44 protein-coding genes (1 of these 44 running past the window's edge) are annotated in these 57671 nt (G+C 28.4%); 15 read left to right on the top strand and 29 right to left on the bottom strand.

Features of this window, described 5'->3' with window-relative positions:
• From Q0H31_RS01535 to Q0H31_RS01525, 3 genes are all read right to left on the bottom strand, one after another.
• Positions 1 to 268 carry the 5' portion of a hypothetical protein gene (locus Q0H31_RS01535; protein WP_295295306.1) on the bottom strand. The gene continues 260 nt to the left of window position 1, outside the view, so only the first 268 of its 528 coding nucleotides appear in the window; it begins with the start codon at positions 266 to 268; the stop codon falls past the left edge of the window.
• A gap of 13 nt (positions 269 to 281) precedes the next feature.
• Positions 282 to 1031, bottom strand: a complete 750-nt coding sequence (locus Q0H31_RS01530) for a hypothetical protein (RefSeq protein WP_295295305.1) — start codon at positions 1029 to 1031, stop codon at positions 282 to 284.
• Positions 1032 to 1130: 99 nt separating this feature from the next.
• Positions 1131 to 6878, bottom strand: a complete 5748-nt coding sequence (locus Q0H31_RS01525) for an Ig-like domain-containing alpha-2-macroglobulin family protein (protein WP_295295304.1) — start codon at positions 6876 to 6878, stop codon at positions 1131 to 1133.
• A 616-nt stretch (positions 6879 to 7494) separates the two neighbouring features.
• Between Q0H31_RS01525 and pyrB the strand changes: the two genes are divergently transcribed.
• From pyrB to Q0H31_RS01480, 9 genes are all read left to right on the top strand, one after another.
• Positions 7495 to 8574, top strand: coding sequence for an aspartate carbamoyltransferase (gene pyrB, locus Q0H31_RS01520; RefSeq protein ID WP_295295303.1), 1080 nt, complete (start codon positions 7495 to 7497; stop codon positions 8572 to 8574).
• Complete coding sequence (locus Q0H31_RS01515; protein WP_295295302.1) at positions 8571 to 9773, top strand: dihydroorotase family protein; 1203 nt, start codon at positions 8571 to 8573, stop codon at positions 9771 to 9773. Before pyrB ends, Q0H31_RS01515 begins: the two co-directional genes overlap by 4 nt.
• Positions 9774 to 9986: 213 nt before the next feature.
• On the top strand, positions 9987 to 10568 hold the full coding sequence (gene nadD / locus Q0H31_RS01510) for a nicotinate (nicotinamide) nucleotide adenylyltransferase (protein WP_295295301.1): 582 nt from the start codon (positions 9987 to 9989) through the stop codon (positions 10566 to 10568).
• Positions 10569 to 10575: 7 nt separating this feature from the next.
• Positions 10576 to 11463, top strand: coding sequence for an ABC transporter substrate-binding protein (locus Q0H31_RS01505; RefSeq protein WP_295295299.1), 888 nt, complete (start codon positions 10576 to 10578; stop codon positions 11461 to 11463).
• 120 nt (positions 11464 to 11583) lie between these two features.
• Positions 11584 to 12108, top strand: coding sequence for a hypothetical protein (locus Q0H31_RS01500; RefSeq protein WP_295295297.1), 525 nt, complete (start codon positions 11584 to 11586; stop codon positions 12106 to 12108).
• A 24-nt stretch (positions 12109 to 12132) separates the two neighbouring features.
• The gene (locus Q0H31_RS01495; protein ID WP_295295295.1) at positions 12133 to 13794 is read left to right on the top strand and encodes a carbon starvation protein A; all 1662 of its coding nucleotides are present in this window, start codon (positions 12133 to 12135) and stop codon (positions 13792 to 13794) included.
• 244 nt (positions 13795 to 14038) lie between these two features.
• Positions 14039 to 15571: an alpha-L-fucosidase gene (locus Q0H31_RS01490; RefSeq protein ID WP_295295293.1), complete on the top strand. Its 1533-nt coding sequence runs from the start codon at positions 14039 to 14041 to the stop codon at positions 15569 to 15571.
• A 248-nt stretch (positions 15572 to 15819) separates the two neighbouring features.
• On the top strand, positions 15820 to 16239 hold the full coding sequence (locus Q0H31_RS01485; protein ID WP_014933097.1) for a hypothetical protein: 420 nt from the start codon (positions 15820 to 15822) through the stop codon (positions 16237 to 16239).
• A gap of 55 nt (positions 16240 to 16294) precedes the next feature.
• Entirely contained in the window at positions 16295 to 19084 is a 2790-nt protein-coding gene (locus Q0H31_RS01480) for a tol-pal system YbgF family protein (RefSeq protein WP_295295289.1), read from the top strand.
• A gap of 410 nt (positions 19085 to 19494) precedes the next feature.
• Here Q0H31_RS01480 and Q0H31_RS01475 read toward each other — a convergent pair whose 3' ends face one another.
• From Q0H31_RS01475 to Q0H31_RS01460, 4 genes are all read right to left on the bottom strand, one after another.
• The gene (locus Q0H31_RS01475) at positions 19495 to 20523 is read right to left on the bottom strand and encodes a glycosyltransferase family 9 protein (RefSeq protein WP_295295287.1); all 1029 of its coding nucleotides are present in this window, start codon (positions 20521 to 20523) and stop codon (positions 19495 to 19497) included.
• 18 nt (positions 20524 to 20541) lie between these two features.
• Positions 20542 to 21165 (bottom strand): SIS domain-containing protein, encoded by a 624-nt coding sequence (locus Q0H31_RS01470; RefSeq protein WP_295295285.1) that lies wholly within the window; start codon positions 21163 to 21165, stop codon positions 20542 to 20544.
• Positions 21166 to 21192: 27 nt separating this feature from the next.
• A complete protein-coding gene (locus Q0H31_RS01465) occupies positions 21193 to 22122 on the bottom strand; it encodes an alpha/beta fold hydrolase (RefSeq protein ID WP_295295283.1) in 930 nt (309 codons plus the stop codon).
• Positions 22123 to 22202: 80 nt separating this feature from the next.
• Positions 22203 to 22826, bottom strand: coding sequence for a flavodoxin (locus Q0H31_RS01460; protein WP_295295281.1), 624 nt, complete (start codon positions 22824 to 22826; stop codon positions 22203 to 22205).
• 194 nt (positions 22827 to 23020) lie between these two features.
• Between Q0H31_RS01460 and Q0H31_RS01455 the strand changes: the two genes are divergently transcribed.
• Positions 23021 to 24538 carry a DUF4836 domain-containing protein gene (locus Q0H31_RS01455; RefSeq protein WP_295295280.1) on the top strand — a complete coding sequence of 506 codons (1518 nt, stop codon included), beginning with the start codon at positions 23021 to 23023 and terminating at the stop codon, positions 24536 to 24538.
• 8 nt (positions 24539 to 24546) lie between these two features.
• The gene (locus Q0H31_RS01450) at positions 24547 to 25269 is read left to right on the top strand and encodes a TlyA family RNA methyltransferase (protein WP_295295279.1); all 723 of its coding nucleotides are present in this window, start codon (positions 24547 to 24549) and stop codon (positions 25267 to 25269) included.
• Position 25270: 1 nt separating this feature from the next.
• On the opposite strand, the gene Q0H31_RS01445 is transcribed toward Q0H31_RS01450, so the two are convergent.
• The 11 genes from Q0H31_RS01445 to Q0H31_RS01395 all read right to left on the bottom strand — a co-directional run bounded on the left by Q0H31_RS01445 (position 25271) and on the right by Q0H31_RS01395 (position 41271).
• Positions 25271 to 26464, bottom strand: a complete 1194-nt coding sequence (locus Q0H31_RS01445; RefSeq protein ID WP_295295278.1) for a cyclic nucleotide-binding domain-containing protein — start codon at positions 26462 to 26464, stop codon at positions 25271 to 25273.
• Between the two features lie 208 nt (positions 26465 to 26672).
• Positions 26673 to 27953, bottom strand: coding sequence for a lipopolysaccharide biosynthesis protein (locus Q0H31_RS01440; RefSeq protein ID WP_295295277.1), 1281 nt, complete (start codon positions 27951 to 27953; stop codon positions 26673 to 26675).
• 32 nt (positions 27954 to 27985) lie between these two features.
• Positions 27986 to 29614: a GldG family protein gene (locus tag Q0H31_RS01435; protein ID WP_295295275.1), complete on the bottom strand. Its 1629-nt coding sequence runs from the start codon at positions 29612 to 29614 to the stop codon at positions 27986 to 27988.
• Between the two features lie 98 nt (positions 29615 to 29712).
• Positions 29713 to 30817, bottom strand: a protein-coding gene (prfB, locus tag Q0H31_RS01430; protein ID WP_295295274.1) for a peptide chain release factor 2 whose coding sequence is annotated in 2 segments (ribosomal slippage) — positions 29713 to 30744 and positions 30746 to 30817 — 1104 coding nt in all. Because the reading frame shifts where the segments join, the coding sequence is not laid out codon by codon here.
• A 25-nt stretch (positions 30818 to 30842) separates the two neighbouring features.
• Positions 30843 to 32021 (bottom strand): galactokinase, encoded by a 1179-nt coding sequence (gene galK, locus Q0H31_RS01425; protein WP_295295273.1) that lies wholly within the window; start codon positions 32019 to 32021, stop codon positions 30843 to 30845.
• A 175-nt stretch (positions 32022 to 32196) separates the two neighbouring features.
• Positions 32197 to 34845 carry a calcium-translocating P-type ATPase, PMCA-type gene (locus Q0H31_RS01420; RefSeq protein ID WP_295295271.1) on the bottom strand — a complete coding sequence of 883 codons (2649 nt, stop codon included), beginning with the start codon at positions 34843 to 34845 and terminating at the stop codon, positions 32197 to 32199.
• Positions 34846 to 35119: 274 nt separating this feature from the next.
• Positions 35120 to 35554, bottom strand: coding sequence for an RbsD/FucU domain-containing protein (locus tag Q0H31_RS01415; RefSeq protein WP_295295269.1), 435 nt, complete (start codon positions 35552 to 35554; stop codon positions 35120 to 35122).
• A gap of 91 nt (positions 35555 to 35645) precedes the next feature.
• Positions 35646 to 37427 carry an L-fucose isomerase gene (locus Q0H31_RS01410; RefSeq protein WP_295295267.1) on the bottom strand — a complete coding sequence of 594 codons (1782 nt, stop codon included), beginning with the start codon at positions 37425 to 37427 and terminating at the stop codon, positions 35646 to 35648.
• Positions 37428 to 37453: 26 nt separating this feature from the next.
• Positions 37454 to 38476: an ABC transporter substrate-binding protein gene (locus tag Q0H31_RS01405; protein WP_295295266.1), complete on the bottom strand. Its 1023-nt coding sequence runs from the start codon at positions 38474 to 38476 to the stop codon at positions 37454 to 37456.
• Positions 38477 to 38516: 40 nt separating this feature from the next.
• On the bottom strand, positions 38517 to 39734 hold the full coding sequence (locus Q0H31_RS01400; protein WP_295295264.1) for an ABC transporter permease: 1218 nt from the start codon (positions 39732 to 39734) through the stop codon (positions 38517 to 38519).
• Between the two features lie 40 nt (positions 39735 to 39774).
• Complete coding sequence (locus tag Q0H31_RS01395; protein WP_295295263.1) at positions 39775 to 41271, bottom strand: sugar ABC transporter ATP-binding protein; 1497 nt, start codon at positions 41269 to 41271, stop codon at positions 39775 to 39777.
• 245 nt (positions 41272 to 41516) lie between these two features.
• Here Q0H31_RS01395 and Q0H31_RS01390 point away from each other — a divergent pair, with 245 nt between their 5' ends.
• Genes Q0H31_RS01390 through fucO form a run of 3 tightly spaced genes read left to right on the top strand, consistent with a single transcriptional unit; the run spans position 41517 to position 44856 of the window.
• Entirely contained in the window at positions 41517 to 42926 is a 1410-nt protein-coding gene (locus Q0H31_RS01390) for a rhamnulokinase family protein (protein WP_295295262.1), read from the top strand.
• Positions 42927 to 42962: 36 nt separating this feature from the next.
• Positions 42963 to 43664: an L-fuculose-phosphate aldolase gene (locus tag Q0H31_RS01385; protein WP_295295261.1), complete on the top strand. Its 702-nt coding sequence runs from the start codon at positions 42963 to 42965 to the stop codon at positions 43662 to 43664.
• A 43-nt stretch (positions 43665 to 43707) separates the two neighbouring features.
• Complete coding sequence (gene fucO / locus Q0H31_RS01380) at positions 43708 to 44856, top strand: lactaldehyde reductase (protein ID WP_295295259.1); 1149 nt, start codon at positions 43708 to 43710, stop codon at positions 44854 to 44856.
• 67 nt (positions 44857 to 44923) lie between these two features.
• Here the strand turns inward: fucO and Q0H31_RS01375 are convergent, their stop codons facing one another.
• Positions 44924 to 45901: a LacI family DNA-binding transcriptional regulator gene (locus tag Q0H31_RS01375; RefSeq protein WP_295295257.1), complete on the bottom strand. Its 978-nt coding sequence runs from the start codon at positions 45899 to 45901 to the stop codon at positions 44924 to 44926.
• A gap of 237 nt (positions 45902 to 46138) precedes the next feature.
• Between Q0H31_RS01375 and Q0H31_RS01370 the strand changes: the two genes are divergently transcribed.
• Positions 46139 to 46681 carry a GNAT family N-acetyltransferase gene (locus Q0H31_RS01370; RefSeq protein WP_295295255.1) on the top strand — a complete coding sequence of 181 codons (543 nt, stop codon included), beginning with the start codon at positions 46139 to 46141 and terminating at the stop codon, positions 46679 to 46681.
• 68 nt (positions 46682 to 46749) lie between these two features.
• On the opposite strand, the gene Q0H31_RS01365 is transcribed toward Q0H31_RS01370, so the two are convergent.
• The 10 genes from Q0H31_RS01365 to Q0H31_RS01320 form a co-directional block, all read right to left on the bottom strand.
• A complete protein-coding gene (locus Q0H31_RS01365; RefSeq protein WP_295295253.1) occupies positions 46750 to 47484 on the bottom strand; it encodes a Bax inhibitor-1/YccA family protein in 735 nt (244 codons plus the stop codon).
• A gap of 86 nt (positions 47485 to 47570) precedes the next feature.
• Complete coding sequence (locus Q0H31_RS01360) at positions 47571 to 49127, bottom strand: hypothetical protein (RefSeq protein WP_295295251.1); 1557 nt, start codon at positions 49125 to 49127, stop codon at positions 47571 to 47573.
• 113 nt (positions 49128 to 49240) lie between these two features.
• Complete coding sequence (locus tag Q0H31_RS01355; RefSeq protein WP_295295249.1) at positions 49241 to 49639, bottom strand: type II toxin-antitoxin system HicB family antitoxin; 399 nt, start codon at positions 49637 to 49639, stop codon at positions 49241 to 49243.
• A gap of 24 nt (positions 49640 to 49663) precedes the next feature.
• A complete protein-coding gene (locus Q0H31_RS01350) occupies positions 49664 to 49861 on the bottom strand; it encodes a type II toxin-antitoxin system HicA family toxin (protein WP_295295247.1) in 198 nt (65 codons plus the stop codon).
• A 168-nt stretch (positions 49862 to 50029) separates the two neighbouring features.
• On the bottom strand, positions 50030 to 50263 hold the full coding sequence (locus Q0H31_RS01345; RefSeq protein WP_295295245.1) for a type II toxin-antitoxin system HicA family toxin: 234 nt from the start codon (positions 50261 to 50263) through the stop codon (positions 50030 to 50032).
• A complete protein-coding gene (locus Q0H31_RS01340; protein ID WP_295295243.1) occupies positions 50260 to 50481 on the bottom strand; it encodes a type II toxin-antitoxin system HicB family antitoxin in 222 nt (73 codons plus the stop codon). The genes Q0H31_RS01345 and Q0H31_RS01340 overlap by 4 nt, the downstream gene beginning before the upstream one ends.
• Positions 50482 to 50951: 470 nt before the next feature.
• Entirely contained in the window at positions 50952 to 51554 is a 603-nt protein-coding gene (locus tag Q0H31_RS01335; protein WP_295295242.1) for a DUF1318 domain-containing protein, read from the bottom strand.
• Positions 51555 to 51563: 9 nt separating this feature from the next.
• On the bottom strand, positions 51564 to 54800 hold the full coding sequence (locus Q0H31_RS01330) for an outer membrane assembly protein AsmA (protein ID WP_295295240.1): 3237 nt from the start codon (positions 54798 to 54800) through the stop codon (positions 51564 to 51566).
• 2 nt (positions 54801 to 54802) lie between these two features.
• Positions 54803 to 56341 carry a peptidase gene (locus Q0H31_RS01325; RefSeq protein WP_295295238.1) on the bottom strand — a complete coding sequence of 513 codons (1539 nt, stop codon included), beginning with the start codon at positions 56339 to 56341 and terminating at the stop codon, positions 54803 to 54805.
• 579 nt (positions 56342 to 56920) lie between these two features.
• Positions 56921 to 57595 carry a hypothetical protein gene (locus Q0H31_RS01320; protein ID WP_295295236.1) on the bottom strand — a complete coding sequence of 225 codons (675 nt, stop codon included), beginning with the start codon at positions 57593 to 57595 and terminating at the stop codon, positions 56921 to 56923.
• Positions 57596 to 57671: the final 76 nt, after the last annotated feature.

The following is a 57671-nucleotide window of genomic DNA, read 5'->3' as shown; positions in this document are numbered from 1 at the left end:
ATTCTATATCTTTATAAATCTTATCTAATAAAGTATTTTCTTCTTTAAAATTAAAATGTTCATTTTTAGATTTTATCAATTCATAAACGTCCTTAGAAAAATCAATATGATTCTGTACATCTTTTTTTACTAATTCACGTCTTTTTTTAATAAGAACTTCTTTTGTATTTTCTAATATATCAATAAAATTATCTATATCTTCTATAGATGATATGTTCTCATAATTTTTATTATTTTCTAATATTTGCTGCAATAATTTATTATTCATATTTAATACCTAATTATTTTATATTTTTTAATGCTTCATATAATTCTTTCATTTTAGAAGCTGTATCTTCAGCACTTTCATTATTTATATCTATATCATACCACAAACCATTATCTCTGTTTTTAAAATTTTTTAACCATTTTATATTATTTTTTATATAAATTATAACCTTTTTTGTGTTTTCAGAATCTATATCACCAGTATAAAATCCGCAATATATATTTTCATACTTTAACACTAAAATACAACATAAATCAGGAATATTTTTACTATAATACCATATACTATGATACTCTTCATCTCTATTATATCTTATTCTATCTATTTTTTTATTCAAAATTTCATGTAATTCAAAATCCTTTATACCATATTCACTATTCAATATATTAAGTACATCTTTTACATAATTTATATATATTTTTATTTTATTATTTAATACAGTTATTGTACTTTCAATCAAATCAATATATTCCTGTGCTTCTTCAGGAGTACTAATATTATTATATGCATCGTTGTTTTGTAATAATTCTTTTAATTTATCTTGCATAAAAGTATCCTCTTCGCTGCTTGAACTTAAATATTCCTCATCAATTAGTTTAAATATATTAATTCTTGGCGGTTTACTTGATTTATATTCTTTTAAAGAATCAATAAGACTTCCATAATTTTCTAATAAAAGATTTAAAATGGTTTCTTTATGATTAATTAATTCTCTATTTTTATCAAATAAAAAATTTATTATATCTAAATGCATTTTTTTCATATAAGTATTATAAATACAAATAAATTTCATGTCAAATAAAAAAGGCGATACCTCAGAAAAGATACCGCCCTTAATATTTTAATGTATTGAAACTATTTATTATTTAGCCTCTATAACAACTTTATGCTGTCCGTCATAACCAAACACCTCAGGGTTATACATCTCTTCAGCCTTAGTAGCAGGAAGTAAATACTCACCAGGTGTAACAGCACGAACTACATACTTGTATATATGCTCACCCTTGTCTAAAACATCAGCAAATAATAATATTTTATCATTGTAGTTTTCAGTGTGATTAAATCCGCCCCACCACCAAGTATTATTATAATTTCCTGTGATGTTTTTAACTTCGCTGCTTTCTGTAGCAAATGAAGAGTTTAATATTCTCATACCAGAAACAATAGGAGTATCCACCACAACAAAATGTCTTTCATAAGGAACTGTAACTTTTACCACCACAACATATTCTTCGCCTTGTTTAAATTTCTCTTTAGTGAGGTCTAACACTCTGCCGTCTTTAGTTTGATACTCTCTTACAACATTTATTCCCATATCTCTATTAACAGCTAACTCACGAGGAGCATAAGTAAGTCTTACACCATAATAAAGTCTTCCAGCACCATTTCTTCTAATATTTGCTATAGAAGCCCTTGTATTTAAATTGCTTAGTCTCTCATTCATAAACTCACTTAAAGCATAATTTTGTGTTAAGCTAGGCTGAGTTCTTGAATTAAAGTTTTCAGCAAGTAAAGTTTTACCCTGATATATAAACTCTGCTTTGAAATTAGGTTTAACATTTTCATATTTTTTGTAATACATATTCATAGCAGCAAATACTGATACATTGTCTTGAGTGTTTAAATATCTGCCGTTTTTTCTTGACTGAACAAGCCAGCGAACCACTTTTTCATTGATAGCATTATCATAGCCTGTTTCAATTAAAGCATATAAAGCAACTGAAGTATCTCTCACTGATGAAGAGTGTATCCAGTAAAGATTTTTATATCTCTCTTCAAGTTCATAATGAGCAGTATTAGGGTCTTCTTTAATGGTATTAAGTATATACTGTCTAACATCAGTAAATGCCTTGTTATTGTATTTATTATAATACATAGCTCTCATTAACTGAACCTGTCCGTAGAAAGGTATATTATTAACTTTAGTGTATATTCTGTCTATTATAGTTTTTACATCGTTGATATTATATTCACCCTCTGCAAGAACTGCCGCAATATAAGATATAGATGAAAGATTAATATACTCATCAAACCAGAAGTTAGGTTTTTCAGCCTCTCCGCTTTTAGCATAATTGTTAATATATTCTAATGCCAATTTTAGAGAGTTTTCATCAATAGTGTAGCCTTCTTTTTTAGCTTTAATCATAGTCTCAGCAGCATAAGCAGTAAGCCAAGGAGATATCCAAGTTTTGCTAGGATAATAAGAGAATCCTCCATTAGGGCTTTGATAAGTAGGCATAGCTTTTAAGAAGCTGTTTACTGTATTGTCTAATTCCTCTTCAGCTATATCTGTAAGCTTCATATCAACTAACAATCTCTTAGATGTTATTATAGGATAAACTCTTGATAACTGCTGTTCCAAACAAAGATAAGGATAATTGATAAGATAATTTATTCCCCCTGTAAGTTCGCTAAATGCACTAGGAGACATATAAACTTCTAAACTTCCAGCACCTTTATAAGCCTCTGTAGCATTTGGCACTCTAATCATTAAGTCAGTATTGTTATTTGTAGTGCTTGAGAACATTGCTACAGATTCTGTAGTCATAGGTATATTAACTTTAAATGTTTTCTCTACAGCATCAGTATATTCTCCGCCTTTAGCAAGTATTGTAACTTTAGCCTCTCCGCTATTTGTAGCTATAATATCAAATCTTACATCAGCATTACCGCCTTTAGGCACAATTATTTTTTGAACAGCATTTTGTATCAAAGCATTAGAAGATACAGCCTGAACTTCTATCTCTAAATCTTTGTCAGAATAATTGTATACTATGCTTCCAGCCTTAAATTTATCTTCAACATAAGCAAACTCTGGAAGTGTAGGCATAAGCATAATATTTTTCTTAACTACAACAACATCATCAGAAGCACCAAAATAACCATCTTTATTTATAGCAGAAGCCATTATTCTAAATGATGTAATATTGTCAGGCAAATTAAATGTAACAGTAGCCTTACCATTAGCATCAGTTTTTACTCTTCCTTGATAGAAAGCAGTTGTTAAGAAGTTCTTTCTTATGCTGAATACGTCCATGCCCATAGCCTCAGCTTTAGCCATAAGCATATTGTCTGCTCTCATACCGTCTCCGCCAGGTGTGTCTCCTTTCTCACCATAGTTACGCTGCCCTATTAAATGTATTCTTGTGTCGGCACTTGCAACACTCAAAGGTCTCTGTCCATAGAAAGTATTAAACCAGTTTGGAGTTTTATAGCCTATTAAATTCAATACTCCAACATCAACCACGCTTAGCATAATCTCTGTTTCCATAGGCTCACTTTCTTTAGTTTCAACATATAAATCTACTGTCATCTCATCACGAGGCTCTAAACTGTCAGCAGATTTTGTTATTGTTACATTAAGCTCTTTTTCACGAGGAGATACTGAAAGCCCAGCATAACCAATCTTAAATGACGGCTTTCCTTCATCTGTAGCATAATTAGTATAAGCTTCATTTTCAACTCTTCCTTTAACAAGTGAAACACCCACATAAACATTAGGCAAATATTCGGGTTTTATAGGTACTTCTATTAAAGCAGTAGAGCCTTCAATATTTGTAACAAAAGAATCTATTACATATTCTCTCTCAACTGTTACCAAAGCAGTAGCAGATTCATAAGGAGATTTTACCATTATTCTTGCAGTTTCATAAGGTTTATACTCTTCTTTTTCTGTGATAAGTTCAAGCAAATCATCATCAAACATAGCCCAAGGAGCATAATCTTTACCTATAACATACATATATTCATCAGCAGCAACTTCTCTCTTTTTAGAGTCTTTTGCTCTTGCTAATATTATATAAAGACCAGAGTTTGTAGGAGTAAAGCTGTATGCAACAGGGTCTTTTTTTGTTGTAACTGTAGTAGTTTCAATAACATCATCAATCTGTGTAGATTCCCATTCAAATCTTCCGCCTGTTATAGCCTTTCTTACAGACTCCCAATGCCTTCTTATAACTTGAACTTCTATCTTTTTGCCTGCAAGTCTGTTTCCTTCAGCATCAACTGCAATAAACTCTAACTCTGTAGGCTTATCAGTTTCCAAGAAATAACCTTGTCTTTTTATACCAATATAATAATCACTTCCATGAACCAATACACTCTTAGTTGTGCTTACTTTTTGAGAATCTTCGCCAGATACTGTTGCCTCTATTGTAACATAAGCAGAATGTATTGAACGGCTTGCATCCACTGTCGAACTATAAGCATATTCTCCGTTTTCATCTAATGAACCAGTACCAGTAGCTATTGTAGAATAATAGTTATTGTAATACTCATCTTCAAACCAGCTTAATTTTGTAAATCTAAATCCTACATTGTTAGGAGGAGTGAAGAAAGTTTCATTCATAGATATATTATAATCAACTCTATTAGATATCATAGGCTCGCCAAATAAATACCAGCCGGACATCTTAATAGGCATGGTGTCGCCTAAATAATAATTTTTATCTTCAACCCAAAGTCTGCTTTCATATTCTAAAGGCTTAAACTCTTCAACTCTAAAGCTTTGTGATAAACTGTAAAGTTCTTCTTCATTATTATTAGAATTAAATGCCACCCTCACACTATAATAGCCAGTAGGAGCATCTGCAGGAAGAGTAAAATCTATTAAATAAGAACCAAACTCATTTAAGCTAACATCTCCCTTATAAATCTCTTCGCCTCTTGAGTTATTAACAGTAAATGAACCGTCTTTCAAATTAGTAGGTATATTCCAATTTCCAATAATATTTTCTCTTACAACACCTTTTATATGCACCTCTTCGCCTGCCTTATAAAGCCCTCTCTCTGTAAACATAGAACCATTATACTCTTTGTCAGCAGGAGAATAATCATAACTTATATCCATTCTCCAAGGTGAAACACCTGTACCCCAATCGCTATTAATAAAAGATACATCATCTCCCTTTGTAACTATTGCCCATTGTCTTGGGGTATCCCATCTGCTTGCTCTTTTTATTCCAAAACTTCTAAAACCTTTAGTAGTAGCTATTCCGTTTTCATCTGTTGTTGCTTTTTCTAATACCCTATTAAAATCATCTCTTATCTCAACTTCTGCACCTGCAACAGGCATTCCTGTTTTTAAGTCTGTTACAAATATTGTATTTGAATCGCCTGAGAACTTTCCTGTTACTCCCATAGATGTTATTTGTATTTGTGAAGCTGTTGAATAATCGTACTCGCTTTGGTATCCTGTTTTACTTTTAAACTCTATTGATAAAAGTCCGTACTCTTTATTATTCATATAGTTTGTTAAATAGAGTGCAGTTGTGATGTATCTGTTTCTTTCAACATTTGGAGTATATTCTGTATTATTATTGTAGCCCAATAAGTTTTTATATTTATTAGTATAATTTCTAAACTCTGCTGTTTCATCATATCTATATACTTGTTTATTTACAAACAAGAAAGGTATAATATTTTCTTTATCAACATATCTGCTTTGTATATAAATAGTATTCGGGTTCATTACCTGTACTGGAAGTTTTACGCCTTCATAAGATTCAACAACTCCCATTCCAGAAGGTATTGAAACACTTGGGTTATAGTCTGTAACATTTAATGTAATATTTTTCTCTTCGCCTAAAGTTTGTCCGTAAATATCTTTTAAGCTTCCTTTAATTTTTATGTTGTATGTAATATTAGGATTAAATCTAAGTGCATAAAGTGAGAAGTTTTTAGAAGCCCAAGAGTTCTGGTCTATTTCTTCTTGTGTAGGAAGCTGAATTTGCGGGCTTATTTCCATATTTTTTATTAAGTCTGACCATTCTACTCTTGTACTGAATTTTATTTCTGGAGCTTTTGGAGAATATGAAGCTGTTACTGTTTGCTCTTCTTCTCCATTAAAATAAAAATCATCATGTGTAGAAAACTTAAAAGAGTCATTATCTGCTGTGCCTAAATCTCCATTGATTGCCGCAAGTCCCTCTTCTATATACACAGTTATTTCATCATCTTTATTTAAAGCTTTTTTGGGCTTTATAACTAATACCTGATTTAATTCATATTCATTAGTTTCCCATTCTCTTAAATCTTCTATTTTTGCATATCTTACATCAAAATCTATCTCTCTATAATTATTGCTTGCTATTAATTCTATTTTCTCTTTTGCACTTTGCAAGTATATTGGCATATTATAATAAACAACTATATTAACATCTGTAGGAAGGTCTGATTGACTGTCATAAGGAGAAGTTTTTTGCATTATTGGTCTTAAAGTATTGAAAGTCCAAGTATAATCGTTTTCTAATGTTTCTCCTGTAAGTTCGCTTTTAATTCCTTTTTTAAGTGTAACTTCTATTTTTGTATTGTCTGGTAAACTCTCACTAGGATAAAAAGCCAAAGTATTAACAGAAAGCCATCTGTATTGACCTTTAACATCTATATTAAAACTAAAATATTGATTAGTTACTTCTTTTACAGCTTGCAATGCAACCATCTGCTGATTGAAAGTTACTGTTATAGCTTCATAGTTAGCTCTACTTGTATTCTCTCCGATAGGAGTAGTTCTGTCAATACTAACAGCACCAAATAAAGATAAACTGCTCATAAAAATAAATGACATAATAATAATATAAAATGTTTTTAGTCTTAGAATGGACTTTTCCATAAATACCCCCAGATAATATTCAATTCTAATGTTATACCATAAATAATTTTAAAGTAAATAATAAATTAAAATTTATTCTATTTTATTTAATAATATTATTATGAAAAAAGCACAAAAACATTTCATTTATAAAAAATATTTTGTAGTATGTATCATATATTTTTAATAAAATGATTAGTATTATTTATAAAAACAAATACTTTTTAATATAGTTTATTTGTGCTAATTTAAATTTAACTAAAAAGTGGGCAATATCTATGGCTCCATGGCACTTTTTTTATAGTAGTATCCTTTTATTTGTTTTGTATTCAAAAAATATTATAACAAGGATACTGCTTTTTTTATACTAAAAAATGTCCAATATCTCACACTCCTTAACAAAAATACTAAAATTCTCTATTGATTTTTTTTTATTTTAATATATAATTAATACAATTTGTACAGTATAGGAAATATTATGAATGGTATAATAAAAAATATATTTTACTTATTGCCGCATTTTCTATGTTTGTTTAAATTAACCAATGCAGAATTTTTAAAAGGGAATAAAATCGCTATTTTGTGATTTTATTCCTTTTTTTATGCTGTAAAAATTACAATATTAAGGGATGTTAAAATGAAAAATTTTATAGGTATTAAAGAAATGTCAAAAGAAGAAATTTTGGAAGTATTGGATGTTGCTAAAAAATTAGATGATACTCCAAATATGGAAAGAAGAAAGATGATGAATGGAATGATAATGACAAGTATTTTCTTTGAACCTTCAACGAGAACCAGACTTTCTTTTAATTCAGCAGCATATAAAATGGGTTTAGACGTTATAGGGTTTGACAATCCTGATGTTTCTTCTATAAAAAAAGGAGAATCTTTAAGAGATACTATAATAATGGTTTCTGCATATTCTGATGTAATAGTTATGAGACATCCTATAGACGGTGCAGCTAAATTTGCTGAAGAAGTTACTGACTGTCCTATCATTAATGCCGGTGATGGTTCTAATGAGCATCCAAGCCAAACATTACTTGATTTATACACAATAAAAGATGAATTAGGAAGTATTGAAAATAAAAAAATAGCTTTTGTTGGAGATACTAAATATGGAAGAACCGTTCACTCTCTTTCAAAGGCATTAAAAATGTTTAATGGAGAGTTTTACTATATTTCTCCGGATATTATTCAGATTCCTGATTACATATTAAAAGAATTAGACAATGCTAAAATTAAATATCATAAAGGCAATAACTACGAAGAAATACTAAAAGAAATTGATTGTTTATATATGACAAGAATACAAAGAGAACGTTTTGAAAATATAGAAGACTACGAAAAAGTAAAACATGCATTCAATATATCAAAATCAACAATAGTAGGAAAATGTAAAGAAGATATGATTATAATGCATCCTCTTCCAAGGGTCGATGAAATTAGCATTGATTTAGATGATACAAAATATGCTAAATATTTTATACAGGCTAAAAATGGCATACCAACAAGAATGGCCATGTTAGCTTTGGCTACTGGCGTAATAGAAAGCAGTGCTAAGAAAAAAGAAAAAGACTATGAGTTAATAGAAAATAAAGAAATTGTTTGTCAGAATAAAAAATGTGTTACTCATTTTGAAGAGACAAAAAACAAAGTTGCTAGAAGAAGTTATGGAGATTTTTGTTATTATTGTAATAAAGAGATAACAAAATGATAATAAAAAATGCAAAAATAGAAAACAGTATAGTATCTATCATTATAGAAAATGAAAAGATAAAAAAAATAGACTTTGATAATAATTTTGAAATCTATAAAGACAGTAATATAATAGATGCTAATTACAATTATGTTTTATCTGGAATAATAGACCCTCATGCACATATGCGAGACCCAGGGCTCACACATAAAGAGGATTTTTCTTCCGGAAGTAAAGCAGCAGCAAGAGGCGGTGTTACAACATTTTTGGATATGCCTAATACCATTCCAAATACTATAACAAAAGAAAGTTTAGAAGAAAAAAAGAATATGATGATTGGCAAGTCTTATGTTGATTATGGTTTTCATTTTGGAGGAAGTAAGGCTGATAACACTGAAGAGATAAAACAAATTATAGATAAAGCTGCTTCTACAAAAATTTTCTTAAATGCATCTACTGGAAACATGCTTGTTGAAGATGATAAAATTTTATATAAATTATTTGAAGCTTCAAAAATTGTTACAGTGCATGCAGAAGAAAAAAAAGTTGATAAAGCAATAGAAATAGCAAAACAAACCAATACCCCATTATACTTATGTCATTTATCATTAGAAAGTGAAATTAATTCTCTTAAAAAAGCAAAAGATTCTGGTATGATAATTTATGGTGAAGCTACCCCACACCACTTATTTTTGAATACTGAAGATGTTAATAAAGATGAAAAAAATAAAATGCTTCTTAGAATGAAACCAGAGCTTAGAGAGAAATCAGACAATAAAGCATTATGGAATGCCATATTAGACGGAACAATAGACACCATAGGAACTGACCATGCACCGCATTTATTAAGCGAAAAATTAGAGAAACTCACTTTCGGCATACCTTCTATAGAGCATTCATTAGAACTAATGTTTAAAAAAGTAAAAGAAAGCACTATAGATATAAAACTGCTAACAAAAATAATGAGCGAAAATACTGCTAAAATATTTGGAATAAAAAATAAAGGCTTGATAAAAGAAGGATTTGATGCCGACTTTGTAGTGATAGATTTAAATGATGAATCCATTATAGAAGAGAAAGATATAATTACAAAAGCCTCTTGGTCGCCTTATGTAGGTTTTAAAAGAGGAGGAAAAGTTATAACTACTATAGTGAGAGGAAATATAGTTTATAATAACGGCAATTTTTATAAAGGTTTTGGTAAAGAAATCTTTTGAGTAAAAATATAGCTATTGTTTTACATTTTATATATATTCTAAAAAATAAAACATAAATATTTGCACTTTTCGCGAAACATATCCGTATGGTAAAACGGGAAAAAAATTGAGTAAAATAAACTTACAAAATATAACTGTTTAGGTATATAAATAAAAAATGTGCTTGCAAATTATTATTTAATAATTAAACTATAATACTATTTGGTAGTTTCTATGAAGATTGCAATACTCGGCGGAAGTTTTGACCCTCCTCATTTGGGGCATTTAATATTGGCTGATACTATACTGCATGAACTTAAATGCAACAAAATATTATTCATTCCAAGCAAAATACCTCCGCATAAAAACATAAGCGGCAAAGTTTCTGATGATGACAGAATCAATATGCTGAAATTATCTATAGAAGATAATGAAAACTTTATATTAGATGATTATGAAATAAAAAATGATTGTGTGTCTTATACAATAAAAACTTTAGAATATATTTATAATAATTACAACTTTGAAGATAAACCAATTCTTATAATAGGTGCTGATTTAGTGAAAGATTTTGATAAATGGAAAGAACCAGAAAAGATTTCTAATTTATCTAATATTGTAGTTCTTAATAGAGATGATAATAAAAATTTAATTAGCGATAATATAGAAAAATATAATATAAAAACTATAATAGCTCCAAGAATAGATATTTCATCTAGTTTAATTAGAGAGAGAATAAAAAATAATGGTGCTTTTAGATATTTTTTGAAAGACAAAGTTTATAATTACATAAAAGAAAACAATTTATATTTATAGGTATATTATGAGAAAAATATTTGTTATTTTATTTTTTTTAATCTCTTTTAGTTTGTATTCTTTTGAAATGAGTTTATTAAATGGACCTACGGCAATAGGTGCTCTAAAAATGATTAATGATTATAAAAAAATAAATATAACTATTATAAACTCGCCTAACAACATATTAGCTTCTATAATAAAAGGACAATCTGATATTGCTGCTGTTCCTGCGAATATGGCTTCTATAATATACAATAGAGGCTTAGACTATAAGGCAGTAGCTGTAGTATCAGAAACCAAAATGTTTATAGTCTCTAGTGATAAAAATATAAAAAGCATAGATGATTTAAAAAATAAAACAATTTACTGCGGATTAAAATTATCCACTCCAGATTTAATGCTTCAATATTTAATAAAAAATAAAAATATAAAAGGAGCAAATATAAATTATTCTCTTGGCAATTTAGATTTATCAAAAGCATTAGCTTCTAAAAATGTTGATATTGCCATACTTCCAGAGCCTTTTTTATCTTCTGCACTGTTAGAAAATAAAGATATAAATATAGTAGTTGATATTTCAAAATATATTCCGCCCTACCCTGTTGCTGTGCTTATTGCCAAAAAAAGTTTTATAGAAAATAATAATGCCTTATTAAAAGAAATATTAACTGAATACAAAAAATCCACTGAATATATTTTAAATAATAAAGACGAAATAGAAGCTTTAATTAAACAAACTTCTATATTAATTAATGCTAAAGCTGTTGCTTATGGCATAGATAGAATCGGTATTACTTTTTATAATGATAATAACATGAAAATAAAATTAAATAATTATTATAATTTTATATACAATTTTGATAAAAATCTTATAGGAAATAAAATTCCAAGAGATGATTTTTATTATATTTGATAAAACTAATAATATTTTTTTAAAACACAATATTTTTCTAAAAAATCATCATTACTTTATATAATAACTTGACAAAGCCTTTATTATTTATATACTATTTTACAACGAGAGAGTTTATATATGGCTAGATTAAATATTGATAATGAAGAGGTAAAAAAATATATATTTTCTTTATCAGAAAAATTAATGAGGCATTTTGACTTAGAATATCAAATTAATAAAGAAAATGAATATTTTGACCTTTATGCCTTTCATAGAAATGATTTTTTCAAATCCTTTATTACTACATCTACAGTATATGAAGGATATTCTGTATTTGAACATATGCTTGTTCGCTTCATAAAAAACTGCACTTTAGATAATATAGAAGAATTTCAAGATATGTTAATTAGATTAACACCAATTCTTTCAAATCCTAATAAATTTCATAAAAGAAGTATAATCACAGGAATCATTATCACAGATATTTCTTTAGAAAAAGAATGGGAAAAAATAGTAAAAAAATTCTTTTATAGAGTAAGTTATAAATTATCATTTCATGGCTGGTCTGAGACTGAATATGCTATAGTATCTATAAAAGATAAAAATGTGTATTTACCTAAAATGAGAAAAAAGGAATTAAAAAACCTTCTTTTGGATTTTTAATATAAAATTAATTAAGGAGATTTTATGAATGCTTTTCTATTATTAATCATTGGAATGATAGCCTTTTTTGTAGCTTATGTAACCTATGGTTCATATTTAGCTAAAAAATGGGGTGTTGATCCTTCAAGACAAACTCCTGCACATACTTTAAAAGATGGAAGAGACTATGTACCTACTGATGCTAAAGTATTATTAGGTCACCACTTTTCTTCTATAGCAGGTGCTGGTCCTATTACAGGTCCTATTATTGCAACTATGTTTGGTTGGCTTCCTGTATATTTATGGATTATCTTCGGATGTATATTCTTTGGCGGAGTGCATGACTACGGTTCTCTAATTGCTTCTTTAAGACATGAAGGTAAATCTATTGGAGAAGTTATTAGACACAATGTCGGTCAAAAAGGTAAAATAATGTTTACTCTTTATGCATTCATTACTATTTGTTTAGTAGTGGCTGCATTCCTAGACATTACTGCAAGTACATTTGCTGTAAACGTTGATACTTATAGAGAATCTGCTGCTGCTGGTACTGCTAGTATGTTATTTATCGCTTTGGCTTTACTATTTGGTTTCTTAGTATATAGAAGAGGAGTTAATGTTGCTCTTTCTACAATAATAGGTGTTGTATTATTAGCTGCTATTATATTTATTTCTGATAGATTCCCATTCCTTGCTTTAGAAAAAACTCCTTGGCAAGTTATATTGACTGTATACATTATATTAGCTTCTTTAATGCCTGTTTGGATATTATTACAACCTAGAGACTATTTATCTTCTTTCCTACTCTATGCTATGATTATAGGTGGTGTATTAGGTTTGGTTATAATGCGTCCTGCTGTAACTGCTCCTGTATTTACTAGCTTTACTCCTAGTGAAGGTAACTATTTATTCCCTATTCTATTTATTACAGTAGCTTGCGGTGCTATATCTGGTTTCCATTCACTTGTAAGTTCTGGTACTAGCTCTAAACAGCTTAATAGTGAAAAAGATGCTAAATTAGTAGGTTATGGTGCTATGCTTATAGAAGGTATAGTTGCTATAGTTGCTTTAATGAGTGTTGCTGCTATAGAAAGTACTGGTACTCCTGCTGCTAGATTTGCTTTAGGTGTTGCTACTTTCATGACTTCTTTTGGTGTACCTCTTGGAATAGGTCAAACTTTTGTTACTTTGGCTTTTGCTTCTTTTGCACTTACTTCTTTAGACAGTGCTACTCGTATTGGAAGATATTTGATACAGGAATTAGGTGAATATACTGGTGCTGATGGTAAAGTACATAAAACTATACTTACTAATCCTTATATTGCTACTGCTATTACAGTTCTTATATCTTTAGGATTTACTCTTTATGGATATACTAGAATATGGCCTATATTCGGTAGTGCTAACCAATTATTAGCTGGTTTATCATTACTTGCTGTTGCTGCTTGGATTAAAAATCGTCAAGGCAGAACTTCTTGGGAAAACGTTATACCTTTAGTATTTATGTTTGCTGTTACACTTTCTGCTTTATGTTTAGTTGTATATACAAACTTCAAAAAAGCTACTTTCGACGGTTATGTATTAGCTTGTATTGCTGTTGTAATGATTATATTGGCTGTTATAGAATTATTTATCACTGGTCAATGGGCTAGAAAATTACCTAAAGATGGTGTTGTTAATCCTAATGACCCTATTAAAAACAAATAATAAAAAATCATTTAGTTGATATTAATACCCGCTTTCTGATGGAGGCGGGTTTTTATTATATTAAATTACTATCTTTTTATATGTCACTCAAAAAGAATATTTATAATAATAAACTAATTTAGCTCATTATTTACAAATAATAAATTACTATAAATACAATAATAAAAAATTAACAAACTTTTTGACAAAATCAATTTTTTTTAGTATATTTAAATTACATAGTCAATAAATTTGGAGTTTTATTATGAATTTTTTTAAGATTTTATGGTTATTATTAACATTATTTTCTTTTTCTTGTACTAATCCTGCTAAACCGGGTACTAATCCTGCTAAACCGGGCGGACATGATATTGATTATGGATATCCTCCTCCATCTGTAGTATTTCCAACAGATGCTTCAGTAGAAGAAAAAGTTAAATTGGCGGCAAAACTTTCACCAAGTAAAAAACAGCTTGATTGGCAGAAAATGGAGCTAACCGCTTTTATTCATTATGGTATGAACACGTTTACTGACAGAGGTTGGGGAGACGGAACTGAAAAGCCTTCTCGATTTACTCCAACAAAAGTAGATGTTAATCAATGGGTGACAACATTAAAAAATGCAGGATTTAAATTGATTATACTTACAGTAAAACATCATGACGGTTTTTGTTTATGGCATACTAAAACTACCAAACATTCTGTAGAATATTCTCCGTATAAAAAAGATATAGCAAAAGAATTTGCAGATGCTTGCCGTGCACAAGGTATGAAAGTTGGATTTTATCTTTCACCTTGGGATATGAACGCTGAATCTTATGGTAAGGGAGAGGAGTATAATGATTTCTTTACTGAGCAGCTCACAGAACTTCTTACTCAATACGGTACAGTAGATGAAATCTGGTTAGATGGGGCAAAAGATGAAAAATATAACAAAAAACAAGAATATGATTTTAAGAGATGGATGGATTTAATTAATAAGCTTCATCCAAATTGTATTACTGCTAATTTAGGATTGGATGCAAGATGGGCAGGAAATGAGGGCGGATATGCCAGAGAGGCAGAATGGAGTGCCCAAGCATATAAACCTGCAGCATATATGGATGCAGCCTACAATGAAAAATATGGACTTAAACCAACAAATGAAAATCTTGGAAGCAGAGAAGTATTAAGTAAAGTACCAGCACTTTTTTGGTTTCCTGCTGAGGTAGATGTTTCTATAAGGACACCTACTGCAGGAGCTAATGATGGTGTATGGGATCAATGGTTTTTTCATGAAGGTAAGCAAAGAGTAAGAACTTTAAATGAACTATTAGATATATATTACAAATCTGTAGGACGTAATGCTAATTTGCTTTTAAACTTCCCTGTAAATAAAGACGGAGTAATACCAACTGAAGATGTTAATCGTATAAAGGAGTTTAAAAAGTACTTGGATACTACTTTTACTTCTGGATTTTTTAAAGATAAAAATACTTCTTGGGTTAATGTAAATAATGGAAAATCAAAAGAATATAAATTGAGTTCAAGCAAACAAATAAATGTATTAGTTATTCAGGAAGATATATCCAAAGGTCAGAGAGTTGAAAGTTTCTCAATACAATATTTTGATAGTGCTAGTTCTGAATATAAAGATGTAACACTTGCTCCAATTTCTCAAAAAACTGAAACTATAGGATATAAACGTATTATAAAATTTAATACTGTTACTACTGATAAAATAAAAATTACAATAAATGAAACAAGACTTCCTGCTAATATAGCAAGTGTTAATGTCTATTATTCTGCAAATTATTAAATTTAATAAAAATAATAGCCTCAGTATTATTTACTAAGGCTATTATTTCAACATATATTATTGATTATCCATATAATTCTATTTGAATTAAAGATTTTTTCACTAATTTTAATTCTATGTTTAGCATATATAGAAGATAATTATAATTCTCATTAATAATTATATCATTAATTTTTTAATCTAATCAAAAAATAAGTATTGTCGATATATTTAACAAAGTTTTATAAAGGTGAAATATTATTTGTATTATGTCTAATAAAAAATTTATGATAAAAGAAGAAAAAGCTGTTTTTGCGGATATTCGTTCTGCTATATCTATTAGTTTATTCGATAGTGAATTGAATAATTTTGATGGAAGTATTGATATGGACGTGAGGAGGGCTGTTATATATAATAAAATCGTATTTGAAAATCTAAGCAAAAGGCTGCTTTCTTATTATGCAAGCAGAGAAGATAATAGAAATAAAAAAAAGGAGCTTTCTTTAATAAGAACACTCAAAAAAGAAAATAGTATATCTAAAGAAAAATTATATTATTTAGAAAATCCAGATGAAAATAGTTTTAACTTTTTAGATGATGTTCTTGATAAAAATAAAAATGTTAGAGGATACAGTGAATATATAATTTATTCACTATTTAATCATTATTTTGACTATATCAAAAACTAATAGTTTTAAATATTATTATCCTTAAAAAAGTAGTAAAAAAAAGGATTATATTATTATGAAAAAAACAGCTATAGCATTTTTAATATTGATTTTTACTTGTGTAAATATATTCTCTCAAAATGCTGCTCCAAATGATGAAAGAAATATAGATAGGGAATTCTATAATGCAGAAAAACTTTTCTTTCAAAAAAAATATAATTTTGCAAGAGAAGCCTTTTTGCTTTATCTTAAAAGAAGACCTCTATCAACAAATGATATGCTTTATTATTATATAGGAGCCTGCTATTTCCAAGATAAACAATACGAAAATGCTATTAATTATTATAAATTAGCTTTTGATATTAATGATTCTTATTCTTTTTGTAATAATATAGCTAATTCTTATTATCAATTAAAAAATTATGATGAAGCTTTAATTTGGTATAATAGGGCAATAGAAAGGCTTTACTCTCCATATAATGCCAAATTAAATTATGAAGTATTAACTAATTACACAGTATCACAAAATGTTGTAACTAATACAATATTTATTTTTGATAATAATAATACAGATAATATCACTAACTTATCATTATCAAATGGCGTTATCTCAAATACTGCTTTATTAGGCACAAATAATATTATAACTAATACTACATTATCTAATAATATAGCATCTAATAACATCTCTACAAATAATGCAGATAATTTTACTAACACAACAGAAAACATATCCAATGCTATAAATAATTTAAATCAATCAAATGAAAATATAAAAAATCTTATAAACAATACATTTACAAAACTTCCATTATTTACAAATGTTATTGTAACTAATACATTCACAAATGAATATGAATACACAAACACAACTATAATTTTTGAAGCAAATACTAATTTTATGTTGGAAGTAGTAGACCCAACAGTATCAGCAACTACCCTACCTCCAAATTTAGAATCTACTAATGAAAATGCTACAAACTCTAATTCGCCTATTCTTGCAACCAATTCAACTGCTACAGGTTCTACCTATGTGATAACAGAAGAAAATCCTTATATAGTAACAAATATAATGATAATGACAAATATAACAGACACTAATGGAAATACTGTTGAAATAAAAACCAATGTTGCTTCTGTTGATTTATATAATACTTGGGGACTATATTATAGTGCTTATCTCAACATGGGACATACTTATTTAACTTTGGGCGATATCACTAATGCAGCAATATCTTATGAAATATTTTTAACTAATGTAGGAAGTGATTATTATCAAAGAGAATCTTTAGAGAGAGTAATATCTCTTATAAGAAGCAATGATACATCTGTAAAGTTCATGCCTTTTACAAACAATTATAGAGTAACAACAAACAATGACGGAAGTATTACTACAGAAAATCTATTTCCAAATTTTGATTATGAAAGAGAGACAATATATCCTAATGGTGTAAAAATAGTTTATGAGAATGGAAAGATAGAAAAAACAAAAATATATTCTAATAATTATGAAGTATCTGATACTATATATCCTTATGGAAAAAGAGAAATAGAGATAATCTCTGAAAACGGAGATAAAAGAATAGAAACTTACATGATAGATAATTCAAAATCTATCAATACTAAAACATCGGCAGGCGATATATATGAATATACTCTATATCCGGACGGCTCTTTTATAAATAGAAAAACTTTGGAAAATAATAAAGCATTTGTAGTAGAGAGGTCGGACGGTTCTATTACAACAAATTATAAAGATGAAAACGGAATATTTTTCTATAGCAGAAGTTTAGACGGTACAGAAGTAAAAAGAACAGAAGATAATTTAGGAAATATAGTTACAGAGACGAGAAGAGTTGATGGAGCTTTAATAGTAAAAACAGAAAATCCAGACGGAAGTTACACAGTTGTTGCCAATTATGTAGACGGAAGTATAGGCACTACTACTGTTGATACTAATGGAATGAGCAATTTAAAAATAGTTTATCCAGACGGAAGAGTTGAAGAGAGAAGCTCGCAAGGAGCAGGTGCCGGCACTTTCTCTTATAATGTAAAAGCTGATGACGGAAGCATTATAACAAAAACATATAATGAAGACGGCTCTTTTACAGTTGTAACCAAAAAAGTTGATGGAACTATAATAACTGACACTGTAGGCACAGACACTATAAGCGAAATAAAAATGCCAAACGGAACTACAATCAAAAGAATAATAAGACAAGACGGTTCAAAAGAAACAACTACACTTAATAAAGATTCAAGCAGTATAACAGAAGTTATAGCGGCAGATTCAAGCAGTGTAACAACAACAATAAAACCAAATGGAAGCAGTATAGTTGTTGTGAAAGATGTTTACGGCAATACAGAAACTACAATTACAGAGGCAGATGGAAGCACATCCACTACAAAAACTACAACAGACGGTAAAACTACAATTAATGAAGTAAGGGCAAATGGCGTTACAATAGATATAGAAAATGACGGAAGAAATAAAACAACAATAGCAAAAGATGCAGAAGGCTATGTGTTGGAAATGAAGCAGTATAAAAATGAAGACCCTGCAATTACATTGCTTAACTCATTGGGAGAGGCTGTTGATATAGAGACTGCAAGAAATGTAATAAGAAATATGGATTTAAATATTAAAGCAGAAGATATAGACAATTTAAAAGTTGTTCAAGAGGAAACTGAAGTGGCAGAGGAAAATGTTGCAGCAGAAGAAAATGCAGTTGAAAATACTACTGAACAAAACACAGAAAATACAGTAGAAGAAACTACTACTCAAGAAACAGGTGCTGCTCAAAACACAGAAGCAAATACAGCTAATAATATACAAACAACAGAAAACAATACTCAGCAACAGTAAAAGTATTATATACTGAAACCATTATATTTTGTCGAAAATTTTATTTTTAAATTTTATTGTTTACGGGGACTAGCCCCCGTACCCCCACTTCTTTTATTGGTATAAAAGAAGCAAAAGAACTGCAATTTTATGCACTAAAATCATATATTTACAGAAATATGATACATTATTTTTTATACAAATATATTTTATATGTGATAAGTTCTTTATTTTGCCTAATAATAAGCAATAAACGGCAAATATAGATGACATTTAAAAAAGGTAAGATATACCGTGCAGAGAGGTGCTGCGGCTCACGATTGACAATTTAAAATTGTTTAGGTATACACCTAAACAACTATATTTTATCAAAAGTAAGTTTTTTAATTACAAAAGTAATCTTCTCAAGTAGTTTTGAAACAAGTATATTATTATAAATACCCTATCTTTTGCAGTATTCTAGTTGCTATTAGTTTTGCATCTATATCTTCTATACATATATGATTATTTGGGCAGTTTTTTCTTTTGTAGCATCTTGCACATTCTAAACCTTCTACTCTAATGGTTTCAGAGTTTTCTGCTATAGGCCCTACCCTAACCTCACTAGTTGGACCAAATATTGCTATAAGCGGTTTTTTAAAAGCACAGCCCGTATGCATTGGAAAAGAATCAGCGGTGATCATTCCCAATGACTCTTTTATTAAATAAGCTAATTCACTTAAATTAAAATAGCTCGATGTGTTTAATACATTTTCAAAACCATTAGATATTTCGATACATTTTTCATTATAGTCTTTTGTTGCTGATATAACTATTTGAATTTTACTTATTTTTCTTATCTCTTCAATTATCTCTTTAGATTTTTTTACAGATAAGTCTTTAGTATCCCACCTTGAAAAAGGAGAAAACACAATATAGTCTTTATCTAATTTTATATTTAGGCTTTCTATTTTCTTGTTAAAAACATCTTCTATATTGCTTGGCAAAAAATAGTCTAAATCAGTACCGTCGCTTGGGCAGTCAATATAATCTAAAAAAGAAAGCAAACCAACTATAGCATTAATATCTTTATAATAATTGCTTTTAACCCCAAACCATTTTCCTTTTGCAAACTTCTTTTTTGAATGGCACAAATAAAGAAATATAACGCTTCTTTCAAGACCTTGTAAATCTATTGCTATATCATAATGCTCTTTTCTTACATTTTTAATATGAGAAAAAAACTCTTTTACTGTAGAGAAAAATTTAGACGGCGAAGAAAATAATTCTTTTTCGTATTTATATATATCAAGCACATATAATTTATTGATATATGGATTATTTTCAAGTATACCTAAAGCTCTTTTATCTGTTACTACATCAATAATGCAGTCGCTTTTCCATTTCTTCAACGCCCTAATAACAGGTGTTGCATGAAGCACATCGCCAAGAGAAGTTTGTTTTATTAAAAGTATTTTCATAAACTTTATAAAATATTGTTATCTATCTTCTTTAAAGAAATATTCTTCTACTCTTATACAAATTTCATGATAAATAGCTTCATGATATTCCTGAGCAATATATGTTTCTTTTGAAGGTGCCTTTATAGCAATGTCTGCCATCTCTGCAAGCTTACCGCCATTATTATTTGTAAAAGATATTATTTTTATTCCCATAGCTTTAGCAACTTTAGAAGCATGTATAATATTTTTAGCATTGCCTGACGTACTTATAGCAATGAAAACATCTCCCTTGTCTCCAAAAGCCAATAACTGCTGAGCAAATATTAAATAAGGGTCTCTGTCATTTAAATATGCTGTAGAAAGCCCCATATGAGATGTTAAAGCAATAGCTCTAAGAGGGGCTTCTAAATTATCAGCAATATATTCCCCATCTTCGAAGTTTAAAAGCTCTTTTCTAATCTCTTCTTTTATTGGTCTTTTTTTTACAAAACTTTTTAATAGCTCTCCTGCAATATGTTCACTGTCGCAAGCACTTCCGCCATTACCAGCTATTAAAACTTTATTTCCATTTTTATAGCAATTGATTATAGCCTCTATTGCTAAATCTATATTGCTTTTTATAGGTTCTAACTCTCTAAACCTCTCAATTAAATTCGCCATGATACATAACTTCCTTTCATTTTTCATTTAAATATGAGCATTAAGCCACTCAAGTATTTCATTCATTACATCATGCCTTTGCACATCATTTAATATTTCATGTCTTCCATCTTTATATAAACTTATATTAATATCATTAAACCCCAAAGATTTATACATCTCATATACCCACTTTACACCCTTTCCCATATTTCCAACAGGGTCTTTATCTCCGGATATTAAAAGTATAGGAAAATCCTTGCTCATATTAGAATAATTATCTTTATCTGAAATCTTATCTATTAAATTAAATAATTGTATATAAGTCTCTATACTAGCAGGCTTACTAGCAAAATATTCATCTTCTAATACTTTATTAATCTCTTCTTTATCTGAAGTAAGCCAAGCTAAATCCGATTTATCTTTAGGAAAATATTTCTTCCCATATCCTCCAACAGATAATTTATCTAATAATTTAGCCCTCTTCCTTCCTCCAAAAATTGACTTTTGAACATTTGCTATTAATTTACCAATACTTTCTATTTTATTAGGCTTTCCCTTAGTACCCATTATAATAGCACCATTTAAATCTTTATGATATTTTATTAAGAAACCTCTTGTTAAAAAAGAACCCATACTATGCCCTAGCATAAAATATGGGATATTAGGATAATCAGCTTTCACTGTAACCATTAGATGCTTCATATCCTCTAATATTAAATCAGCACCATTTTTATCTGCAATATGTCCAATTCCATCTTTACTAACTGTACTTCTTCCAAACCCTCTATGGTCATCAGCACAAACCAAAAAACCATTCTCTGCTAATTTACTAGCCAATTCTTTATATCTGCCAGCATGCTCTCCAAGTCCATGAACTATTTGTACTATAGCTTTAGGCTTAGCGTCTGGAGTAAATATATAAGTGTACATTCTATGTCCATCATCAGATATTAACACCCTATTATCTATTTTCATAAAAATATCTCCAAATTATTATTATGTAAATTGTATACTATTTTTTTTCTTTATGCAAATATTAACATAATATTAAAAAATTATTTTGATATATCTACTTTTATCTTTCTTATCCAATTATTGATTTTTCCGTCCAAATCGGATACATCTTTTCTTTTTATAGATATATAATTTAATACTTTACTATCTGGGCATGTTTCTTTTATATAAGAAATGCTTTTATACACTCTTGAGCCTCCATTTAATATAAATGGTGCTATATTTTTACCTTTCAAATCATTTTTTGATAAAAAGCTTTTCATAGGCAATGCCATATCACCTATCCATATTGGATACCCTATAATAATATTATCATATTTAGATAAATCAACACTGCCGTTTAGTTCTGGAAGCTTATCATTATCTATATCATCTTTTACTTGAGCTACAATATCATCATATTCATTTGGATATGGTATTTTCGTGGTAATTTTGTATATATCCGCCCCTGTAATTTTTTTAATCTTATTAGCTACTATTTCTGTATTTCCATTCCAAGAATAGTATACTATAATTGTTTTACTGCCGTTAAACTCTGTATTTACAACAGAGGCATTATGTTCATTTAATAAAGCAGATTTATTTACTTTTCTATCGTTGATATTTGAATTACATGATACTGTAAATAATAACAATAATGCAAAAACTTTAATTATTCTTTTCATTTTATATAATACTCCCATATATATAACTAATAAACTATATACTTTGAAATATTTTTTTTAATTAAATTTAAAATATTTTTTATCAATAGCTTAAAATAATTGTTTTTATTATTTATATTATACTTGACTTTTAATTTTTACTCTAATATAATATATTTAGTTGCTTTATAAAATTTAAGGAGAGTTTTAGTAAAATGAAAAATATAATATCTATAGTTGTTTTAATGATAACTCTATTTTCAACTTCAGTAATACAAGCAGTAGAAACAAAATATATTCCAAGTGCTTCTCAAGCTGTGTTTTCTATAAAATTAAATGAATTATCCTCAAAAGCTGAAATAAGTTTACAAAAGACTCTTAATAAATTATTCATGCAAAAGTTTGCTGATAATTTTGCTGCATATAGAGATGATGAATATGTAGTAGAAGCTATGACTAATAGATTAGAACAGATATTAGATTTTTCTAAACCTTCAAAAATAGTTTCATTTAATAGTTACCAAGAAATAGCAGTGATGATTGATGTATTGGATACGGCTGAATTAAACAGAACAATGATAAAAATAGCGAGCCAAGAAGATAAATTAATATCTTTTAGCGATAATTATACTTATAGATATTTTTACCTCGATGATACAACTTTAATATCTTGGAATGATGAAGTATTTACAGTTGAAACAAAATTAGATGATGCTTATTGGTATAATGAAGAACTTAATAAAGAAAATAATATAATAAATATAGCTAATTTAATATTTGATACTTCTTCTCCTCTTACAAATGAAAAATTTACAGAATTAGAAAGCCAAACTAATGATTTTTATGCTTGGGTTGATTTAGAAGATTGCTTTATCGTAGATAATGATGAGTTTACAAAGTTTTTATTTGGAAGAAGTTATGAAGGCATATCTAAAGAAAGTTATAAAGATGCTATATTAACTGCTAAAGTTAATTTTAATGTTGGAAGTGCTGATATAGTAGTAGATACATATTCTCCGAATTATCCTTATGATAGTTCTTTACTAAAAAAAGAATTAGCTGATAATATATATACTTTTGTTAATGGTGAGAATAATTATGGATTTTTATCATTAGCTTTTAATAGTGCTGAACTTTCTAAACATTTAAAAAATATGTTTGGAGAAGAGTTTCCATTTAATGAAGACTTTGCTGAATTAGAAGAGTATGGAATTGATGTTTATAAACTTGTAGAGCTTTTGGGCGGCGATATATTTGTATCTGCTTGGGATAACGGCAGCAATGAAAATGGAGAGCCTGATTTATTGATTTCTGCTTCTGTTACTGATGAAAACACTATAAAAATTATATTAGATGCTTTGGCTGATGATGTTAATAATGATATATATACAATTGGCGGTTATACTTGTTATGTTAAAGATTCTATACTTTATATGACTAGTAATACTGCTATTATAGAAAAAATAATGAATAATGAAATGCCTAATGTTAAGCTAAATGAAGATAAAATTAATTTAGCTAAAAATAATACTTTTGTATTTTATTTAGAATTAAATCCTAATTTGGCTTTATATGGTATTGGAGATGAATACACTGAAAATTTTGAATCTGTATATTTAACTTCAAATATATTAGAAGCTAATCATTCTCAATTTGTAATAAAAGTAAATACAAGAGATAAAGAAAAAAATGCTTTAAGCGTTATTAAATATTTTATTGATGGATTAGAATAATATCATAAATGAGATTAGATGAGTATGTACACCATAACGGATATACTGAAAGCAGGTCCAAAGCACAGGATATAATATTAGCTGGATGTGTATTTGTTAATGGTGTAAAAGTAACTTCTAAGGCTCAAAAAATAAAAGATACCGATAAAATAGAAATTATACAAAATAGAAAATATGTATCTAGGGCTGGAGAAAAGTTAGAGAAAGCATTATTAGAATTTAATCTTTCTGTAGAAAATAAAATATGTTTAGATATAGGAGCTTCTACGGGAGGGTTTACAGACTGTCTCCTCTGCTATGGTGCTAAAAAAGTTTATGCTTTAGATGTTGGACATAATCAGCTTGTATATAAACTAAGAAATGATAATAGAGTAATTTCAATAGAAGATTTTAATGCTAAAGATATAAAAAGAGAAATGTTTGAAGGAGAAACACCTTCTATTGTAGTCAGTGATGTTTCTTTTATATCTATTTCAAAAATTGCCCCTGTTATATTTAAAGAATTGTATGATTTAGAATATTGGGTAAGTCTTATTAAACCTCAATTTGAAGCAGAAAAAGGAGAAGTTTCAAAGGGTGGAGTTATTAAAGATGATATATTGAGAGAAAAGATAGTTAATAATGCAATTAATAGAATCACAGAAATAGGATTTAAAGAAATAAATAGAACTATCTCCCCTATAAAAGGCTCTAAAGGAAATATAGAGTATTTATCATATTTTATTATTTAATTTATTTTTTTAATTTATTTGATGTTCTTTGTTTATATATTTCATATTCTTTATAAAACTCTTCTGTATCCTTTATCATAATATATCCATCTTCAGTTATAGAAACAGATTTTATTTTTTTCAATTCAGCTTCTTTATTAGCATCAGCTGTAATACCAACCATAGAACAAAGGTCATTAAAATTGTATGGAAATATTATTTGTCTTGAGTTTTTAAATATTAATTCATATTTAATTAAAGCTTCTAATATAATTACAAACTTACTTACATTATTATTAGCATTAAAAGATTTTATTCTAGATATTGTAATATATACTCTCATACTCATAACTTTTATAAGATAAAGTCTTATATTATTATCTTTTAATATCAACTCCATAAACTCTTCTTTTTTAGCAAGCTGTATAACAGAGTCTTGCAACACTATTGCTGTAGTAAAAAGAGGTCTAATGTCGCTTTTAGGAGCATATCCATTAAGTATTTCATTATTTACACATACCCTTCTTGTAACTTGTCTAGAATTAAATATATTATATACCCCAACCTTTCCATATCTAATAATATAAATATAATCATTATACTGAAACTCTGTGTATAAACAATATCCCTTTTTAAACTTATAAACATTATTATCTATATATTCAGGCTCTGCTATTGTTCCTAAAGTATCTATTTTATTTCTTACAACTCCAATATCTTCTGCATTAGGATTTAATTCCAAATATTTAGAATATATTTTTGATGCAGCATCAGTATAACCATTCTCTTCATAAATACTAGCCATACTAATCATATCTATTCTATTTTTATCAGTATAATAATTATAAGTTGTACTGACTTTATTCAAAAAATAATAATATCTATTAATCCATCTCTCTAAATTAAGAAGCAAATACTCATATACTTTATTTATTATATTAGCATTTTCAATCTTTTCTATCTCATAAACACTCATTTCTAAAACCTCAACATCTTCTATTGCTTTAACTGTTGATGTATAAGGTTCATTTATAACAGCATTAAATAGTCCTATTATTTCACCCTCTTTATATTCTATAGTATAATCATCTGCAAAATAATTGTATGCTAAAACTTTACCTTTGATGATTATATAAAATTTATATTTAGGGTCTTGTCCATCTATAAATATTGTTGCTGATTTTGGAAATTTAATTGTTTTGTTAGTATTATTCATAATATAAACCTACTATTAAAATTTGATAGATTAATTGTAATAAAAATAATAACTATGTCAATAGTATTTATGTATTTTTCTTAAAAATTAATATTTTTTATTATTTTTAATATTATTTACTATATTGATAAAATATATTTATGCAAAAGAAAAAATAATACTAAAATAGAAAAGTTAGTTATATCAAAAGGTGCTAAATAATAATTTTCTACTCTAATTTGTTATTAAATTTTAATGTTATTCTATGCATTAATATGATTAAAATATTGTATATTAGTAATGCTATAAAAAATATTTTCATTATAAGCATAAAATTTTCAAAAGTTCTTAGTCCATTTCTCAGAGAAAAATACACATAAATAAATATAAGCAAATAACCATAAAAAGGAGCAAACAATTTATAAGCAAGCCCATAATTAAAAGTAATAACAGTAAACCCTAAAGAAAAACCAAATATTACAGCTTGGGGTATTAATGGAATAATAGCTTCATATCTATTTGTAAACTGTATCAATACAACTTGTTTAGCAAACACAATTAAAAATACTGACAAACAAATAGAAGCAAAAACAAAAAGTGCTATAGAATAATAAAGTATCTTTTTTTCTTTATTTCTATTATTGTCTTTTTTAGCTATCAATATATAAGAGAACATCACTGAAGCTATTGGTGTACCTATATAAAAAAACATTTTTATTATTAATGATATTGTAGAATAGTAGCCTGCACTTGTTTTGTCTAAATATCTATTAGCCATTAATACATCGCTTAACGATATCCAATTAAATATAAAATTTATTATAACAATATTTATTATATAACTTAAAAATATATATAAGTTTTGTTTAGAGAAATATGTATTTATTTTTTTTAGGGAAATAAAATATTGAAGATTAAGCTTTTTTAGTTCTATCAAATTAATAATTAAATATAAAATACAAAATAAAGTTACAGATATAATAGCTTTTTCTAATGTAAGAGACGTTATAATAAAATATGCCAAAAGTAAAATTTTTGCTATAAATATTGCTATTAAACTTGCAATATAATCATAAGCTATATAATTATTAATTTTTAATATTGATTGAGACACTATAGTTAAAATAGTAGCAAATATTCCAACAGATATTATAAAAAGAGAAATGTAGCTTTTTATATTAAAAAGTATATCAATAAGCGGTATAGATAATATATATAATAGAGATATTACAGATGCAATAATATATCCATAAGCCCAGTAACTTTTAGCATCTTCATCATCTTTATAATTATGCATTATATAATAACTAAAACTTGATACTGTTAAAACTATTATAGAATATATATTTATGATACCATTATAATGAGCAAAATCGGATATTGATAAACTTCTATTTACATAAATTGAAGAAACATAATTTAATACACTTGCAACCCCATTTATAAAAACTAATAATGCATAATTAATATAATATGAATATTTTTTATATAATGTTTTTATATTATGCATATTATATTAATTATACACCTTTCATTTATATTTTATCTTCTTCTTAAGAACCATATAAGAATACCTAATATACCAAACAAACAAGGCAAACCAATTTGAGCAACATATCTAATAAAATTAGTTTGTGTTGTTGTAAGAGTGAGGTTTTTAATACTTGCCTCTTTTGGTCTTATGGTTATTTTTTGTCTTGCTTCTAATAAATAAGCAACAGTATTCATAAACAAATCTTTATTACCCGCAAAAGCAACATCCACAGATTGACCTTGATCAGGATTAATATATGCATTTAGAGCAAAAGTAGCATCTCCAAACACAACAATTCTTGCAGGCACATCTCTGCCTTCTATATCATAAGTTCCAGCAACAGCCAAAGGCACAGGACCAGCAATATCTGTTCTTGGATTAAATCTTGCACGAGATAAATCGAAAGTAGCCTCTTCTTTACCATAACCCTGCGGAGAAGTAGTGATTATATTTTCAAAACTTCCGCTATATTTGCTCTCTCCAGATAAAATACTTCTTGCCACAACCAAACAAGCAAATACATTGCCTTCTTTTAAAGTTTGAGTTATAGGGTGAGTAGTATATTGAGGAACAACATTAACAGGTATAACAACGCTTGATACTGGGTCTATTATATAATCATTTTTAGTTTTAAATCCCCAATCAGATAAAAATATATCTAAATTAGAATTAAAATTGCTTCTATCCATAAAACTATCATAAAGTACAAGTAATTTACCGCCTGTCTTTACATAGTTATCTAATTTTTCAATTTCAAAATCACTAAATGTTTCAACAGGAGAAGCTATTACAATTAAAGAAGCATCTGTTGGAATATTTTCTAATATAATATTTAAATCTCTTACTTTATAGTTTTCATTTTCCAAATAAGTTTTAACATAAGATAACCCCTCGCCTCCTCTGTCTTGTAATTGTCTCTCTCCATGACCAACAGTAAAATATACAACATAAGACTCTTGTTCTAATAAAGTGTAAATAGCCTGAGTAAATTTTTCTTCACCAACAAATAAAGGTTCTGCAGTAACTTTAGATTGAGCTGTTAAATCTTTTCTATATACTCTAACCTGTTTACTCTGACCATAACTAAAAATTATCTCACCAACCTGAGTCATCTGATATTTACTTTTAGCAGATGGTTTTTCTATTGGGTTAATATATTCAACTGTAATATGTTTGCTTAATCTTTGATATTGGTCTAATAATAAATCAGAACGCCAATCAGCAGAAGTTGGGTCTGTACTTGGAGACCTTAAAACAACTATTGAAAGAGGGCTGTCTATTCTTGAAAGCACGTCCATAGTTTGCTGAGAAACTGTATAGGATTTATTTTGTGTTAAATCAAATCTTATTGGGAAGTTTATGCTTATAATATAAAGCCCTACTAAAATAGCTAAAATTATAATAAGCGAAAGTATGCCAAAAAAAGCTTTATGAACAAATCTTGTTTTTAATAGAGATACTATATTATTTTTTTCTATTATCACAGTAATTGTTGTAAGTATTAATGTTATGGCTAATACAACCCAAAAAACAGCAGTAGGTCTTTGTGTAACAGCATAGAAAAATATCCAAGCGAAAAATAATAACACCCAAGAAGCTATAGTAGCAATTTTTAAATTAAACTTTTTATTAGACATTGATTATAAATTCCATTTTTTATTAAGATTTAATTGAAATTTTTAATAAGTTTCAATACTATTTTTTATAATCGTATAACTATAGAAATACTTTATAATTATTTTTTTATTTGCTGTTTAAGATAAGCAGATATAAACTCATCAATATTACCGTCCATTACAGAGTTCATATTACCAGTCTCATGTCCGGTTCTCAAATCTTTCACCATTTGATAAGGCTGAAAAACATAACTTCTAATCTGATTACCCCAAGCAATATCAGTTTTTTCCCCAGCTATTTTTTGTTTTTCTTTATCAAGCTTTTCTTTTTCTAATTGATAAAGTTTAGCCTTAAGCATTTTCATAGCCATATCTTTATTGTTATGCTGACTTCTCTCAGCCTGACATTGAACAACTATATTTGTAGGTATATGAGTTATCCTTATAGCGGAAGAAGTTTTATTAACGTGCTGACCGCCAGCTCCGGAAGCTCTGTAAGTATCTATTCTCAAATCAGCCTGATTAATTTCAACTTCAATATCTTCATCTATATCCGGCATAACACTCACAGCAACAAAGGAAGTATGTCTCTTAGCATTAGCATCAAAAGGCGATATTCTCACAAGCCTATGCACCCCTATTTCAGAGCGTAAATATCCATAAGCATAAAGCCCCTGCACATAAAAACTTATTTGTTTTATACCAGCCTCATCACCAGGAAGCTCATCAGTAGTCTCAACTGTAAAACCATGCCTCTCACAAAAACGCACATACATCCTTGAAAGCATAGAAGCCCAATCGCAGCTCTCAGTGCCGCCTGCCCCAGCATTTAAAGTTAAATATGCATTCTTGCTGTCAAACTCTCCAGAAAATAGATTCTTAGTCTCTAATTCATTAAAAACCTTTTGAAGTTCAATACATTCAGTTTCTAATTCTTTCTCCATTTCTGTATCATTTGATTCTATCGCCATTTCAACAAGTTCATAAATATTATTAGCATTTTTTATTAAGTTTTCAATAGGCTCTATCTTATCAAGAAGAAGCATTCTCTCTTTCATTACTTTTTGAGCAGCAATATTATCATTCCAAAAATCATCTTTTGAGGATATTTCATCAATCTCTTTTACCCTTTTATATATAGCTTCAGGGTCAAAGATACCCCCTTAAAATTTCAGTCTGCTCTTTAATTTCTAATACAGTATTTTTTATTTCAGATAATGTCATAATATTTTTTCCAATATATTAATTATTATTCAATAGGAAGCATTCTAACGCCATTAGTAGGTTTTACAATATAAACATCAGCATCTCTTCTCGTCTTTTCTTTGTAGTTGGCATAGAGTGTTTCTATTACATTTTCCACTTCAGCTTTCTTAAGTACAATCAATACTCCTCCGCCAAAACCTGTACCAATCATTCTGGCACCAAGAACTCCATCCATCTTTGAAGCTTCCTCTACTAAAATATCTTGCTCTGCAGTAGAAACTTCATACAACTTACTTAAACCCTCATGAGTTTTTGATATTAATGCTGCTAAATCTTTAATAGCCCCTTTCTTTATAGCCTTAACAGCCTGATTTACCCTATCTTCCTCAGAAGATACATATAAAGCCCTTCTTTGTTCTTTATTTTGCAATGTTTCCTTAATAAAATCAGCATCTTTTGGCTTTAAATCTGATAAGAATTTAATAGAGGACTTTTTTTCTTTAAGCTTTTTTAAAGCATTATCGCATTCTCTCTTTCTTGCATTATATTCACTGTCGCTCGATGTTCTCTTTTTATTACTATTAACCACAGCTATACAATATTCACCAAAATTCATATCTAAATATTCATATTCCATTTTAAACATATTAAATAGTAATAAACTATTTTCTTTTCCCAAGAATATAGTAACATGATCGCTTAATGAAGTCCTATGAGAAGCATATTTAATCTCTCCTTCATAAGACAATTTAGCTAATTCTATAATATTAGTCTTATCCAAAGCATTTAAATCAAAAATAGCATAAATTAAACAAGCACATAATGAACTAGATGAAGCTAATGAAGTATTAAAAGGCAAATCAGTATATGCATAAATATCCATTCCGCTTATTTTATATTCTTTTTCTAACAATACTGAAAAAACTCCCTTAAAATATAGAGCCCATTCATCTTCTTTATTCTTTTCTAATTCATTAAAAGTAAATGACTTCTTTGCTTTAAAAGAATGACCATAAATATTAACTTTACTGTCTGGTCTTTTTCTAACTACTAAATAAGTTCCCCTATCTACAGCAGCAGTTATAGTATCACCGCCGGAATAGTCTATAAGTTCTCCTATAAAAGTTAGTCTTCCCGGAGCAAAATATAATTTTACTTCGCCTTTTTGTCCAAAGACATCTCTAAATCTTTCTACTAATCTTAAATGTAATTTTGGTATCATATAACTTTCTCAGTTAAATTATTTGTTATTTATATTATAAATTTGAAAAAAGTCAACTATTTTAACAGATAATATAATCGGTAATATTATTAAAAAGTTAACATATTTTTGTATAATTTTATTTTAATAAAATTATATAAAAGGTAAAAAGTCAATTATAAATGGTATTTACACTTTATCTTTTTCCAAAAAACAATTTAGCACATAATTTAAAAATCTCAGAAGCTATAATCACTATAAAAGATAAAGCAACTATTTTTATCCAAGTATAAAAGCTTAAAGGTACAGTATTAAAGAAAGCACCCGCAAACTGTGTAGCTAATATCTGTAATACAAAAGTACCAAGCATACTTAAAAGCACTAATTTATTATCAAAAAAATGTTTGAATACACTATCATAACCCAATTCTCTGCTATTAAAAGAATTAAATATTTGAAACATTACAAACATAACAAATAATACAGTAGAAGCCTCATTATCGCTTACATTTAATATATTAAGTTTACTTTGAAGCATAAATAGTATAATCATAACAGTACCCGAATATATAATTTTTCTAAGCATACTTAAAGTAACAATATTAGCATTTCTTTTAATAGGCTTTCTCTTCATTAAATTGCTTCTAATAGGTTCAAGACCTAAAGCAATGGCAGGAGGTCCGTCCATAATAATATTTATCCATAATAACTGTATAGCTGTAAATGGCGATTTAAACCCTGTTAAAGTAGATAATAACACAACTACAACAGAAGCAAAGTTAACAGTAAGCTGAAACTGTATAAATCTTTGGAAATTGTCGTATATACCGCGTCCCCACTGTACTGCTTTAACTATTGTAGCAAATGAATCATCAAGAAGCACTATATCACTAGCCTCTTTTGATACCTCTGTACCTGTTATACCCATAGCAACACCCACATCAGCATTTTTTATAGCAGGAGCATCATTTATACCATCGCCAGTAACAGCAACAACATTTCCCATCTCTTTTATAGCATTAACAACACGCATCTTTACTGTAGGAGTACTTCTTGCTATAACAGAAATCTTGCTTAAATTTTGTTTTAATGTGTTATCGTCCATAGCATCTATGTCTTTTGCCTCAAGAACTATACTGTTTTCATCAAGTATTTTTAATTCTCTTGCAATTGCCCTTGCTGTAACTATATTGTCCCCTGTAAGCATTTTTATGTCTATACCCGCACTTCTGCACTGCTCTACTGCATCATAAACCTCTTTTCTAACAGGGTCAGATATAGCAACAAAACCATCATATATCATATTGCTTTCAAGTTTTTCTCTTATGTTCTCTACATTATCATCAACTTTCTTATGAGCAAATGCTATAACCCTCTTTGCCTCCTCCTGAAACTTCTCTATAGCCTCTTCTATGCATTTTTTCTCTTCGCTGCTAATATCACACATAGCCATTATCTTCTCAGGACTTCCCTTTGTAAATACAACACTTTCACCATCTATTTTAGCAACAGTAGTCATATTTTTAGTTTCTGATGAAAAAGGATACTCATATATTATTTTTGCACTTTCTCTTATACTTTTATAATCAAAACCAGACTTTTTAGCCCCCACAAGTAAAGCACATTCTGTAGGGTTGCCCAAAAACTTAATTTGTCCATCTTCTTTATAATCAATATCAGCAGTAGAGTTAATAGCAAAGTTATTAATTATGTTTTTATCTTTTATATTCTCAGGCTCAACATAACTGCAATTAACAAATAATTGATTTAATGTCATTTTATTTTCTGTGAGAGTACCTGTTTTATCAGAACAAATCACATTAACGCTTCCTATAGTCTCACAAGCAACCATCTTTTTAACTAATGCATTTTGTCTAGCCATTTTTATAATATTAATAGATAAAGATACAGCTACTATTGTAGGAAGCCCCTCTGGAACAGAAGCAACAATCAATACTATACTAGTAATAAAAGCATCAGATATAGTCTCAAAACTAGCACTTCCAAGTCTAATATGATTAACTACTTGAATTATAAATACTATCATAGAAGCAGTTATACCAAGTAAGGCTATTTTTTTACCCAATTCTGCCAATTTTTCTTGTAGAGGTGTTGAAGTTCTTTGTGTTTTAGAAAGCTCTCTTGCTATTTTACCAAACTCTGTAGAATCCCCAACCGCAGTAATAACCATCTTACCATTACCTGTAGTAACAAAAGAACCAGAATAAGCCATATTTATTCTATCTGCCACAGCTGTTTTTTCATCTGTAATTACAGCATCAGCATCTTTTTCTACAGGAACACTTTCTCCTGTTAAAGCAGATTCATCTATATTAAGCGATACACTCTCAATAAGTCTTCCGTCTGCAGGAAGTTTGTTGCCTGTTTCTATAAAAGCAATATCTCCCACAAGCAAATCTTTTTGATTTATTATTTCTATCTTGCCGTCTCTTATAACTTTTACTCTAATATCTTCGTTTATGCTATTTAAAGCCTCAAATGCCTTAGCACTTTTTCCTTCCATCACTATTGTAATTGTGATAGATAAACTTATAGCTATAAATATCCCCAAACATTCCAAAAAGTCTGCATGTCCGCCATTAAAATATGCTACAGTGTTTACTCCTATTGCTATTAATCCTGCAAATATAAGCATGAGTATCATAGGTTCTTTTAATGATTCTAATATTTTTTGCAGTAATGTGGCACTTTTTTCTTTTGTAAAACTATTAGCACCATATTTTTCTAAGCTTAATTTTTGAGCTTCCTTTGTAAGACCTATTTTTGTGTCAACATTAAGCTCTTTGAGAATATCTTCTTTCTTTCCTAAAAAGCTACTCATCATAAAATACAACCTCTCATTAATAATAAACTGTAAAAAAAAATGCATAAAAAAAGACTCATGCATAAATAAATCATCAAAGTATTTTAATAACTGTGAAAATTTATTTATACCTGAGTCTCATTAATTAAGGCTAGCCAAACTTCTATTATTATATTTTTTGTTAGAAGTTGCGATTGTTGACTTAGCCACGTAAAAACTTACGTCAACTACTCCCTCTGAGTATAACAATTATAATAAACTATAATCTATATAATGTCAAGCAAATTTATATTAATTATTTATTTGGAAAAATTACACCTTTTTTAAGTATAATATTTGCATATATTTCAAGTTCGCTTGTAGCCACAATTGCATAAACATTTTTACATCTATCATAATAAGCAAATCTTTCTAAATATTCATAATTCACTTTTTGATGTTTAGCAATTATATCTTTATATTTAGCCCATACATCAGGCTCTCTTCCAAAATCAGCATTAGGCTGCATCAATACCACAGGACTTTCTACAAAAGTATCTAAAGGAAATAAAGGCATAATAGCTTTTAAAACTGTAGGTATATCTATACCATCAAGTCTTATTATTTTTTTCACGTTATAGTCATGAGAAGGAAAATTACCGTCAGCAAATAATATTTCGCTTCCATGTCCCATTTCACATAATATCTTTAAAAGTTCTGGTGAAACAACAGGGTCTATTCCTTTTAACATATTCAAATCCTTAAATAAGATTTTTTAACATTTTTTAATAAAAGCCCCATTTAATAACAATATATTAAATGGAGCTTAAAAGTATAATAAATTATTTAGTTACTTTTCCAAATAAAGGTCCAAAATGTTTACAAGCTCTGTAATCAGCACCTTCTGCATCTTTTGTACCAAATGCTTTCCAAGCCTTAGGTCTAAATATTCTCTCTTCGCTTACGTTATGCATGCTTACAGGTATACGAAGCATAGAAGCTAATGTAATTAAATCAGCACCAATATGACCATAAGCAGCAGCACAGTGGTTAGCCCCCCAATCATTCATTACAGAATAAACATCTTTGAAAGAATCTTTACCTGTAAGTATAGGAGCAAACCAAGTAGTAGGCCAAGTAGAATCAGTTCTTTTGTTAATAGGGTCAAATATACTATTATCAATATTAACAGCATAACCTTCAGCTATTTGAAGTACAGGACCATAGCCTTTAACTAAGTTAAGTCTGATTATAGTCATAGGCATCTCACCTTTAGTTAAGAAAGTAGATGAGAATCCGCCTCCTCTAAAATATTCTCTGTTTGCAGGAGAAAACTCTGTAGAATCAAGACACTTTTTAGCCTCTTCTTCAGTGATATTCCAATATTCTTTTAAAGCAGGTTTTCCATTAATTTTTTGTTCACCAGTCCAATCTAAAGAAGCAGCACCTGAATTGATTAAGTGAATGATACCGTCTTTAGCTTTTCCAGTAAGCTCTTTTCCTGTAACTCTTTTAACAGCTTCAGGACTCCAATAAGTTCTAACATCTGCAAAAAGCTGAGATTTGCAAGTTAATAAATGAGCAAACAACATAGAAAGACCATTCAAAGAATCATTTTCAGTAGCAACAACATAAGGCTCTCTTATGCCGTTCCAGTCGAAAGATGAATTAAGAATAGCTTCAGCAAAGTCGCCGTTAGGCATAAAGTCAGTCCAGTGTCTTTGACCTTGGAAACCGCCTGCTATAGCATTATGACCTTGAGCTTCTTCTATATATCCCATTTCTGCCAATTTAGGGTTACCCACCATTAAATCACGCATAATCATAGCCATTTTTATTGAAGTAGCCCATTCTTTTTCTTTCTCTTCATCAGAAGCTTTTACTTTATTGTTATCAGAACCGAATTTGCATTGTTTAGCCCACTGCCATGCTTTTTTGAACTCTTCTTTGTCATAGATTTCGAGTTCTAATCTTCTTTTTATTTCACTCATATCTACAAATTCAGTTCTCATTCCTAAATAGTCAAGTAAAAACTCAGCATCAACCATAGAACCCATAATACCCATAGCAACATAACCCATACTTAAATATGATTGGTCTTTCATAGTTGCAACGGCAAGACCAGCTCTTACAAATCTTAATATTTTTTCTTTAACATCATCAGGAACATTTTCATCGCCTGCATCCTGAACATCTTTACCGTAGATAGAGAATACAGGAAGTCCTAATTGAGTGTGTCCAGCATCAGCCGCAGCTAAATAAACGGCACCAGGTCTTTCAGTACCATTAAATCCCCAAATTGCTTTAGGTATAGCAGGAGTCATATCAATAGTTTCAGAACCATAACACCAACAAGGTGTAACAGTAAGAGTTAATTTAACATTGTTTTCATCAAATTTTTTCTGACACCTTGCTGCCTCAGCAACTCCTCCAATTGTAGTATCAGATATAACACATTCAACTTTTTCACCGCTTGGGTGTTTTATATTTTCTTCTATAAGTTTTGCAGCTATTTTAGCCATATTCATAGTGGTATCTTCAAGAGATTCTCTAACGCCATTTCTCCTACCATCTATAACAGGCCTAATACCTACTTTTGGTAAATTATTTTGCATTCTAAACATAATACTTATTTTCTACCTCCAAAAAATTATTCATATAGTAATTTAGCTATTTCTGGGTCATCGATATTTGTTTTGTCATACCATTTAGCACCAGTATCAACGTTAGCAACAGGTTCACCTTTAGAAGCTTTATAAGCTAAAGTTACAGCTTGATAACCAATGCTATAAGGGTCTTGAGTAACAGAACCTTTTATTATACCTCTTCTTATAGCATCTAATTGAGGCTTACCAGAGTCAAAGCCCATAACAACTAAATCGCCGCCGTCTTGAGCATCACCAACTATAGTATTAGCAGCACCAGCTTCAGCACTTTTATATACTACTAAAAAACCTCTAGCCATAGCTTCATTAGATAAATATATGCCTAAAACACTTTTTCCTCTTAAAGCATTAACTTCATTAGCTATATCAGCTTCATTTTGAGTAGTAGGAACTATAACTTGTAAAGTGTATTTACCAACAGTTGTAGCATCACCATCAGCTAATTCTGTAAATCTTTTTACAAAACCTTCAGCTCTTCCTATACCAGTATCAGAGTTATCTAATTGAAGTACAGCGATTTTAGCTTTATTAGCAGTAGTGAAAGCAGCTATTCTTGTTTTTAAAGCTTCAAACATCTTATCTGCAACTACAGCAGCAGCAGCTCTGTTATCAGTAGAAGCAGTTGCAAGTACAGCTCCTTGTGCTTGATCAGGTAATATACCAGAGTCAAACCCAATTAAAGGAATATTTTTTTCTTTTATTCTTTTAATTTGTTCAGTAAAATCTCCTGTTACAGCAGCAAATGCTATAGCATCTGGATTTTTATTGATTTCACTATCTAATAAGTCTTGCTGTATCTTTGAATCAGATTCTGTTTCAGGACCAACAAAACTAATTTTTACACCATTTTCTTTTGCAGCATCTTCAGCACCATTTCTAACAGTTACCCAAAATTTATGCTGAAATCCTTTAGATACAACAGCTATATAAGGCTCTTTATTGCCGCAGCTTGCCAACATAACTGTTAATCCTATTAAAGTAGTAGCTAGTAATAAAATCTTTTTCATTTTATTCTCCTTAAAATTATTTTTTTTATTTTTAAGATTTTTATTTCAATTTCTTCTTTTCTTCAACTAAAGAATTAATTTTTGATTGCACCTCTGCCATCTCCTTAGAATAATCTTTAGTGTTGTCTGATATCATATAATCTATTTTTACTCTAAAAGATTCAATCTCTTCTTCAAGCTGTTCACGTTTTTCTTTTTTTACATCAACTTTTTTAACTTTATTAGACATTTTTATTCTATAAACGTCTATAAGTACAGCTATAATAACTACTATACCTATAGTAAAATATTGGAAGAACTGTTCAACACCCACAGAAGGTAATCCTACTTTAAGTACAGACATTATATATACACCAATTATAGTACCTATTATAGAACCAACACCGCCAGAAAGAGAAGTACCTCCTATAACTACTGCAGCAATAGCATCAAATTCATAACCTTGACCTGCACCAGGGCTTATACTTGAATAGCTTGCAGCAAAAGTTAAACCTCCTATACCACAGAAAAATCCAGCTATTGTATAAGCTATTATTTTCCATTTATTAGTTTTTATACCAGAAAGTCTTGCTGCCTCTTCATTACTTCCTAAAGCAAATATATATCTTCCAACTATTGTTTTAGTAAGCACAATTACAGATATTATTGTAAATATGGCTAGCATAATAAAACCAGATGGGAAATTAGATTCAGTAGCATTAAATAATACTCTAAACCAACCATAATCAGGGTCAGTTATAGTTGGATAATATATAGTTTGAGATTTTGAAACAATACCAGATAAACCCTTTGTAACCATTAGCATACCTAAAGTAGCAATAAATGGAGGCAAATGGAAATATGAAATTAAACAGCCATTTATGAATCCGCCCAAAGTAGCAACTGCAATTACTATAATAATCACTGCCCACATAGGAGTTTTAAAATTTGTTATCATTACACCGCCAACCATTGCTGCAAACAATGACAGCGAACCAATAGATAAATCAATACCGCCGGTTATTATTACAAATGTTACACCTATAGCTAAAAATCCAATAAAATAAGAGTTTCTTAATATCAATGAAAATGTATCAAATGTAAAGAAATTTCTTCCTGCTATAACAAAAAAGACATACAATATAAGAAGAGCAACTATTGTTAAAAATTTTTGAAGTCCATTATTTTTTAGATATATTAGAGAATTTCTTACTTTTCTCCTCATTCTAGCTTTAAAACATAACTTACCAGTAAAAGTGTTAGTTTCAATATTGTACATATATAAACTCCATAATATTATTTTTTTATAGTAAATGATATTATCTCATAGTAGCATATTTCATAATATCATCTTGAGTAGTTCCTTTTATGTCTAATTCGCCTGTTTTTTTGCCTTCAGACATAACCAATATTCTGTCACTCATTCTAAGTATTTCTACTAAGTCTGATGAAATCATTATTATAGATTTTCCCATAGATACTAATTTTTCCATAAGATTATAAATCTCACTTCTTGCTCCTACATCTATTCCCCTAGTAGGCTCATCAAATATTAATACCTTACATTCTTTTATAAGCCAATTCGCTATTACAACTTTCTGCTGATTTCCTCCAGATAGATTCTTAACCAACTGTTCTACAGACGGGGTTTTTATATTTAATGATTTTACCTCCTCTTCTGCTGCATTTTTTACTTTTGAATTTTGAACCATAAGCATATTTGAAAATTTATCATAATTACCCATCATCATATTTTCAAATACAGGAAGCCCTAATGCTAAACCATATCTTTTTCTATCTTCGGAAAGATACCCAATTCCGCTTTTTATAGCATCAACTGGCGATTTAATTGATACCTCTTCTCCATCAACAAATATTCTTCCACTTTCAAATTTATCCGCTCCAAAAATAGCCCTTGCCGCCTCAGTTCTTCCAGCTCCCATAAGACCTGCAAAGCCTAATATCTCCCCATGTTTTAAAGAAAAACTTACATCTTTTACAACACCAGGAACAACTAAGTTCTCTACTCTTAACATTTCTTTAGCATCTTTTGCTACTTTGCTCTCTGTTTTTGGCTTTTCATATATAACACGTCCAACCATTAAATTAACTATTTCATCTTTATTAGTTTCTTTTGTTAACTTTGTATCTATATATTCACCGTCTCTGATAACTGTTATTCTGTCTGATAATATAAATAATTCATCTAACCTATGAGAAATATATACTATTGATACACCTGCTATTTGTAAATCTTTAATTATTCTAAAGAGTTCTTTTGTTTCAGACTCAGTTAAAGCGGCTGTTGGTTCATCGAGTATTAATATTTTTGAATTATGTGTCAATGCTTTTGCTATTTCCACTAATTGCTGTTTTCCTACGGTTAAAGAACCTATTTTGGCAGATGGGTCTATATCTACATTCATGCCTTTAAATATCTTACCGGCACGCCTTATCATTAATTTATCATCTATAAGTCCGAATTTATTTAACGGCTCATGACCTATATATATATTTTGTGCTACAGTTAAATGATTCATCAAATTTAACTCTTGATGCACTATTGATATACCCATCTCCTCAGCTTCTTTAGGTCCTGATACTTCTAAAGGTTTTCCAAAATATTCTATAGTACCAGAATCTTTTTTATATATACCAGATAAAATTTTCATAAGTGTAGATTTACCGGCACCATTTTCCCCTATTAAAGCGAGTATTTCCCCTTTTACTAAAGAAAAATTAAAGTTTTTTAAAGCATAAACACCTTTAAACCTCTTTTCTATACCTGTCATTTTTAAAATTATATTATCACTCATAGAATAATTTATCCTTAAGTTGTTTTTATGTATACTTAATATTTTAGTCAAAAAAACAGCAATAATCAATATTTTATATTATTTTTTTAAAAAAATGATATTTTTTTATTTATATAATTTATTTGTTTTAAAATATTTATTTTTTAAACAAAAAAATGTTCTTTTTTTAAAAAATATTACTTTTTTATTGAATACAAAACAAAAATTTATTATAATTGTATTACATTATAATAATGGTGATTTTTATGAGCAATAAAATTTATTCTATAGCTTGCGATTTCGGTTCTTCTGGAGGCAAAATCTTCTTATCTAAATTTGAAAATAATAAAATGACTTTGGAAGAAGTACATAGATTTTCTTTAGCCCCTATAAAAATTAATAATTACTATTATACGGATTTTATATATATGTATAATGAATTATTAAAAGGAATTAAAAAAGTAATAGATATGAGAATTCAGCCTTTGTCTTTAGGTATTAATTCTTGGGGTGTTGATTATGGATATATAGATAAAAATGGCGAATTATTATCCAACCCAATAAATTACAGAGATACTAGAACCATAGATACAATAAAAAAATTAGAAAAAATAGGACTATCTGCAAAAGAATTATATAAAATAACAGGAATTTCATGCATGCCTTTTAACAGCATAATGCAGCTATATGAAGATATACAAGGCAGAGCAGATATAATAAATAATGCTTCAAAATTATTATTTACTCCGGATTTATTTGGGTATTTTTTAACAGGTAATATTTCTGCAGAGTACACTATATCTTCTACTTCTCAGCTTATAGATATAAACAAAAAAGAATGGTCTAAAGAAATTTTAGAAAAAATTAATTTTGATATCAATAAACTTCCACCATTTCAAGAAGCAGGAAATAAAAAAGGTTTATTAAAACAAGAGATAGCAGATTATTTAGGATGTAAGCCATTCGATGTTATAGCTGTTGCTTCTCATGATACTGCTTCAGCCGTTTTATCAGCACCTATATTCGATGATAATACAGCATATTTATCATCAGGCTCATGGTCTTTGCTTGGTGTGGAATTAAAAGAAGCAATATTAACCGATGAAGCCTTTGAAAATGGCTTTACAAATGAAATGGGATACAATAATACCATAAGATTTTTAGAAAACATAAATGGACTTTGGACTATACAGCTTCTTCAAAAGAAATATCAAATTTCTTTTAATGATATGGAAAAACTCGCAAGAGATAATATTAAAGATGAACATAGAATAGATATTAACGATAATAGATTCTATAATCCAAAAGACATAGAAGATGAGATACTAAATTATTATAAAGATACTAATCAAACTAATGTAGAAAAAGATAAGAAAGGTGTTATAATAGCTTCTGTATATAATTCTTTATCTGAGAGTTATGCTAAATATATTAACAGCCTTAAAAAACTTTTAAATAAAGATATTAATAAACTATGCATTGTAGGCGGAGGCACAAAAGATAAATTAATATGCGAGCTTACAAAAGAAAAAACTAATTTAACTGTTTCGGTAGGACCTATAGAATGCACTGCCACTGGTAATATATTAGCACAATTTAAAGCTTTAGGGGTTTTAAAAGATACTAGTGAAATGAGAAAATTAGTTGTTAATAGTTTTGATATAAAACAAATATAATGTTTTTTAATAATAATATTTTTTTAAGGAGACAAAATGGCTACTGCTAATAGAAAAGATTTGGCTAAAAGCATAATAGAAGCTTGTTTAAACATGAGAAAAGATGGGGTTAATCAAGGTACTGCTGGAAATATAAGTATAAGGTTTAAAGACGGTATGCTTATTACACCTTCAGGTATGCCTTATGAGATTATGACCCCTGATGATATTGTTTTTGTAGACGGCGAAGGAAAACCAGAAAAAGACAAAATACCTTCAAGTGAATGGAGATTTCATTTATCTATTCTTAAAGACAACCCTACTTTTAATGCTGTAATACATAATCATGCAATTTATTCATCTATGGTTTCTATTTTGAATATAGATTATATTCCAGCTATTCATTATATGGTAGGTGTTGCTGGAGGAAATAAGATTCCTTGTGTTCAATATGCTACATATGGAACTCAAGAATTATGCGACAATATTTCTAAATCTATGAAAGGATATAAAGCTTGCATATTAAAAAATCATGGTCTTTTAGCGGCTGATGAAACATTGCAAAAAGCATATCATGTTATGATGGAAGTAGAAAATTTAGCAAGATTATATATGGGTGTAAGAGGTATTGGCGATTATTCAGTTTTATCTGATGCTGAAATGGAAATTGTTTTAGAAAAATTTAAAAATTATGGTCTTAATGTAAAACATAAAACTAAAAAAACAGCAGTTAAATCATCTAAGTCTAAGAAAAAATAATTTTTATAATAATAGAGAAATAATTTTTAAAAGGAGTATTTTAATGGCTAGATACATTTTAAATGAAACAAGTTATTTTGGTATTGGTATAAGAAGCGAGCTTGCTACAGAGGTTAAAGCAAGAGGTTTTAAAAAGGCTCTTTTAGTAAGCGATAAAGTTTTAGATTCTTGCGGTGTGCTTAAAAAAGTTAAAGATGTTTTAGATGGTGCTAATATTGCTTATGATGTATTTTTAGATATTAAGCAAAATCCTACTATTAAAAACTGTAAAGATGGTTTAGCAAAATTCAATGAATCTGGTGCCGATTTTTTAATTGCTGTAGGCGGAGGTTCTGTAATGGACGTTGCTAAAGCTATAGGTATTACTAAAAATAATCCTGATTTTGCTGATGTTAAATCGCTTGAGGGAGTTGCCGCTACTAAAAATAAAAGCGTTCCTATTATGGCACTTCCTACTACTTGCGGTACTGCTGCTGAAGTTACTATTAACTATGTAATTATTGATGAAGCAGAAAATAGAAAGATGGTTTGTGTTGATCCTAAAGATATACCTATAGTTGCTTTGGTAGATGCTGAACTTATGGCTTCTATGCCTAATAGTTTGGTTGCTGCTACTGGAATGGATGCTTTAACTCATGCTATTGAAGGTTATATTACTAAAGGGGCACATACTATTTCTGATATGTTTGAATATAAAGCTATGGAACTTATATCTAAACACTTAAGAGGAGCTGTTAAAGATAAAAACATGAAAGATATGGACGGTATGAGTATTGCTCAGTACGTTGCGGGTATGGGATTCAGCAATGTTGGACTTGGTATTGTTCACTCTATGGCTCACCCGCTTGGAGCTATATTTGATATTCCTCATGGTGTTGCTAATGCTGTGCTTTTGCCTATAGTTATGGAATTTAATATGCCTGCTTGTATAGATAAATATGTTGATATAGCTGTGGCAATGGGTGAAAAAGTTGATGGATTAAGCAAAGAAGAAGCTGCTAAAAAAGCTGTTGAGGCTGTAAAAAAACTTTCTAAAGATGTTAATATTCCTGCTAATTTAAGAGAATTAAAAATTAAAGAAGAAGATTTACCAAGATTAGCAAAAGATGCTTTGGCTGATGTATGTACTGGCGGAAATCCAAGAGATGTAACATTAGATGATATTTTGGCTTTATATAAGAAAGCTTATTAATTAGATATTCTTTAAATTAAATAAAGGCTGCTTGGAAATATTAGCAGTCTTTATTTTTTTATAAATATTAGAATTTCTTTTCACTGCCTCTCAAATTAAATTGAGCAGAAAAATGATATATTTGCTTAGACATATTAATATCTTTATGTTCTAATAACACTTTGGCAGCATTAACACCTATATCAAATGCTGGAAATACTACTTCTGAAATATTTTGATTTTCTGAATACAAATTAACTACCTTGTCAAATGATATTACTGACACATCTTCTGGTATAGATAATTTCAATTCTTTTAAAGCTTTTAATATACCTATGGCTACTATCTGATTTGCCGCTAATATTGAATCAAATTTTATATTTTCTTCTGCAAGTTTTTTTATTATATGATATCCGCTATCGCTATTATTAAAATCACCATAATATACTCTTTCTATGCCATTGTCCAAATTATGACTCTTAATACTATCTAAAAAGCCCTCTTTTCTCTCTTGAGCATTACTTAAATTAAGACTTCCTGTGATAATAATAGGATTTTTAGCACCACCTTCTATTAATAAATCTGTTGCTTTTTTGGCAGCACTAAAATTATTAGATAAATTTTTTATATATATATCTTCAAATTCTAAATTCCTATCAACCAATGAAACAATATTAGTATTTTTATTATATGGAAGTTCATCTCTTTTAGCAGAAGCTGGAACCCATATCACCCCAATATCTTTATCGCTTTCTATCCTAGAAAATATTTTTATTTCTTCATCAATAGACTCATTAGTTAAATATATTTCAAAAGGAATATTAGATTTTTGCACTACTGATATTATACCATTAAACATATCAATATAAAAAGTATTACTTAAATCAGGAATTATTAATATAATTCTCTTTATAGAGTTTATAGCAAAATTATCTATGCCGTTATTTTTTAAAATATCATTAATTTTATTTCTTGTAGATGCTTTTACTGAATTTGGATCTTTTAACATTCTAGAAATAGTTGCCGGTGATACTCCGCTTATTCTAGATAATTCTCTTATTTTCAATTTATATTTCCTCTATTTTATCAACATATCTCATTATCGATTGCAAATATTATAATACTAAAATAAAAAAAAGCAAATAGTAAATATTGCTTGTCTTGTTTAGGAGCTATATAAAATGTAAAGATAATATTAAATAAAAATGCTATGATAATTTTTTTACTTAATAAATAGTTTATGAATTATATAATTTAATACGATAAAAAACACATAATTATATAAAAAATTGGAAACATTATAATGAATAGAATTATTATAGAAACAGACAGATTAATATTGAGAGAATTAAGAGAAAACAGCGAAGAAGATTATAATAGTTTATGCGATATATTAAAAGACAAAGAAACAATGTATGCTTATGAACATGGTTTTACAGAACAAGAATGTAGAGAATGGTTTGAAAGACAAATAAACAGATATAAAACTTATGGATTTGGACTTTGGGCTGTTATATTAAAAGAAAATAATAAACTTATTGGGCAAGCTGGTTTAACAATGCAAAACATTGATATAAAAATTAATGGTTCTAATGAACTGCTTGAAATAGGTTATTTGTTTAATAAAAATTATTGGCACAGAGGATTTGCTATAGAAAGTGCTGTTTCTTGCAGAGAATATGCTTTTAATAAATTAAATGCTGATAGAGTTTATTCTATAATAAGAGATAATAATATAGCTTCTCAAAAAGTAGCTATAAAAAACAAAATGAAAATAATAGCTAAAATAACAAAGCATTATTACAACATGGATATGCTTCATTATGTTTTTTGCTGCGAAAAATAAAATAATATTTTTTAAAAAAGGCATGCAATTTATGCATACCTTTTTACAATCAATTACTTAATAAATTATTAATCTCTGCTTTTTATCTTTGATAAAAGTTTTAATATCTCTAAATATAACCAAACCAAAGTAACAAGTAAACCAAAAGCCGCATACCATTCAAAATATTTAGGCATATTATAAGCCTCACCTTTTTCCATGAAGTCAAAATCTAAAAGCAAATTAAGTGAAGCTATTACAACTATAACAACACTAATACCAATACTTAAAGGGCTTGAACCATATAAGAAAGGAATTCTTGCCCCAAAGAATGACATTACAAAATTAACTAAATATACAATAGCTATACATAAAGTTGCAGCCACTATTACACTTCTCAATTTATCTGTTACTCTTATAATTCTAAATCTATAAAGCAGAAGCATGATAAATAAATCAGCAAAAGTAAAAAATACAGCCTGCACAACTATGCCGTCATAAGCAGCATTAAAAACATAAGAAATTGCCCCAATAGCAACACCCTCAAGTATAGCATAAAGTATAGATAAAACCTTTGCCAACTCTTTTTTAAAAGTCATTATTAAAGCCAAAACAAAAGCACCTATAGATGAACCTAAAGCAGCAGGATAAAGCATTTCTGGGCTGTTTGCTAAAACAAAAAACACACTCACCATTGCAGAAAGCATTAAAACTAATGTTAAAATAATAGATTTGTTTATAGCACCATTAATAGTCATAGTGCCTTCATTTGCATGCCTTAATTCATAATCAAAAGCTTTTTCTGATAAAACTGGATTAGCCATTTGTACCTCCTAGTTTTTTAATATATTAAAATTTTTTAAAAAAGTCAATTGTAATAAAAATAAATTTATATACTTTCATAATAATTTCATTTTATTTTTTTATATATTATGTAAATATTATTACTAAATATAATTGGAGCATCAATTTTTATACTATTTTTACTGCTATCTATATAATACACAATATTAGAATCTTCAACTTGATTCCAATACCCTGTTTTATTAAAAGCCTCTCCCATATCAGAAAACCAATTTCTATTATCACTTATATTGCCAAACTCTATACTAAATGGCTGTAAATTAGCATCTTTTACTATAGCATCTACAGCATCCATATAATATTCATACTTATACGGTTCTTTATAATTTTTAGTATAAACAATAGTATTAAATCCCATATTAAAAGTATTTAATATAAAAAATATAACTAATATATTTATAATACCATCTTTATTTTGTAGTTTTAAATAATATAGTAAGTATATAATAGGAGAAAAAGATAAAGCAAAAGCTCCATATTGATAACGAAATAATCCAGGTATACCATTGGCTATATTTGTAAATATTATTGTTACAGGAAAATATAATATAAATAATAAAAATAATTCCTTTGCTATTACTAAAGAAGTATCAGAACCATTATAATATAAACTATTAAATTTATAGTCTTTATTTTTTAAATATTTAATAAATGAAAATATAAATGCAAATAATACAAATATAATAGATAGTATTAACATTATAATAGCAAAATATTTAAGCGGATTATTATTATAAAAATCTATTATATGGTTGAAAGTATTTCCATAAAGAGTTGAAAACTCATTTGTTGGAAACATAATCAATGAATGTACTTGAGGATATACAATACCATTATCTACATTAGCTGCCTTGTTTAACATTTTATCTAAATTATTAAAATTATTTCTTATTTCATAAACTAAATATGGCAAATATGTTAAAAAAGCTAAGAAGACTCCTATAAATAATCCTAATAAATTTTTCAAAGTTTTTTTATATCTTATTATAAGATAAACAATGAGTGTTGGAACTATACCATAATAAACAGCAAAATGTGCCTGCCCCATTAAAGCTAAAATTGGAAACATAAAAATTGAAGGTAGAAAAGCCCTCTCTGAAGATACATACTCACCAAACATAGTTAAAAATAAAAAAGAAAAAGAAAGTGTAATATATGGATTGTAAAATATCATATTGGTACTAAAATAATATATATTCATTAATACCATAGAAGATATAATAGCAAAAACTGTTAAAGGAAACCGTTTAAAAACCCAATACAAAAATATCATAACAGGAATTAACATTGAAATAAGATTATATATACGAGCAATAAAAAAATTACCATTGGCTAATTTATAACATAGAAGAAAATGCAAATAAAAAAAACCTCCAGGAACTCTTGGCTTACTATTATCATGTAAACTGCCCATTTCAAAACGTGCTCCAAGATGAGGAATGGTATTACTTTCATAATGTATTTTCATATCATGAAAGTGCGATGAAAAATCTCTATAATAAATCTGCCCTTCTTTAGGCAGCAAGTATATTCTTAATAAAAGAGCAAATATAATAGTAAATACAATTAAAAAATATACTAAATATTTATTTTCAGACTTCATAATACTATCCATTAATATAATACTTTATCCAAGTATATAGGTATAAATAAAAAAAATCAAGCCCATTTAGCGAACTTCCTAAACGCAGTAACAGCCTGAATAAAATATGATATTTATTTATAATAACTAGATATATAATTTTTGGCAGCTAATGATATAAATTCACTTCTATTTGATGATAAGTTATCTATTGTCTTTAATAAACTCTCGTCTAATGTAATATCTATTCTCTTCTTCTTCTCTCTTGAAACTTTCACCTCTATTAACATTCTCGTTATAGGTTCATCTTCAGTCTCTTTAATTATCTTTTCTAAACTAGAGGCTTTTGGAATTTTCTCGCCATCTTCTATCATACCATCAATATGCATTTGAAGTGCTACTTTAGAATTATTTACTGTTTCCTCTAAAGTTTTACCTGCACTTACACATCCGTCAAAATCGTAAAATGTTGAATTATAACCTGATTTTACTTTATAAATATTTGCTACAAATGTTTCTATATTTTTTTTCATAATAAAATATTTTATAAAAACAAACTATTTATTTAAAATCTTTATCTTAGCTTGTTTTTCTATACTTTTTATCACAGCTACCTGTAAATCAACATTACTATGATAAGGTACTGTAACTCTTCCCTTTTTCGTATTATGTTTAAACTGTTTATGGCTTCCTTTCTGAGCAATTTGAAACCAGCCATCTTTTTTTAGAAGTGTTATAATTTCTGATGCTTTCAATGAAATTCTCCTTATTAATAATAAAACAATTCATAACCATTTCAACACTCCTTTTTATACACATAAGTATACACATAAACCATTTTTTGTCAACTCACAATCACCCCCCTTAGAAAATTTCCTAAACGCAGTAACAGTCCATTATATAAAAACACATTCATAAATTATTTAAATTTTTTCTATAAGATTATTATATTCTTCTACATCGAGATTTATTTCATTTAATATTTTTCTCATAAGCGGTCTTGATATTACCTTGCTTGAGTGAAAAGGTATAACGGTGCATCGTCCGTCCTCATGTTTATAAAAAGCATGACTTCCTTTCTGCCTATGTTTAACAAACCCTAATAAAAACAACAATTTTTCTATAGTTTTTGCCTCCTTTAATATTAGCTTACTCATACAAGCTCTATCTCTTCTACCTTTACAAACTCTGGAATGGCATTCTTCTCTTCAATGTCCATCTCTTCAAGACATAAATCCAAAACCTCTTTTAATCTTATATGCAGCTCTTCCAAAGTGTCCGCTTGAGTATGAGCCCCCACTATTGAAGGAATATATCCAATATAAACATTACTTTCTTTATCATATTCTATATATGCAAAAAACTTTTTCTTCATTGAAATACCCCAAAGCATTTAATATTTTAATTATAACATAAATTAGTATTAATTTAAGCCCCTTTAGCAAACTTCCTAAACATAGTGACAGTCTGCAGTAAGCCTATAAAGAGCTGATGTGTTGGACTAATTCACATAAATATCTTAATTTAAACAAATAATTTTACAAAAAAATTAGTATATGTTTAAAAAATTTTATTGTTCTTTTTATAGCAGCTACGCACCCATACCTAAAAGTTGCAAAAAGTGCAAATGTTTTTATTTTATATCCTATAATATATATAAATATAATACTTGTATTTTGCTTAAAAAATGCAGTTCTTTTATACCAATACCGCAGGCACTTCCTTCGGTCGTACCGAGTAGGTGCCTATCGGCAAAAGAACTGGGGGAGTGTACCCTACGGGAACGCTTCGCAGGTGGGAAAGCCCTGCAAATATTTTAATTTTTAATTGTTTTAGAAAAGAATATTAATTAGAGTTTGTGTATAAAGTCCAGCTATCATCTGGTAGCTGATAATAACTGTTGTTTACAAGACGCTCTATATTTCTTTTATAAAGTGCTGCCTCTACTTCTTTTATATTCGACATTGTAAGTTTTGGGTCTGATAATATTAAATATTCTGCTATAATCTTTCTGTCTGCATTTTCTTTTTCCATTATCTCTTTTATATATTCTATTCTAGTTTCGCCGTATTGAACTTTTGGGTCTGTAACATCAAATGCTATATATGATAAATAACCGTTATTGTTCTCTCCAATATAAGCATTAGTTTTATAAAGATTAATCTCATCTTGATTAAACATGCTTCTAATTAAAGCTTCTTTATATTCTGAAGCAACCTCGTCAGAAACATTTGTACTCACCATTATTAGGCTTAAATCTTTATCTGTTGAAAGAGTAGAAATCTGATAAGCACTCTCATCAATTTGTCTATATCTACCCAAAACCTGTGCTTCTATTAAAGTCTTTCCTCCCAAAACTCTCATCTCAGGCTCTTGAACTAATATTAGTTTAGAACAGCTAGTAAAAATCATTGACATAAAAATGCAAAATATAAAATACTTTTTCATAAAATCTCCTTAATTTCCGCCTTCTAAGTAGGATATAACATCAGAGAAAGGCATAGGCTCAAGCCCAAACTTATCGCCTTCAAATGCTATTAATTGCTGTTTTTGCTGATTAGGTTTATCTAAGTTTTGGTCTCTAAAATAGAATGTAGTAAACACTTTATTTGCAGATATACTAAATTCCACAGAATTAGGGTCATAACCAAACTGAACAATGTTTTCAACTGTGGATATACCGGGGTTAATAGGGCGTATCATCTCTATTAAAAACTTAGAAAACTCTGTAGACATCTTACTAATACCTACAAAGAATGTAGTAGGTCTTATGTTATTAAGAGGGCTAATACCAACTCCGGCAATATCTGCCGTTAAATTAACCAATAATTTTTCATCATTAATTTTATCTCTATTTTCAGGAGGAAGCAAATATTTGAAGTTAATATCACTTGCAAGCATTCTCATATCATATTTTATAGTGCTCGTATCAAAGCTTCCCAAATCAACATTAAGCCAAGGTAAATGTATAGCTCCCCTTCTTGGTGCTGTGTTATTTGATATTGATGCTAAAAATAAATTATCATCAAACTTTTCTCCTCCAATATATAATGATGATTTCAAATCTTGTATTGTAAGTCCGTGTCCTTGCACTCTCACAGAAGAAGAAAAATCCATTATTCTAATACTGTCATCTATAAAAGGCGGTATTTTTAAATATACTCTAAGCTGGTCAATAAACAAATTTGGCACTTGGCTTGTGAGAGGATTATATCTTGCTGCAGTTGAAACCACCTGATTTTTATTAGGAGTTAAATCAAAATGATAATCTATATTAGAATCTAATCCTTTTAATAAAATAGACATCTTATCTGGAGAATCCATATTAGCAAAGAAATTATCCGCAATCAAATCTCCATCAGCAATATTATTTTTTAAATTTCCTATTATACTTAAAAGCCCACCAATCTCAATTCCAAAAGGCAAATATAAACTATCAGTATCTAAACCAACCTCATAATTTAAATTAGCATTTTTTATCACAGGAGTAAAATATCCATCAACTCTCACTTTCAAATTATTAGTAGGGCTATCTATATTAAACTTTCTTATATTAGCATATAAGTTCTCTCCAAAATTAACATCCGCATCAACTTTCATAGTAACATCTTGAAGCTTATACTGCTTTTCTGTTACATAAACAGTTGTATAATTTGTAACACTCGCAAATGTATCTTCCAAAGACAAATTATAAGCAATAGCACTTGTTAGTTTAACATCATCTTCAAAAGGAAGCCCATCTACTAACTCAGCAAACTTTGTAGAAAGCCAATTCTTCATAGCATACGGAGCAATTCTCAAAGTATGTACATTAACAAAACCGCTTTTTAGCCCCATACCTTGCAAATTTAAATAAGACTTAAAATTAAAGAAATTACCCAAATCAATATTAAACTCAGAAATATTAATATCCTGTGAAATAATATTGGCATTAGCAAGCATATTAATATTAGCCTTTGTAGTAGAAGAAACCTCCCCATTTAAATTATAAGAGAAATTATTTATTATGCCTTTCAAATTAAGGTCTATATCGCTTAACAGCCTGCCAAAAATATTAGCATCTAAGTTTAATGAACCTCTTGCAATACCTCCGCTAAAATCAGCAACTGGAAGTGATGAAACATTCAATTTTAAATCTGTAGGCTCATCAAAACGTACAAGACCTTTAATTAAAATATTAGCATTTCCATATTTAGCAGAAATATCATCTATATAAACAATAGCATCGCTTTTTTTATTAGGGTCATTTATTACAGAACCTATTGAAGTAAGCCCGTTTAATGAAGAATCCACCCTCAATGCCACATTAGCATTATTAAATCTATACCTTCTCAAAGCAGTTGCTCTCTCTATTGTAAGTTTATTATCAACAGCAACTTCTATTTCTGGATTAATAATTAAATCAACTACAGTTGTAGAATTAAGATTCTTTATAGATATAGTTTTTTGCATATCAAAGTTGATATTCTTCATAGCTATAGTAAGTTTATTATTGAGATTATTAATAGTGCCTGTAGTTTTATCTGCATCAACATTCAAAAAACCATTCATATTTATACCTAATGATGGCATAAACATAGAAGTTAAACTATTTACCTTTCCTAAATCAAGCCTTGCATAAAAAGTATTTAAATCAATTCCTATATTATTATTAAATATATTTGCTGCAGATGCTATTACTTTTAATATTTCATCATTTAAAAGTTCTGATGAAATATTATCTATAAATATACTTTGAGTTTTTATGTTATATCTCGCAAGCAAATTAAATGCTAATTGCATATCATCTTTTTTAATTCCACTATATATTAAATTGGGTTCACTTACTTCAAAATCAAATACAATCTTTATTTCATCTTCATTAGGATAAGATATATCCAAATTAAATAACGGCTCATCTTTGAAATTTAAATCAGAATTATTATAAACTAAATCATTGCTTATAAAACTCTTTATATTAAGCTTCTTCAAAGCTTCAGGAGCAGAAACTCCCATTACTTTAGACAAAGAAAATCTTTTAGTATTTAAATCTAAATGCAAATTAAAATTACTTAAACTTGCAAAAAGTCCGCTATTGTTTGTAACATAAGATAAACTATCAGCACTAAATGATAAATTATTAATTCTAATATTTTCTACATCAGCTTTTAGTTTGAGGAAATCTAATTTAGTAAAATCAAAAGGCTCTTTATTTGTATCCTCTATTTTTGGCTCTGAAGGAGGCATATCAGGAAGGTTCCAATTTCCCGCCTCATCAGTAAACATATTAACATACAAATTGTCTATGCTTAATTCTTTTATATGAAGTTTCAAAAAAAGTAATTGAAATAATGAAAACCTTAATCTTAAATTATCTAAACTTATGTTTTCTGCTTCATTAAAATTTGTAGAATTATAAAGAATTACATTGCTTGCTTCTATTTTTGGAAAAAGTAAGCCATAACTAAATTCTTCTATTACTAATTTTCTATTCAAAGAAGAATATACAACATTCTCTACTATAGTTTTTACTCTATCATTATTTAAATATATTCTAACACCAATTACAGCTATAATTAAAACACAAATTATTATTAAAGGAATATATCTCTTTTTAAATCTTCTTTTTTTAGAAGCATTATCTAAAGAGGATTCTTTATTTTCAGATGAATCTTTTTTTATATTTTTTTTCTTAAAAATATCCTTTATACCCATAATTAATATTCACCATAATTAGTATATTCTTGCATTATATCATTATCTTCACTATTATAATAATAATATTCTGCATTATAATCTTCATCTTTTAGTATAATATAATTATTAGTCTCTTCATTATTGTTATATTCTGTTTGATTATCATTATTAACACTGTCACTATATCCATTATTGTAAAAGCCGTCACTATAATTATTATTGTAAAAACTATCATCATAATCATTACTGTAATAATCATTATTGTAATTTAAATCCTCATAATATCCGCTAATTTCATTGGATATAGCCATACTAAACTCATAATTTCTAATCTTAGAACTGCCCTTCACCCATTTCTCTTTAGTAGTATCTCTCTCAAAAATCAAATAATATTTTCCTTGCTTTAAGCTAGTGGTATACTCATCATCATTTTGAGGCATAGTAGCTATTATTCCTTCATTTTCATTAGATATTCTCAAATTAATAGCCTGTGAATCTATTAAGAAATAAGATAGTTTTATGCTTGATTGTATAGGTACATTAAATGTATAATAATCCCTATCATAAGAATAATCTATAGCACCCTTATATGTTTTATTAAACTCTAAATTTTGTGATTGTGTGTATTTATTATTAGGTTCATCTTCAGTATATTTATCATAAGGCTTAGCTAATACACTTACCCTGTATGGTATATTTAATACAGCCCTCTCAGACACCAAAACAAAATAATATGACATATAAGGATAAAGCACTAATTTTTCAACAACCTCACCATCGCCAACATTATTAAGGTCATAATTAGCAATAAAGTTTCCGGCATTGTCATATAATCTTATAGCAGCATCAACAGAAGGAACTCCAGAAAGCTCTATAGATAAAGAATAAGTATTAAAAGAACTGTTTGTAACTTTATAGGAATCTATTTCCATGTTTTTTAAATCCCCAGAATATAACTTAGGATTAAAAACTTGGCTATAATATCCATCTATAGTATAGAGTCTATTTTCACTATTAACATCTATTATCTGTGACTGAGATATTATATCATTAGGCTCTTTTTCATCAGTTTCATTACATTCTCTTTTTTTAAGAACAAAGCTATATTTAGTATCATCATTTTTAGATTCTATAACTATATAATATTTATTTTCTTCTACGTTTTCCGATGGATTAAAATAAATACCTTTCATAATTTGAGAAGAATATATTTCTCCTTTATCATTGGTTTGAATGGTATAACCTCGGGTATTTTCATTTGTATTCTCAAACTCACTTATTACTTTAACAATATTAGTTTTGTAATTGCATAAAGTCATAGTGATAGCTTTATCGCCTAAATTAGATATATAAAAATCAATAATCTCTTCTTTATTAACATTAAAATAATAATAATCCTTTTGACCTTTAACAATACTTCCTTTTATGCCGTCTTTAGATATAAGCTGTGAGTTTTCAAAAGTATTATTATTACCATTTTTATCTTCCAAGCGATAATTATTTTTATTGCATGAGAGTATGCTTAACAAAATAATAACAAAATAAATAAACCTAAACATCTATACCTTTTTAACATAATTATATATATAATAATTATATATTATTTAAAATAAAAAGATATAGCTAAATATCTAATAATTGATAATAGTTTTTTTATTAATAAATATTTATATTGTTTTGATTTTATTGTTTATGTAAGTTTTTTATTCAACTTTTTCCCGCCGCAAAAAGTTGCAAAAAGTGCAAGTGTTTTTACTTTATATCTTAGAATATATATAAATATAATACTTGTATTTTAACTAAAAATGCAGTTCTTCGCGAAGCGTATCCGAAGGATATAAGGTTCTTTTATACCAATACCGCAGGCACTTCCTTCGGCCGCCCTGAAGGACTCCTTCCAGTCGATGTGCGGACTTCGTCAAAAGAACCAAAAAGTGCAAGTTAAGAAAGTAATACTAATTATATTTTACATACTAAATATTAAACTAAAAACATATAAATATTTATTTACGGTTGTTTTTTGTTAATAGGCTTTTAAGTATGCAATAAAGAAGGCCTAAGGGCAATTAATACCACTTAAGCCTCTAAAACTATTTATAAAAGTAAATCACTATTTTCTTAATTAAATATGTTTATCTTTACTTAACAACAGATAATATAAACTTATCATCATTATATACAGTACCAGCAGTGTTAGTTTCTATTGAATTAACTATTGTTGTTGCTACTTTTTTAGCACTATCCAAATTATTAGCATTATCTAATTCTATTACATATAAAACATCTCTATCTTTTAAGTATAATAATGACCAGTCTGTGTCACGCTCTCCTAACTCTGTAGTTTTTACAACCATTGCATTCCAAGTACTATTCTCAACACCTGCCATTGCAGTAGTTCCTACTGGTGAAGATTCTGATACTGCTGAATATTCAGCAGGGTCATCTTGTATTCCGTTTTCATATTCAACTTCTCTAATTTTTGAATCATTATCAAAGAATATAAAAGTAGTTTCGTTTTCTACTACACCATCATCATAATCATCTTCAGATTGATACCAAGTAGTTGTATATAATCTATCAAGCAAACTATATGTAGGAGCAGTTGTTTCACCTGCTTGAGCAGCTACGGCACCAGATAAAGAAGCTGATATATTGTTTTTTCCATCCCATTGAGCTATTGGAGTACCTTCTTTTACATCACTATTTGCACTTGGTGCTATAGTACTTACAGGTTTACCGCTTGTTGAAGATTTATCAGCACATGAAATTGCTGCTACTGATATTATTGACAATATTAACAAAAATTTTTTCATTTTGGGGCTGGCCCAGATAACTTAAATTTGTTAAAATTTAAGTATGAAACGTAGTAAATTAAGTAAAGATAAACAA

It is taken from the genome of uncultured Brachyspira sp., from assembly GCF_934747485.1.
Classification (GTDB): Bacteria; Spirochaetota; Brachyspiria; order Brachyspirales; family Brachyspiraceae; genus Brachyspira.
Note: the sequence above shows the minus strand (reverse complement) of the source record. Positions and strands in the feature narration are given on the sequence as shown.

What these genes read in the sequence shown, in the direction of transcription:
- Q0H31_RS01530 (WP_295295305.1), bottom strand. Translation starts at nt 1,031, where the DNA reads ATGAAAAAAATGCATTTAGATATAATAAATTTTTTATTTGATAAAAAT.
- Q0H31_RS01525 (WP_295295304.1), bottom strand. Translation starts at nt 6,878, where the DNA reads ATGGAAAAGTCCATTCTAAGACTAAAAACATTTTATATTATTATTATG.
- pyrB (WP_295295303.1), top strand. Translation starts at nt 7,495, where the DNA reads ATGAAAAATTTTATAGGTATTAAAGAAATGTCAAAAGAAGAAATTTTG.
- Q0H31_RS01515 (WP_295295302.1), top strand. Translation starts at nt 8,571, where the DNA reads ATGATAATAAAAAATGCAAAAATAGAAAACAGTATAGTATCTATCATT.
- nadD (WP_295295301.1), top strand. Translation starts at nt 9,987, where the DNA reads ATGAAGATTGCAATACTCGGCGGAAGTTTTGACCCTCCTCATTTGGGG.
- Q0H31_RS01505 (WP_295295299.1), top strand. Translation starts at nt 10,576, where the DNA reads ATGAGAAAAATATTTGTTATTTTATTTTTTTTAATCTCTTTTAGTTTG.
- Q0H31_RS01500 (WP_295295297.1), top strand. Translation starts at nt 11,584, where the DNA reads ATGGCTAGATTAAATATTGATAATGAAGAGGTAAAAAAATATATATTT.
- Q0H31_RS01495 (WP_295295295.1), top strand. Translation starts at nt 12,133, where the DNA reads ATGAATGCTTTTCTATTATTAATCATTGGAATGATAGCCTTTTTTGTA.
- Q0H31_RS01490 (WP_295295293.1), top strand. Translation starts at nt 14,039, where the DNA reads ATGAATTTTTTTAAGATTTTATGGTTATTATTAACATTATTTTCTTTT.
- Q0H31_RS01485 (WP_014933097.1), top strand. Translation starts at nt 15,820, where the DNA reads ATGTCTAATAAAAAATTTATGATAAAAGAAGAAAAAGCTGTTTTTGCG.
- Q0H31_RS01480 (WP_295295289.1), top strand. Translation starts at nt 16,295, where the DNA reads ATGAAAAAAACAGCTATAGCATTTTTAATATTGATTTTTACTTGTGTA.
- Q0H31_RS01475 (WP_295295287.1), bottom strand. Translation starts at nt 20,523, where the DNA reads ATGAAAATACTTTTAATAAAACAAACTTCTCTTGGCGATGTGCTTCAT.
- Q0H31_RS01470 (WP_295295285.1), bottom strand. Translation starts at nt 21,165, where the DNA reads ATGGCGAATTTAATTGAGAGGTTTAGAGAGTTAGAACCTATAAAAAGC.
- Q0H31_RS01465 (WP_295295283.1), bottom strand. Translation starts at nt 22,122, where the DNA reads ATGAAAATAGATAATAGGGTGTTAATATCTGATGATGGACATAGAATG.
- Q0H31_RS01460 (WP_295295281.1), bottom strand. Translation starts at nt 22,826, where the DNA reads ATGAAAAGAATAATTAAAGTTTTTGCATTATTGTTATTATTTACAGTA.
- Q0H31_RS01455 (WP_295295280.1), top strand. Translation starts at nt 23,021, where the DNA reads ATGAAAAATATAATATCTATAGTTGTTTTAATGATAACTCTATTTTCA.
- Q0H31_RS01450 (WP_295295279.1), top strand. Translation starts at nt 24,547, where the DNA reads ATGAGATTAGATGAGTATGTACACCATAACGGATATACTGAAAGCAGG.
- Q0H31_RS01445 (WP_295295278.1), bottom strand. Translation starts at nt 26,464, where the DNA reads ATGAATAATACTAACAAAACAATTAAATTTCCAAAATCAGCAACAATA.
- Q0H31_RS01440 (WP_295295277.1), bottom strand. Translation starts at nt 27,953, where the DNA reads ATGCATAATATAAAAACATTATATAAAAAATATTCATATTATATTAAT.
- Q0H31_RS01435 (WP_295295275.1), bottom strand. Translation starts at nt 29,614, where the DNA reads ATGTCTAATAAAAAGTTTAATTTAAAAATTGCTACTATAGCTTCTTGG.
- galK (WP_295295273.1), bottom strand. Translation starts at nt 32,021, where the DNA reads ATGATACCAAAATTACATTTAAGATTAGTAGAAAGATTTAGAGATGTC.
- Q0H31_RS01420 (WP_295295271.1), bottom strand. Translation starts at nt 34,845, where the DNA reads ATGATGAGTAGCTTTTTAGGAAAGAAAGAAGATATTCTCAAAGAGCTT.
- Q0H31_RS01415 (WP_295295269.1), bottom strand. Translation starts at nt 35,554, where the DNA reads ATGTTAAAAGGAATAGACCCTGTTGTTTCACCAGAACTTTTAAAGATA.
- Q0H31_RS01410 (WP_295295267.1), bottom strand. Translation starts at nt 37,427, where the DNA reads ATGTTTAGAATGCAAAATAATTTACCAAAAGTAGGTATTAGGCCTGTT.
- Q0H31_RS01405 (WP_295295266.1), bottom strand. Translation starts at nt 38,476, where the DNA reads ATGAAAAAGATTTTATTACTAGCTACTACTTTAATAGGATTAACAGTT.
- Q0H31_RS01400 (WP_295295264.1), bottom strand. Translation starts at nt 39,734, where the DNA reads ATGTACAATATTGAAACTAACACTTTTACTGGTAAGTTATGTTTTAAA.
- Q0H31_RS01395 (WP_295295263.1), bottom strand. Translation starts at nt 41,271, where the DNA reads ATGAGTGATAATATAATTTTAAAAATGACAGGTATAGAAAAGAGGTTT.
- Q0H31_RS01390 (WP_295295262.1), top strand. Translation starts at nt 41,517, where the DNA reads ATGAGCAATAAAATTTATTCTATAGCTTGCGATTTCGGTTCTTCTGGA.
- Q0H31_RS01385 (WP_295295261.1), top strand. Translation starts at nt 42,963, where the DNA reads ATGGCTACTGCTAATAGAAAAGATTTGGCTAAAAGCATAATAGAAGCT.
- fucO (WP_295295259.1), top strand. Translation starts at nt 43,708, where the DNA reads ATGGCTAGATACATTTTAAATGAAACAAGTTATTTTGGTATTGGTATA.
- Q0H31_RS01370 (WP_295295255.1), top strand. Translation starts at nt 46,139, where the DNA reads ATGAATAGAATTATTATAGAAACAGACAGATTAATATTGAGAGAATTA.
- Q0H31_RS01365 (WP_295295253.1), bottom strand. Translation starts at nt 47,484, where the DNA reads ATGGCTAATCCAGTTTTATCAGAAAAAGCTTTTGATTATGAATTAAGG.
- Q0H31_RS01360 (WP_295295251.1), bottom strand. Translation starts at nt 49,127, where the DNA reads ATGAAGTCTGAAAATAAATATTTAGTATATTTTTTAATTGTATTTACT.
- Q0H31_RS01355 (WP_295295249.1), bottom strand. Translation starts at nt 49,639, where the DNA reads ATGAAAAAAAATATAGAAACATTTGTAGCAAATATTTATAAAGTAAAA.
- Q0H31_RS01345 (WP_295295245.1), bottom strand. Translation starts at nt 50,263, where the DNA reads ATGAGTAAGCTAATATTAAAGGAGGCAAAAACTATAGAAAAATTGTTG.
- Q0H31_RS01340 (WP_295295243.1), bottom strand. Translation starts at nt 50,481, where the DNA reads ATGAAGAAAAAGTTTTTTGCATATATAGAATATGATAAAGAAAGTAAT.
- Q0H31_RS01335 (WP_295295242.1), bottom strand. Translation starts at nt 51,554, where the DNA reads ATGAAAAAGTATTTTATATTTTGCATTTTTATGTCAATGATTTTTACT.
- Q0H31_RS01330 (WP_295295240.1), bottom strand. Translation starts at nt 54,800, where the DNA reads ATGGGTATAAAGGATATTTTTAAGAAAAAAAATATAAAAAAAGATTCA.
- Q0H31_RS01325 (WP_295295238.1), bottom strand. Translation starts at nt 56,341, where the DNA reads ATGTTTAGGTTTATTTATTTTGTTATTATTTTGTTAAGCATACTCTCA.
- Q0H31_RS01320 (WP_295295236.1), bottom strand. Translation starts at nt 57,595, where the DNA reads ATGAAAAAATTTTTGTTAATATTGTCAATAATATCAGTAGCAGCAATT.